55 protein-coding genes, 2 tRNA genes and 5 pseudogenes (1 of these 62 only partly in view) are annotated in these 54,360 nt (G+C 69.8%); 35 read left to right on the top strand and 27 right to left on the bottom strand.

Features of this window, described 5'->3' with window-relative positions:
* Window positions 1-42: 42 nt before the first annotated feature.
* The 3 genes from thsB to ACODNG_RS06560 form a co-directional block, all read right to left on the bottom strand.
* Window positions 43-1,689, bottom strand: a complete 1,647-nt coding sequence (gene thsB, locus ACODNG_RS06570; protein ID WP_434523069.1) for a thermosome subunit beta — start codon at window positions 1,687-1,689, stop codon at window positions 43-45.
* 215 nt (window positions 1,690-1,904) lie between these two features.
* The gene (locus ACODNG_RS06565; RefSeq protein ID WP_434522921.1) at window positions 1,905-2,429 is read right to left on the bottom strand and encodes a copper resistance protein CopD; all 525 of its coding nucleotides are present in this window, start codon (window positions 2,427-2,429) and stop codon (window positions 1,905-1,907) included.
* Window positions 2,430-2,513: 84 nt separating this feature from the next.
* A complete protein-coding gene (locus ACODNG_RS06560; protein WP_434522920.1) occupies window positions 2,514-3,026 on the bottom strand; it encodes a DUF7523 family protein in 513 nt (170 codons plus the stop codon).
* A 161-nt stretch (window positions 3,027-3,187) separates the two neighbouring features.
* Here ACODNG_RS06560 and ACODNG_RS06555 point away from each other — a divergent pair, with 161 nt between their 5' ends.
* The 3 genes from ACODNG_RS06555 (at window position 3,188) to pheA (ending at window position 6,133) form a co-directional block, all read left to right on the top strand.
* A complete protein-coding gene (locus ACODNG_RS06555; RefSeq protein WP_434522919.1) occupies window positions 3,188-4,057 on the top strand; it encodes a CbiX/SirB N-terminal domain-containing protein in 870 nt (289 codons plus the stop codon).
* A gap of 2 nt (window positions 4,058-4,059) precedes the next feature.
* Window positions 4,060-5,235 (top strand): DR2241 family protein, encoded by a 1,176-nt coding sequence (locus ACODNG_RS06550; protein WP_434522918.1) that lies wholly within the window; start codon window positions 4,060-4,062, stop codon window positions 5,233-5,235.
* Between the two features lie 91 nt (window positions 5,236-5,326).
* A complete protein-coding gene (gene pheA, locus ACODNG_RS06545; RefSeq protein ID WP_434522917.1) occupies window positions 5,327-6,133 on the top strand; it encodes a prephenate dehydratase in 807 nt (268 codons plus the stop codon).
* A 475-nt stretch (window positions 6,134-6,608) separates the two neighbouring features.
* On the opposite strand, the gene cysS is transcribed toward pheA, so the two are convergent.
* Window positions 6,609-8,090, bottom strand: a complete 1,482-nt coding sequence (gene cysS, locus ACODNG_RS06540) for a cysteine--tRNA ligase (protein WP_434522916.1) — start codon at window positions 8,088-8,090, stop codon at window positions 6,609-6,611.
* Between the two features lie 483 nt (window positions 8,091-8,573).
* Complete coding sequence (gene ilvA / locus ACODNG_RS06535; RefSeq protein ID WP_434522915.1) at window positions 8,574-9,836, bottom strand: threonine ammonia-lyase; 1,263 nt, start codon at window positions 9,834-9,836, stop codon at window positions 8,574-8,576.
* A 133-nt stretch (window positions 9,837-9,969) separates the two neighbouring features.
* Between ilvA and ACODNG_RS06530 the strand changes: the two genes are divergently transcribed.
* The 4 genes and pseudogenes from ACODNG_RS06530 to ACODNG_RS06515 all read left to right on the top strand — a co-directional run bounded on the left by ACODNG_RS06530 (window position 9,970) and on the right by ACODNG_RS06515 (window position 12,614).
* Window positions 9,970-10,497 (top strand): Hsp20/alpha crystallin family protein, encoded by a 528-nt coding sequence (locus tag ACODNG_RS06530; protein ID WP_434522914.1) that lies wholly within the window; start codon window positions 9,970-9,972, stop codon window positions 10,495-10,497.
* A gap of 100 nt (window positions 10,498-10,597) precedes the next feature.
* Window positions 10,598-11,011: an archaeal heat shock protein Hsp14 gene (hsp14, locus tag ACODNG_RS06525; protein WP_434522913.1), complete on the top strand. Its 414-nt coding sequence runs from the start codon at window positions 10,598-10,600 to the stop codon at window positions 11,009-11,011.
* A gap of 80 nt (window positions 11,012-11,091) precedes the next feature.
* Window positions 11,092-11,724 (top strand): protein-L-isoaspartate(D-aspartate) O-methyltransferase, encoded by a 633-nt coding sequence (locus ACODNG_RS06520; RefSeq protein ID WP_434522912.1) that lies wholly within the window; start codon window positions 11,092-11,094, stop codon window positions 11,722-11,724.
* An 87-nt stretch (window positions 11,725-11,811) separates the two neighbouring features.
* Window positions 11,812-12,614, top strand: a pseudogene (locus ACODNG_RS06515) (protein-L-isoaspartate O-methyltransferase family protein).
* Window positions 12,615-12,639: 25 nt separating this feature from the next.
* Here ACODNG_RS06515 and ACODNG_RS06510 read toward each other — a convergent pair.
* A complete protein-coding gene (locus ACODNG_RS06510) occupies window positions 12,640-13,116 on the bottom strand; it encodes a DUF7382 domain-containing protein (protein ID WP_434522911.1) in 477 nt (158 codons plus the stop codon).
* Between the two features lie 138 nt (window positions 13,117-13,254).
* Here ACODNG_RS06510 and ACODNG_RS06505 point away from each other — a divergent pair, with 138 nt between their 5' ends.
* From ACODNG_RS06505 to ACODNG_RS06490, 4 genes are all read left to right on the top strand, one after another.
* On the top strand, window positions 13,255-14,406 hold the full coding sequence (locus ACODNG_RS06505; RefSeq protein WP_434523068.1) for an ATP-binding protein: 1,152 nt from the start codon (window positions 13,255-13,257) through the stop codon (window positions 14,404-14,406).
* 43 nt (window positions 14,407-14,449) lie between these two features.
* A complete protein-coding gene (locus ACODNG_RS06500; RefSeq protein ID WP_434522910.1) occupies window positions 14,450-14,854 on the top strand; it encodes a fluoride efflux transporter FluC in 405 nt (134 codons plus the stop codon).
* Window positions 14,851-15,213, top strand: a complete 363-nt coding sequence (locus tag ACODNG_RS06495) for a fluoride efflux transporter FluC (protein ID WP_434522909.1) — start codon at window positions 14,851-14,853, stop codon at window positions 15,211-15,213. Before ACODNG_RS06500 ends, ACODNG_RS06495 begins: the two co-directional genes overlap by 4 nt.
* Window positions 15,214-15,289: 76 nt before the next feature.
* A complete protein-coding gene (locus ACODNG_RS06490; RefSeq protein ID WP_434522908.1) occupies window positions 15,290-15,604 on the top strand; it encodes a hypothetical protein in 315 nt (104 codons plus the stop codon).
* Window positions 15,605-15,666: 62 nt separating this feature from the next.
* On the opposite strand, the gene cca is transcribed toward ACODNG_RS06490, so the two are convergent.
* A complete protein-coding gene (gene cca, locus ACODNG_RS06485) occupies window positions 15,667-17,100 on the bottom strand; it encodes a CCA tRNA nucleotidyltransferase (protein WP_434522907.1) in 1,434 nt (477 codons plus the stop codon).
* A 160-nt stretch (window positions 17,101-17,260) separates the two neighbouring features.
* Between cca and ACODNG_RS06480 the strand changes: the two genes are divergently transcribed.
* From ACODNG_RS06480 to ACODNG_RS06470, 3 genes and pseudogenes are all read left to right on the top strand, one after another.
* Window positions 17,261-17,369 (top strand) — tRNA-Asn (locus tag ACODNG_RS06480).
* Window positions 17,370-17,431: 62 nt separating this feature from the next.
* Window positions 17,432-17,897 (top strand): annotated as a pseudogene (locus ACODNG_RS06475) (group I intron-associated PD-(D/E)XK endonuclease).
* Window positions 17,898-17,939: 42 nt separating this feature from the next.
* Window positions 17,940-18,015, top strand: a tRNA-Ile gene (locus ACODNG_RS06470).
* A gap of 73 nt (window positions 18,016-18,088) precedes the next feature.
* Here ACODNG_RS06470 and ACODNG_RS06465 read toward each other — a convergent pair.
* From ACODNG_RS06465 to ACODNG_RS06455, 3 genes are all read right to left on the bottom strand, one after another.
* Window positions 18,089-18,547, bottom strand: coding sequence for an OsmC family protein (locus ACODNG_RS06465; protein WP_434522906.1), 459 nt, complete (start codon window positions 18,545-18,547; stop codon window positions 18,089-18,091).
* 241 nt (window positions 18,548-18,788) lie between these two features.
* Entirely contained in the window at window positions 18,789-19,652 is an 864-nt protein-coding gene (locus tag ACODNG_RS06460; RefSeq protein WP_434523067.1) for a TIGR01548 family HAD-type hydrolase, read from the bottom strand.
* 90 nt (window positions 19,653-19,742) lie between these two features.
* Window positions 19,743-20,213, bottom strand: a complete 471-nt coding sequence (locus tag ACODNG_RS06455; RefSeq protein ID WP_434522905.1) for a UPF0146 family protein — start codon at window positions 20,211-20,213, stop codon at window positions 19,743-19,745.
* A gap of 39 nt (window positions 20,214-20,252) precedes the next feature.
* Here ACODNG_RS06455 and ACODNG_RS06450 point away from each other — a divergent pair, with 39 nt between their 5' ends.
* The 3 genes from ACODNG_RS06450 to ACODNG_RS06440 all read left to right on the top strand — a co-directional run bounded on the left by ACODNG_RS06450 (window position 20,253) and on the right by ACODNG_RS06440 (window position 22,352).
* Window positions 20,253-20,774 (top strand): archaemetzincin family Zn-dependent metalloprotease, encoded by a 522-nt coding sequence (locus tag ACODNG_RS06450; protein WP_210113500.1) that lies wholly within the window; start codon window positions 20,253-20,255, stop codon window positions 20,772-20,774.
* A gap of 73 nt (window positions 20,775-20,847) precedes the next feature.
* The gene (locus ACODNG_RS06445; RefSeq protein ID WP_210113501.1) at window positions 20,848-21,147 is read left to right on the top strand and encodes a DUF6432 family protein; all 300 of its coding nucleotides are present in this window, start codon (window positions 20,848-20,850) and stop codon (window positions 21,145-21,147) included.
* Between the two features lie 47 nt (window positions 21,148-21,194).
* On the top strand, window positions 21,195-22,352 hold the full coding sequence (locus tag ACODNG_RS06440; protein WP_434522904.1) for an aminomethyltransferase family protein: 1,158 nt from the start codon (window positions 21,195-21,197) through the stop codon (window positions 22,350-22,352).
* Window positions 22,353-22,383: 31 nt separating this feature from the next.
* On the opposite strand, the gene ACODNG_RS06435 is transcribed toward ACODNG_RS06440, so the two are convergent.
* From ACODNG_RS06435 to ACODNG_RS06405, 7 genes are all read right to left on the bottom strand, one after another.
* Window positions 22,384-23,559, bottom strand: coding sequence for an inorganic phosphate transporter (locus tag ACODNG_RS06435; RefSeq protein ID WP_434522903.1), 1,176 nt, complete (start codon window positions 23,557-23,559; stop codon window positions 22,384-22,386).
* Window positions 23,559-23,687, bottom strand: coding sequence for a hypothetical protein (locus tag ACODNG_RS06430; RefSeq protein WP_434522902.1), 129 nt, complete (start codon window positions 23,685-23,687; stop codon window positions 23,559-23,561). Before ACODNG_RS06430 ends, ACODNG_RS06435 begins: the two co-directional genes overlap by 1 nt.
* Before the next feature lie 415 nt (window positions 23,688-24,102).
* Window positions 24,103-24,630 carry a metallophosphoesterase gene (locus tag ACODNG_RS06425; protein ID WP_434522901.1) on the bottom strand — a complete coding sequence of 176 codons (528 nt, stop codon included), beginning with the start codon at window positions 24,628-24,630 and terminating at the stop codon, window positions 24,103-24,105.
* 164 nt (window positions 24,631-24,794) lie between these two features.
* Window positions 24,795-25,778, bottom strand: a complete 984-nt coding sequence (locus ACODNG_RS06420) for a replication factor C small subunit (protein WP_434522900.1) — start codon at window positions 25,776-25,778, stop codon at window positions 24,795-24,797.
* Window positions 25,779-25,858: 80 nt separating this feature from the next.
* Window positions 25,859-26,806, bottom strand: a complete 948-nt coding sequence (locus ACODNG_RS06415; protein WP_434522899.1) for an electron transfer flavoprotein subunit alpha/FixB family protein — start codon at window positions 26,804-26,806, stop codon at window positions 25,859-25,861.
* On the bottom strand, window positions 26,803-27,591 hold the full coding sequence (locus ACODNG_RS06410; RefSeq protein ID WP_434522898.1) for an electron transfer flavoprotein subunit beta/FixA family protein: 789 nt from the start codon (window positions 27,589-27,591) through the stop codon (window positions 26,803-26,805). The genes ACODNG_RS06415 and ACODNG_RS06410 overlap by 4 nt, the downstream gene beginning before the upstream one ends.
* 105 nt (window positions 27,592-27,696) lie before the next feature.
* Window positions 27,697-28,989 carry a helix-turn-helix transcriptional regulator gene (locus tag ACODNG_RS06405; RefSeq protein WP_434522897.1) on the bottom strand — a complete coding sequence of 431 codons (1,293 nt, stop codon included), beginning with the start codon at window positions 28,987-28,989 and terminating at the stop codon, window positions 27,697-27,699.
* A 199-nt stretch (window positions 28,990-29,188) separates the two neighbouring features.
* Here ACODNG_RS06405 and ACODNG_RS06400 point away from each other — a divergent pair, with 199 nt between their 5' ends.
* Both ACODNG_RS06400 and ACODNG_RS06395 read left to right on the top strand, forming a co-directional pair.
* The gene (locus tag ACODNG_RS06400; RefSeq protein ID WP_434522896.1) at window positions 29,189-30,535 is read left to right on the top strand and encodes a DUF7094 domain-containing protein; all 1,347 of its coding nucleotides are present in this window, start codon (window positions 29,189-29,191) and stop codon (window positions 30,533-30,535) included.
* Between the two features lie 156 nt (window positions 30,536-30,691).
* Window positions 30,692-31,138: a type IV pilin gene (locus ACODNG_RS06395; RefSeq protein WP_434523066.1), complete on the top strand. Its 447-nt coding sequence runs from the start codon at window positions 30,692-30,694 to the stop codon at window positions 31,136-31,138.
* Between the two features lie 28 nt (window positions 31,139-31,166).
* Here ACODNG_RS06395 and ACODNG_RS06390 read toward each other — a convergent pair whose 3' ends face one another.
* Entirely contained in the window at window positions 31,167-31,811 is a 645-nt protein-coding gene (locus ACODNG_RS06390) for a methyltransferase domain-containing protein (protein WP_434522895.1), read from the bottom strand.
* A 114-nt stretch (window positions 31,812-31,925) separates the two neighbouring features.
* Here ACODNG_RS06390 and ACODNG_RS06385 point away from each other — a divergent pair, with 114 nt between their 5' ends.
* A complete protein-coding gene (locus tag ACODNG_RS06385; protein ID WP_434522894.1) occupies window positions 31,926-32,795 on the top strand; it encodes a DUF6663 family protein in 870 nt (289 codons plus the stop codon).
* A gap of 31 nt (window positions 32,796-32,826) precedes the next feature.
* On the opposite strand, the gene ACODNG_RS06380 is transcribed toward ACODNG_RS06385, so the two are convergent.
* Window positions 32,827-33,801 (bottom strand): C-terminal binding protein, encoded by a 975-nt coding sequence (locus ACODNG_RS06380; RefSeq protein WP_434522893.1) that lies wholly within the window; start codon window positions 33,799-33,801, stop codon window positions 32,827-32,829.
* Window positions 33,802-33,969: 168 nt separating this feature from the next.
* Between ACODNG_RS06380 and ACODNG_RS06375 the strand changes: the two genes are divergently transcribed.
* Window positions 33,970-34,248, top strand: coding sequence for a DUF7536 family protein (locus ACODNG_RS06375; protein WP_434523065.1), 279 nt, complete (start codon window positions 33,970-33,972; stop codon window positions 34,246-34,248).
* 118 nt (window positions 34,249-34,366) lie between these two features.
* Here ACODNG_RS06375 and ACODNG_RS06370 read toward each other — a convergent pair whose 3' ends face one another.
* On the bottom strand, window positions 34,367-34,648 hold the full coding sequence (locus ACODNG_RS06370; protein WP_434522892.1) for an ArsR family transcriptional regulator: 282 nt from the start codon (window positions 34,646-34,648) through the stop codon (window positions 34,367-34,369).
* Between the two features lie 283 nt (window positions 34,649-34,931).
* On the opposite strand from ACODNG_RS06370, the gene ACODNG_RS06365 reads away from it, so the two are divergent.
* The 4 genes from ACODNG_RS06365 to ACODNG_RS06350 all read left to right on the top strand — a co-directional run bounded on the left by ACODNG_RS06365 (window position 34,932) and on the right by ACODNG_RS06350 (window position 38,279).
* Window positions 34,932-35,240, top strand: a complete 309-nt coding sequence (locus tag ACODNG_RS06365; protein WP_434522891.1) for a hypothetical protein — start codon at window positions 34,932-34,934, stop codon at window positions 35,238-35,240.
* A gap of 1 nt (window position 35,241) precedes the next feature.
* Window positions 35,242-37,062 carry a ribosome biogenesis/translation initiation ATPase RLI gene (locus ACODNG_RS06360; RefSeq protein ID WP_434522890.1) on the top strand — a complete coding sequence of 607 codons (1,821 nt, stop codon included), beginning with the start codon at window positions 35,242-35,244 and terminating at the stop codon, window positions 37,060-37,062.
* A gap of 112 nt (window positions 37,063-37,174) precedes the next feature.
* On the top strand, window positions 37,175-37,918 hold the full coding sequence (locus tag ACODNG_RS06355; protein WP_434522889.1) for a creatininase family protein: 744 nt from the start codon (window positions 37,175-37,177) through the stop codon (window positions 37,916-37,918).
* 94 nt (window positions 37,919-38,012) lie between these two features.
* The gene (locus ACODNG_RS06350) at window positions 38,013-38,279 is read left to right on the top strand and encodes an HAH_0734 family protein (protein WP_434522888.1); all 267 of its coding nucleotides are present in this window, start codon (window positions 38,013-38,015) and stop codon (window positions 38,277-38,279) included.
* A 33-nt stretch (window positions 38,280-38,312) separates the two neighbouring features.
* On the opposite strand, the gene ACODNG_RS06345 is transcribed toward ACODNG_RS06350, so the two are convergent.
* The 3 genes from ACODNG_RS06345 to ACODNG_RS06335 all read right to left on the bottom strand — a co-directional run bounded on the left by ACODNG_RS06345 (window position 38,313) and on the right by ACODNG_RS06335 (window position 39,831).
* Window positions 38,313-38,942 carry an L-threonylcarbamoyladenylate synthase gene (locus tag ACODNG_RS06345; protein WP_434522887.1) on the bottom strand — a complete coding sequence of 210 codons (630 nt, stop codon included), beginning with the start codon at window positions 38,940-38,942 and terminating at the stop codon, window positions 38,313-38,315.
* 81 nt (window positions 38,943-39,023) lie between these two features.
* On the bottom strand, window positions 39,024-39,533 hold the full coding sequence (locus tag ACODNG_RS06340; protein ID WP_434522886.1) for a redoxin domain-containing protein: 510 nt from the start codon (window positions 39,531-39,533) through the stop codon (window positions 39,024-39,026).
* A 1-nt stretch (window position 39,534) separates the two neighbouring features.
* Window positions 39,535-39,831, bottom strand: coding sequence for a glutathione S-transferase N-terminal domain-containing protein (locus ACODNG_RS06335; protein ID WP_434522885.1), 297 nt, complete (start codon window positions 39,829-39,831; stop codon window positions 39,535-39,537).
* A gap of 165 nt (window positions 39,832-39,996) precedes the next feature.
* On the opposite strand from ACODNG_RS06335, the gene ACODNG_RS06330 reads away from it, so the two are divergent.
* Entirely contained in the window at window positions 39,997-41,421 is a 1,425-nt protein-coding gene (locus ACODNG_RS06330) for a hemolysin family protein (protein WP_434522884.1), read from the top strand.
* A gap of 482 nt (window positions 41,422-41,903) precedes the next feature.
* On the opposite strand, the gene ACODNG_RS06325 is transcribed toward ACODNG_RS06330, so the two are convergent.
* Window positions 41,904-42,635, bottom strand: coding sequence for a DUF5781 family protein (locus tag ACODNG_RS06325; RefSeq protein WP_434522883.1), 732 nt, complete (start codon window positions 42,633-42,635; stop codon window positions 41,904-41,906).
* 144 nt (window positions 42,636-42,779) lie between these two features.
* Here ACODNG_RS06325 and ACODNG_RS06320 point away from each other — a divergent pair, with 144 nt between their 5' ends.
* Window positions 42,780-43,802 carry a WD40/YVTN/BNR-like repeat-containing protein gene (locus ACODNG_RS06320; protein WP_434522882.1) on the top strand — a complete coding sequence of 341 codons (1,023 nt, stop codon included), beginning with the start codon at window positions 42,780-42,782 and terminating at the stop codon, window positions 43,800-43,802.
* Between the two features lie 45 nt (window positions 43,803-43,847).
* Here the strand turns inward: ACODNG_RS06320 and ACODNG_RS06315 are convergent, their stop codons facing one another.
* Both ACODNG_RS06315 and ACODNG_RS06310 read right to left on the bottom strand, forming a co-directional pair.
* Window positions 43,848-44,567 carry a queuosine precursor transporter gene (locus tag ACODNG_RS06315; protein WP_434522881.1) on the bottom strand — a complete coding sequence of 240 codons (720 nt, stop codon included), beginning with the start codon at window positions 44,565-44,567 and terminating at the stop codon, window positions 43,848-43,850.
* Window positions 44,560-44,817: a ribbon-helix-helix domain-containing protein gene (locus ACODNG_RS06310; RefSeq protein WP_434522880.1), complete on the bottom strand. Its 258-nt coding sequence runs from the start codon at window positions 44,815-44,817 to the stop codon at window positions 44,560-44,562. Before ACODNG_RS06310 ends, ACODNG_RS06315 begins: the two co-directional genes overlap by 8 nt.
* Before the next feature lie 156 nt (window positions 44,818-44,973).
* On the opposite strand from ACODNG_RS06310, the gene ACODNG_RS06305 reads away from it, so the two are divergent.
* The 4 genes and pseudogenes from ACODNG_RS06305 (at window position 44,974) to ACODNG_RS06290 (ending at window position 49,427) form a co-directional block, all read left to right on the top strand.
* Window positions 44,974-45,555 (top strand): biotin transporter BioY, encoded by a 582-nt coding sequence (locus ACODNG_RS06305; protein ID WP_434522879.1) that lies wholly within the window; start codon window positions 44,974-44,976, stop codon window positions 45,553-45,555.
* Between the two features lie 30 nt (window positions 45,556-45,585).
* Complete coding sequence (locus tag ACODNG_RS06300) at window positions 45,586-46,383, top strand: energy-coupling factor ABC transporter ATP-binding protein (RefSeq protein WP_434522878.1); 798 nt, start codon at window positions 45,586-45,588, stop codon at window positions 46,381-46,383.
* Complete coding sequence (locus ACODNG_RS06295) at window positions 46,380-47,093, top strand: energy-coupling factor transporter transmembrane component T family protein (RefSeq protein ID WP_434522877.1); 714 nt, start codon at window positions 46,380-46,382, stop codon at window positions 47,091-47,093. The genes ACODNG_RS06300 and ACODNG_RS06295 overlap by 4 nt, the downstream gene beginning before the upstream one ends.
* Before the next feature lie 125 nt (window positions 47,094-47,218).
* Window positions 47,219-49,427 (top strand): annotated as a pseudogene (locus ACODNG_RS06290) (heterodisulfide reductase-related iron-sulfur binding cluster).
* A 34-nt stretch (window positions 49,428-49,461) separates the two neighbouring features.
* On the opposite strand, the gene ACODNG_RS06285 reads toward ACODNG_RS06290, so the two are convergent.
* Window positions 49,462-49,758, bottom strand: coding sequence for a hypothetical protein (locus ACODNG_RS06285; RefSeq protein WP_434522876.1), 297 nt, complete (start codon window positions 49,756-49,758; stop codon window positions 49,462-49,464).
* 229 nt (window positions 49,759-49,987) lie between these two features.
* Between ACODNG_RS06285 and ACODNG_RS06280 the strand changes: the two genes are divergently transcribed.
* From ACODNG_RS06280 to pstB, 4 genes and pseudogenes are all read left to right on the top strand, one after another.
* Window positions 49,988-50,989: a PstS family phosphate ABC transporter substrate-binding protein gene (locus ACODNG_RS06280; RefSeq protein ID WP_434522875.1), complete on the top strand. Its 1,002-nt coding sequence runs from the start codon at window positions 49,988-49,990 to the stop codon at window positions 50,987-50,989.
* 56 nt (window positions 50,990-51,045) lie between these two features.
* Window positions 51,046-52,020, top strand: a complete 975-nt coding sequence (pstC, locus tag ACODNG_RS06275; protein ID WP_434522874.1) for a phosphate ABC transporter permease subunit PstC — start codon at window positions 51,046-51,048, stop codon at window positions 52,018-52,020.
* A pseudogene (gene pstA, locus ACODNG_RS06270) lies at window positions 52,020-53,787 on the top strand (phosphate ABC transporter permease PstA). The gene pstC and the pseudogene pstA overlap by 1 nt, the downstream one beginning before the upstream one ends.
* Before the next feature lie 109 nt (window positions 53,788-53,896).
* A pseudogene (gene pstB / locus ACODNG_RS06265) lies at window positions 53,897-54,360 on the top strand (phosphate ABC transporter ATP-binding protein PstB) (its annotated part continues 263 nt past the right edge of the window); the annotation flags it as partial.

The raw sequence follows: 54,360 nt of genomic DNA, 5'->3' as shown, positions 1-54,360 counted from the left end.
GGCGGAGCCTGACGCTCTATGGAAATCTGTCTCCGACAGATTTCACATAGCGCCGCCCATGCCACCCATACCGCCCATGCCGCCGGCGGGGGCGCCGCCCTCGTCGTCGCCGCCCGCGGTCGAGAGGTCGCCCGCGGAGATGATGTCGTCAATTTTCAGGACGAGGTTCGCCGCCTCGGCAGCGGAGGCGATCGCCTGCTCCTTCGCGTGGGCCGTCTCGACGACGCCCGCGTCGGCCGTGTCGACGACCTCGCCGGCGAACACGTCGAGTCCGGCGTTCTGGTCGCCGGCCTCGTGGGCCGCGCGCAGGTCGACCAGCAGGTCGATGGCGTCGAGACCCGCGTTCTCGGCGAGCACACGGGGGATCAGTTCGAGGGAGTCCGCGAACGCCTCGACCGCGAGCTGCTCGCGCCCCTCGACGGAGTCGGCGTAGTCGCGAAGCCGGCGCGCCAGCTCGACCTCGACGGCGCCGCCGCCGGGCAGGGTCCGCCCGTCGGAGACGGTCGTCGAGACCACGTCAATCGCGTCCTGAATGCCGCGCTCCAGCTCGTCGACGACGTGCTCGGTCGTGCCGTACAGGAGGAGCGTGACGCCGTGGGAGTCCTCGCCCTCGACGTAGAACAGCTCCTCGTCGTCGTCGCGCTCGATCGAGCCGACCGCGAGGTCGTCTGCGGTCAGCGAGTCCAGATCCGTGACGATCGGCGCGCCGAGGACGTTCTTCAGGAAGGTCAGGTCGGACTTCTTCGTGCGGCGGACCGCCAGAATGCCCTCCTTCGCGAGGTAGTGCTGCGCGAGGTCGTCGATGCCCTTCTGACAGAAGACCACGTCGGCACCCGACTCGACGATCCTGTCGACCTTCTCGCGGAGCTGCTCTTCCTCCTGATCGAGGAACTTCTGGAGCTGGTCCGGCGAGTCGACGTTGACGGAGGTGTCGACATCGGCCTCCTCGACCTCGATCGGGTCGTTGAGGAGGAGCACGTTCGCCGACTCGAAGTCGGTCGGCATGTCCTCGTGGACGGGGTCCTTGTCGATCGCCGCGCCGGTGAGCAGGCGGGACGCGCCCGCCGCGCGACCGGTGCGCGTCTCGATGTTGAGGTTCGCCAGGTCGACCACGTGGGAGCCGTCGTCGGCCGCGACCGTGACGCCCTGTACCGCGCGGACGACGAGGTCGGCGAGCGTGTCCTTGTCCAGCTCCGCGCCCTTACCGGTCATCGACGTCTCGGCGACGTTACGCAGCGTCTCCGTGTCGTCGGGGTCGACGGCCGTCGCGACCTCGTCGACCTGCTCGCGGGCATACTCGCTCGCGAGGTTGAACCCCTTGATCACCGCGGTCGGGTGGATATCCTGTTCGAGGAGGTCCTCGGCGTTTTTCAGCAGCTCGCCCGCGATGGCGACCGCGCTGGTCGTCCCGTCGCCGGCCTCGTCCTCCTGGGTCTCGGCGACCTCGACGACCATCTCGGCGGTCGGGTTGTCGATGTCCATCGTCTGGAGGATGGTGACGCCGTCGTTGGTGATGGTGACGTCGCCCATCGAGTCGACGAGCATCTTGTCCATCCCCTTCGGTCCGAGCGTCGAGCGGACGGATTCGGCGACGCCGCGCGCCGCGGAGATGTTGTACTCCTGTGCGTCCTTGTCCTGGACGCGCTGGGCGTCCTCGCCCATAATGATCATCGGCTGGCCCTGCTGCATTCGCTGACTCATACAGCGTTTGATTGATTGTGATTCTATATAAACCTCTCGGTGAGGGGCGACCGCACGCGAACGAGCGCCGCCGAACGTCTTCGACCGAAACCGCACGACTCCGACGCGTTCGCCTCTAATTCATGCGAAGAGTTAGCATTGATCTCTATCGCTTCGAGGAAGCCGATTTTGTTCCGTTTATATACGTGTCCGCCGGCGTCTCGTCACGCCGGTATCCCGCCCGCCAGAAGCGCGGCGTCGACGAGCAGCAGGACGGCGAGTCCGGCGCTCGCCAGCAGGTACGGTCGAGCGACGGCCGCCAATCTGGCGGACCCGGGCGCAGCCCCAATCCCGTCGAGCGCTTCGACCGGGAACCCCTCGGCCATGTACTCTCCCCACCCGACGTCGGGGTCGACCTCGCGGCGCATCCGGAGGACGCCCAGTTCGACGAGTCCGTTCATGACGCCCCACAGCGACAGCATCGCGAGGACGGCCCATCCGCGTGCCGTGCCGGTCAGAAGCTCCAGCGGACGGTAGAGAAGCCAGACGAGGTACGCGCCGGTGACCGGGAGGGCGACGCCCGTCCAGCGCGTGATCATGAGCAGGCGGTGCGCGGCGTCGACGAACCCCTCGCGCGACAGGGTTCCGTCGCTCGCTCGCGGGAGCACCGCGTAGACGACGAACAGCGCGGCGCCGGTCCAGACGGCGCCGGACAGGACGTGCGCGACGAAGGCGATGGTGCGCAACACGCGATCGACTGCGGCCGTGGAGCGCTTAAAACCCGTCCCGGACTCGCCGTCCCGCGCCGCGCTCGCTCCCGCCGGTGCCCCGCCCTATCGCTCCGGCACCGCGCCCAGCGCCGCCTCGACGACCCGCACCGCGGTCGCGCCGTCGCGCCGGGAGACGACGCAGACGAGCGCCTCGCCGGCGGTCGCCGCGGCCGCGACGTCCACGTCCGCGGCCGCGAGCCGACCGAGCGCGGCCGCCAACGCCGCGGCGTCGACGCCGCCGGTCGCGAGGATCGCCGTGCGGTCGCCGCCGTCGACGACCGCCGCGTCGCCGACCCGGAGGAGGACCTCTTCCTCACCGCCGTCGTCCGCGCCGTCGATCAGTTCAACTCCGCTCCGCATCGACACGCTCGTGCTCCGGGATTCCGTCTCGTACGCCGGCAACTCCTCGCGAAACCGCCGGAGCGCGGCCGCGATCGCGTCCGGGTCGCCGTCGAGGTCGGCCCGCTCGGCGAGCCAGGTCGCGGCGGCGCTGTGGTTCACCAGTCCGGCGCGGAGCGCGTCCCGGACGAACGGGTGCGCTCGGACCGCCTCCCGCGTCTCGGCTGCCAGCGACATACGCGGGGCTGCGCGTCGGGCGGGCAAGATCGTTTCGGTCGGTCCGAACTTTCGGTCGGCTCGAACTTTCGGTCGGCCCGAACTCGGCGGCGACGGGTCGGCGGTTCCCGTCCTCTCGCAGCCTCCGAAGTCCCTAAGAGCGGCGCGACCCCAGAACGGGTATGCAATCGCTCGTCATCGTCGCGCACGGCTCGCACCTCAACCCCGGGTCGAGCGCGCCGACGTACGATCACGCCGACACGATCCGCGCGACCGGCGCGTTCGACGAGGTCCGCACCGGCTTCTGGAAGGAGGAGCCGCACTTCCGGGAGGTGCTCCGCACCGTCGAGGGGTCGGAGATCTACGTCGTCCCGCTGTTCGTCTCTGAGGGGTACTTCACCGAGCAGGTGATCCCCCGAGAGCTTCGACTGGAGGGGTGGGACGTCTCCGAGTGGGACTCGGACGGTCTCTCCGCCGACCAGGCCACCCTCGTCGCCGAGGACATCGACCGCGAGGTCCACTACTGCGGTCCGGTGGGGACCCACCGGGCGATGACCGACGTGATCGTCCGGCGCGCGGAGTCGGTCACCGGCGACCCCGACGTGGGTGACGACTTCGGTCTCGCCGTCGTCGGCCACGGCACCGAGCGCAACGAGAACTCGGCGAAGGCGATCGAGTACCATGCCGACCGGATCGCCGAGCGCGACCGCTTCGACGAGGTGAAGGCGCTGTACATGGACGAGGAGCCGGAGGTCGACGACCTCCCCGAGCACTTCGAGAGCGACGACGTGGTCTTGGTCCCGCTGTTCATCGCCGACGGCTACCACACACAGGAGGATATCCCGGAGGACGTCGGTCTCTGCGAGGACCACACCGAGGGGTACGACGTGCCCGCCGAGGTCGACGGCACCCGGATCTGGTACGCGGGCGCGGTGGGGACGGAGCCGCTCATGGCCGACGTGGTCTTGGAGCGCGCCGCCGACGCCGGCGCCGACCTCGGGACCGCGCTCGACGACGTGCGCGAGACGACCCGCGTCGCCACGGGGGACTGACCGTGAGCGACGCCACCTCCACGACCGACGAGGGCGAGGCGGGCGACGACGGGCCGGAAGTTCCCGAGATCGACCTCCCGGGCGACGCGTTCGACGCGGTCCTCGACGCGCTCGACGACCGCGACTCGGATGCGCCGCTCCGGTTCGAGGGGTTCAGCGTGGCTCGCAGCGACGACGGATACGTTGTCGCCGACGGCGACCGACGGACCGGGCTGTCGGAGCGCGAACTCCACGAGGCGCTGTCGGAGCGTGCCCCAGCGGTGACGGACTGGTACGCCTTCGAGCGGGTCGTCGGCGAGTTCGGGCCGCGCCGCGCCTTGGTCCGGTGGATCGAGGACGCCGACGGCGAGACGGTGGCGACCCGGTACGCGGCGCTCGCGGAGGGGATCGAGCGCGCGTGGGGCGAACTGCGGATTACGGCCACGATCACCGACCGCGGAGAGCGTCGCTACGACGTGCGCCACGCCGACGACGCCGGCGTCTCGGTCGACGATCTGGAGACGCACGAGGATCCCCTCGACGCGCGCGAACTGGTCACCTTCGACGAGAAAGGACGATACCGCCCCCTCAAGACGGCGCCGTCGCTCGCGGGCGGCTGGGTCTTCCCCGAGCTGGGTCCCCGGAACCTCTACGAGACGGTCGAGACGATCTACCCCGCGACGGTCGCCAACTGGCACCGCGAGCGCGAGGGCGAGCTCGACGTGAGCCACTGGCGCGAGACGATGGAGCGCCAGTCGGGCATCTACGGCGTCGTGGAGACGTGGGACCGCGGCGAGGGCCACGAGCACGTTGATTGGGTCGCGGAGGCCTGCTGTGCCGACTCGCAGTGTCTCAAGCGCCGCGAGTGGGAGTACGACGAGGAGACGGACCTCGACGTCGACGGCGGCGACGGGGTCTTCCCCTGCCGCGAGCCCTGCTCCGTGGTGGTGTCGGCCGCGCGGAAGTGGACGCGGCTGGAGAGCGAGCAGGAGCGCACCTACGAGTTCGACTTGACTCCGAGCGAGAAGGAGCAGGTCGAGGAGATCATCGAGGCGGTCGCTGACGGCCGGACAGACGAGATCCGCGAGGCGGACACGAAGGAGGGCGCGAACCGCTACCGCGCGCGCTTCCTGCGCGCCAAGCGATTCGACGACGGGGGGAACCTCGGCGGCGTGCCGACCGACCCGGACGAGGAATAGGGTTCCACGACGAACCATTTCGGACTGCCGCGCCCCGGAAACATCGCCGCGCCCCGCAGGCTTTTCTCACCTCCCCCGATACGTTGTCGTAATGAACGCCGTCACGCTGGGTCCCGCCGGCACGTACTCGCACCGCGCCGCGCGCGCCGTCGCTGCCGAGGTGTCGTTCCGCGAATCGGTCACCGCCATCGTCGACGCTGTCGCCGACGGAGAGTTCGAGCGCGGGGTCGTCCCCATCGAGAACAGCATCGAGGGCTCCGTCACGGAGAGCCTCGACGCGCTCGCCGACTACGACGTGTCCGTCACCCGCGAGGTCGTCACGCCGATCCGGCACGCGCTCCTCGCGCAGGACGACGAGTTCGAGGTCGTCGCCAGCCACTCGCAGGCGCTCGCGCAGTGTCGCAACTGGCTGGAGGCGAACTACCCGGACGCCGGTCTCGAAGCGGTCGCCTCGACGGCCCGCGGGGTCGAGCGCGCCCGCGAGGACGCCCGCGTCGCCGGGATCGGCCACCCCGACAACGCCGGCGACGACCTCTCTATCCTCGCGGCGGACATCCAGGACCGCACCTCGAACGCGACCCGGTTCCTCGTCGTCGCGCCCGAGTCAGCGCGCTCCGACGCCGGCGGAAAGACCACGCTGATCGTCTACCCGAACGCGAACTACCCGGGTCTCCTCCTGGAACTGCTGGAGGCGTTCGCCGACCGCAACCTCAACCTCTCGCGGATCGAGTCGCGCCCGAGCGGCGAGCGCCTCGGCGACTACCTGTTCCACTTCGACGTGGACGCCGGTCTCTACGAGGACCACATGGCGAAGGCCGTCGAGGACATCGAGGCCATCGCCGACAAGGGGTGGGTCAAGGTGCTCGGGTCGTACGACACCGAACACGTGTTGGACTGAGGATTCGACTTCGGTGCTGTGCGGTGGCGCGTGCCTCCGAGTGGCCGCCGAAGGCGGCCGCGAGGAGCACGCGCGAGGGAGTCGGCCGACTGGAAGGAGGCCGACGAGGCTGGGGAGGCGTGAGGCGCTGTGCGGGACGGGACTCAAAGGGGCAGTCGCGAGGACGAAGACGCGCGACGCAAGGACCGCAGGGAGCGAGTGAAACGAGCGACTGAGGACCGCAGCGAGCGCATCGAGTCCTCGCGACTGGGGCTTTGGCGGTGTTCATCGCTGATCCGTCGTCAACGGTTTATCGCCGAGCGGCTGGGGCTTTGGCGGTGTTCATCGCTGATCCGTCGTCAACGGTTTATCGCCGAGCGGCTGGGGCTTTGGCGGTGTTTACCGCAGCCCTGCTAACAACGATTTATCAGCAAGCACCCGACTATTCGGCGGTTATCGCCACCTCGGGTACTTCGAGGAAAATTGACTCGGCGTCCTATTCGAATCGGTATGTCGCGCCGTCTGGACCATCTTCAATCTCGACGCCGACCTCCTGTAGCGCGTCCCGCAACTCATCGGCGCGCTCGTAGTTACCGGCCTCGCGCTCGGTCTCGCGCACGTCGAGGACGAGTTCGACCAGCTCGCCGGCGAGGTCAACGTCGCCCTCGCTCGGCGACTCGAACTGGAGGCCGAGCACGTCGCCGCCGAGGGCCGCGAACGCCTCGACCGCCTCGCGGAGGCCGCGGTAGTCGTAGGCGGAATCGCTGTTGGCGTCGACGTGCCGGTTCACCGCGTCGGTGAGGTCCAAGAGCGCCGCGGTCGCCTCCCGGAGGTTGAGGTCGTCGTTCATCGCGGCCGCGAAGTCGTCGCGCGCGGTCGCGACCGCCTCGCGGAGGTCGTCGTCCGCGGCCTTCGCGCGGGACTCGGTCGAGTCGAGCGCCTCGACCGCGCGGTCGTAGGTGCGCGAGAGGCGCTCCCAGCGCTCCTCCGCCTCGGCGATCGTCTCCTCAGTGAGCGCCTGTTCAGAGCGGTAGGCGGCTCCGGCGTAGAACGTGCGGACGACGTTGACGCCGAGTTCGTCGAGGGCGTCCGGCACGGTCCAGAAGTTACCGATCGAGGAGGACATCTTCTCGCCGTCCATCTCCAGTAGGCCGACGTGGAGCCAGTGGCGCGCGAACGCCTCGCCGGTGGCGGCCTCCGACTGCGCGATCTCGTTTTCGTGGTGCGGGAAGACGGAATCGCGCCCGCCCATGTGGATGTCGAGGGTGTCCCCGAGGTGCGTCGTCGACATCGCCGAGCACTCCACGTGCCACCCCGGCCGCCCCTCGCTCCACGGGGACGCCCACGTCTCGCCGTCGGGCGTCTCCGCGCCGTGGTCGTGTTTCGCGTGCTCGCGCGCCGCGGTCTCGCTCACGCCGTCGGCCTTCCAGAGGGCGAAGTCCGACGGGTTGCGCTTCTCCGAACGCTCGTCCGGCTCGCCCTGCGCTTCGAGCGCGTCCAGCTCCTGATTCGAGAGCTTGCCGTACTCGTCGAAGCTGGTCACGTCGAAGTAGACGGAGCCGTTCGACTCGTAGGCGTACCCCCGCTCGATCAGCGTCTCGACGAGGTCGACAATCTCCGGGACGTGTTCGGTGACGCGGGGGTACACCTCGGCGCGCAACAGATTCAGCCCGCGCATCGCGTCGAAGACGGTCGCGGTGAACGTTTCGGCCACGTCGCGCTCCGCGGCCCAGTCGTCGCGCTCACCGACGCGGGCCGTGATCTTCTCGTTGACGTCGGTGACGTTCTCGACGTGGCGCACGTCGTAGCCGACGTGTTCGAGCCACCGGTGGAGCACGTCCGCGTGGAACCACAGACGGGCGTGGCCGAGGTGGGGGTCGTCCGACACCGTCAGGCCGCAGACGTACAGCGTGACGTCGCCGTCGGCCGTGAACTCGACGCGCTCGTCTTCCAGGGTGTCGGTAACGACGAGACTCATTACGACTCCGTTGCCGAGGTGAGCGTTTCAAATCGTCGGATCGAGCGAGACGACGTAGACGAGTTTTCTGGCGGTTCGTCTACTCGGGTATAATTAGTCGGTATCGGCGGTGGATCGGTGACGGACACCTCCGAAGCCCCAATCGCTCACTTATAAATAGCCGACAACGGCTCCACCGCGAACACCGCCAAAGCCCCAGTCGCGAGGGCACCGTACGCTCGCTGCGCTCCTCACTCGGTCGCTCACTTTGTTCGCTCCCTCGTTGCGGTGCTTGCGTCGCCTACGGCGCCCTCGCGACTGCCCCTTTGAGTCCCACCCGCACAGCACCGCACCGCAGCCTCACGCCTCCCCAGCCTCGTCGGCCTCCCTCCGCTTCGCTCCGGTCGGCCGACTCCCTCGCGCGTGCTCCTCGCGGCCGCCTTCGGCGGCCACTCGGAGGCACGCGCCACCGCGGTTCTATTTATAAATTGACGATCCTACCTCTCACACTTCCTGCGTCGTCCACGCCACCTCGTAGCCTGCCTCTCGAACCGCGTTGAGGACCCGGTCGACGTGGGCCGGGCCGTTCGTCTCCACCTCGAACACGAGGTCGGCGTCGCCCACCGGCAGGTCCGGGCGGCTGCGCTCGTGGCGCACCGTTCGGATGTTCGCGCGCTCCCCGCCGATCAGAGTGGCTATCTCGCCCATCGTCCCGGGCGTGTCGTCGATCCGGACGGAGAGCTCGATGAGCTGGTCGCGCTCCACGAGGGCGTGGGTCACCACCTCCTTCAGCGTCGTCACGTCGATGTTGCCGCCACAGAGGAGGGGGACGACGGTCTCCCCGCCCAGATCGAGTTCGTCGAGCGCGTCGTCGTTGAGGAGGGCGGCCGCCGCGGTCGCGCCCGCGCCCTCCACCATCTGCTTCGCGCGCTCTAAGAGCAGCAGGATCGCGTTCGCCACGTCGTCGTCGCTCACGACGACGACTCCGTCGAGGTGCTCTTTGAGGAGGCCGAAGGTGAGGTCGCTCAGCCCGCCGGTCGCGATGCCGTCCGCGATCGTGTCGGGTTCGTCGCGAGTCACGAGCTCGCCGGCCGCGAGGCTCTCCGAGAGCGTGGAGGCGCCCTCCGTCTGAACGCCGACGACCCGCGTCTCAGGCGAGCGCGCCTTCACCGCGGTCGCGACGCCGCCCGCGAGTCCGCCGCCGCCCACCGGGACGAGGACGGTGTCGGCGTCCGGCACCTGGCCGATCACCTCCAATCCGAGGGTCCCCTGTCCGGCGACCACGTCCGGGTCGTCGAACGCGTGGACGAACCGCGTCCCGGGGTCGTCGGTCAGCGTCCGCGCGTGCGCCATCGCCTCGGGGAACGCGCTCCCGCGGAGGACGACCTCGGCGCCGTACGCGCGGGTCGCCTCGATCTTCGCCGCCGGTGCCGACTCCGGCATCACGATCGTCGCGTCGATCCGGGCGTCCGACGCCGCCAGCGCCACCCCCTGCGCGTGGTTGCCCGCGCTCGCGGCCACGACGCGCTCGATCGCGGGCTCGTCTGCCTCAGAGGCGTTCCCCGCGACCGCCTGTGAGATCGCGTTGTACGCGCCGCGCGTCTTGAACGAGCCGGTTCGCTGGAGGTGTTCCATCTTCAGGCGCACGTCGGCGCCGCACCGCTCGCTCAGCGACCGGCTCCGCTCGACGGGCGTGCGCTGGACGATGTCGGTGCCGGCGAGCCGCTCGGCGGCGGCCTCGACGTCGTCGATCGTGACGGCGGACATGGCGGAGTCGTTCTCGGGAACCCCAGAAAAGGACTCGGTTACGGAACGGTGTCTGGTTGCGCTCGCCGCTGGGTCCTCCGAGACCGAGATCCGCCAGTACGTTCAAGACGCTCCGTCACGAATCCTGACCTGTATGACCCGACGCGATCCCTTCGACGAGATCGAGGACCTGCTCGAACGGATGGGCCGCGAGTTCGAGGAGCTCGGCGGAACGCTGGAGGGGACCGGTCCCGAGGTCCCGCGCTTCCCGGGCGCCCGCGACGTCGACGTCGACGTGATCGAAGACGACGAGTCGATCACCGTCGTCGCCGACCTCCCCGGGTTCGACGCCGACGATGTCGACGTCGAACTCCGCGACGACGCGCTCGTGATCGCCGGTTCCCGCGAGGAGTCGACCGACTTCGACCTCGCCGGCGAGGGCGACGCGGAACGCGAGGACGCCGAAGGCGCCGACGCGAACGACGGCGACAGCGAGACCGACGACGGCGTCCGCTATCACCGCCGCGAGCGACGCCTTCGCTCCGTCTCCCGGCGGGTCCCGATCCCGCAGCCGGTCGAGGCCGACGCGGCGACGGCCTCCTTCGACGCCGGCGTGCTCACCGTCACGCTCCCCAAGCGCTCGCCCGACGACGACCGCGGGCACACGATAGACGTCAGCTGAGTCCCGGTCGCGCCCTCGGACTCGATTTCGCTCCCCGCTGCGGCCGCGAGATAGCACGCCTCACTCGCTCTTTAATACCTCACAGCGCCTTTCCGTTGGTATGAACACGACGAATCCCTTCGACGAGATCGAGCAGTTCCTCGGCCGCTCCCCCTTCTCGGGCGAGCGAACGTGGGGCCGCGACCTCCGCACCGCCGACATCGACGTCGCCGAGTACGACGACGAGTTCGTTGTGGTGGCCGACCTCCCGGGCTTCGACCGCGACGGAATCGACGTTCGCACCGACGACGGCCGGCTCACCATCGCCGCCGAGCGTGACGCGGAACGCGAGGACGCGGACCGGCGGTACCTCCGCCGCGAGCGGCGCCACGAGTCGGTCACCCGCACCGTGGACCTCCCCGCGACCGTCCGCCCCGAGGACGCAGCCGCGACCTACCGTCACGGCGTGCTCACCGTGACGATCCCCCTCGACGCCCTCGATACGGACGAGGGACACCGGATCGACGTGAACTGACAAAATCGCCCGCCGATTGACCGAACTCGTTTCGCCCTTCGGCCGATGCTTTCTCCACTCTCCTTGTGCTAACTACTCGCATGAACGACGCCGACCACGCGGCCGCCAGACGCGAGCTGGTGAACGCGCTCGGCCGACGCCTCGACGTGAGCGAGCGGACGCTGTCGGCGATCGGCGCTGTCCCGCGACACGAGTTCGTCCCGGAGCCGCACCGCGCCTCGGCGTACGACGACCGTCCGCTCCCGATCGGTCACGATCAGACGGTCAGCGCGCCGCACATGGTCGCATTGATGTCCGATCTCCTCGACATCGAGCGCGGCGACCGCGTCTTCGAGGTGGGGGCCGGCTGCGGCTACCACGCCGCGGTCGTCGCCGAGGTCGTCGGTCCCGGGAACGTCTTCTCGGCCGAGCGAGTTCCCGAACTGGCCGCGGACGCCCGCGAGCGACTCGACCGCCTCGGCTACGACGTGACCGTCGCGGCCGGCGACGCGCGCGAGGCGTTCAGCGACGAGGCCCCGTTCGACGCCGCCTACCTCACCTGCGCGGCGCCCGACTCGGTCCCGGAATCGATCGTCGACCGCGTCCGGCCGGGCGGTCGCGTCGTCGCCCCCGTCCGCGAGGGGAGCGGCCAGCGGCTCGTCCGACTCACGGTCCGCGAGGACGGCGTCGACCGCGAGGACCACGGCGGCGTGCGGTTCGTCCCGATGCGGTAGCCGATGCCTGCCGCGACGGCAGCCATCCGATCGCGGTATCGACTCGGCGAACGCACGCTTTTAGAGGACCGAGTCCCGAGGTCGCTCATGGACGACGCGTCGCTCAGGGCGGACATGATCGAGGGGCTCGAACACCGAATCGGCGAGCCGATCGAGCCGTCCGTGTTGACCGCGCTCCAGCGCGTCCCGCGCGACCCCTTCGTGGACGATTCCCCCGCGGCGGCGCCGCAGACGGCGAGGACCCTCACTCGCTTTCGCTCGAGACGGTGGTTCGGCTCGTCACCGCGCTCGACGCCGACGAGGGCGACTCCGTCCTCGTCGTCGGCGCCGGAATCGGCTACTCGGTCGCGATGCTCGCGGAAATCGCCGGTGCGCGTCGCGTTCACGCGGTCGACATCGACCGGTCCGCCGTCGTCGCCGCGCGGTCAAACCTCGACGCGGCGGGCTACGGGGCGGTCCTCGTCGACCGCGCGGACGGCGCGGACGGACTCCCGGCGTACGCGCCGTACGACCGGATCCTCCTCGAAGCCGCCGTCGTCGAACCGCCGCGCGCCCTCTGCGAGCAGCTGGCGCCCGACGGCCGGATCGCCTACCCGCGCGGCGCGGGGCTTCAGACGGTCGCGGCGATAACGCCCTCGCCCGCCGCGAACTCGGATCCGAACGACGCGCCCACAACCGGCGACGACGCGGACGACGACCCCGCGCCGGCCGGGTTCGAGACGGTCGAGACGCACGGACCGGCACGGCTCCAGCCGATGCTCGTCGAGGGCGAACAGCCCGGGATGGAACGGAATCGGACCCGCCGGGAGGACGCCGAACACGCCGAGCGCGGCCGTCGCCGCCGACACGGCTGGGAACAGGACTGGATCGACTGGGACGACCGCATCTGACGGGACCACACGCCCTTCGAGCGTCTCATTCGTCGACGACGAGCACCTCTGTGTTCCCCCGCTCGTCGACGTAGTCGCCCTCCGCCGGCGGCTTGATGTCGACCGTAAGGGTCCCGTCCGCCTGATTCGGACCGAGCTCCGGGTCCACGTCGACGCTCGCGACTCCCTCGCCGTTCGTCCGCGCGGTGGCGACCCCGTCGATCCGCGCGGAGCCGCCCCGAACGATGACCGTCGCATCCGCGACGCGGGAGCCGTCGGGGTCGACGACGGCGACGTCGATCGACTGGTCGCCGGGCGTGGTCACCTCCGGCTGCGGCTGCGCGTCGAGTTCGGTCGCCGCCAGCCCGTCGATGTCGCCGATCATTCCCATCATCACGCTGAGGCTGGCGACCCCGACGACGAGCGCGATGACGAGGCGGACCGGAAGCCCCTCGATCGCGCGGGTGTCGGTGCTGAACGTCCGGCGGTTCGCGGTGCGCGAGTCGTGTGTTCGATCGGACATACGCCTCGCTGGCCGCGGTATCGGTTATAAAGGATCGGACCCCGAAACGCGCTCCGGTCCGGCGACCCGACCGCTTTTACCGGATACCGAGACCACCCGGTCGCGTGTACGTACTCGGCCGCGACGAGACGGAGTTCGATCGCGAGGACGCGACCGACTGCGCCGCCGGAACCAGAATCCGAGGACGCGACCGACCACGACGGCGACCGTCCGCCCCACACCGCCCGGATCGGATCCTTCCTCGCCCGCGACGGGAGCGTCGGCGCGGCGGTCGGCGTCGACCTTGACGGCCCGCACGCGGGGGTCGTCTTCGGGAAGCGCGGGACGGGGAAGTCGTACACGCTCGGGGTCCTCGCCGAGGAACTCGCCGAGGCGGACGGCGTCGCGCCGGTCGTCGTCGACCCGATGGGCGTCTTCGACGGTCTCGAAGCGGCCGGCGGCCGCGTCGTCGACCCCGCGGTCCGACCCGCCTCGATACCCCCGTCGACGTGGCCGGACCTGCTCGGTCTCGACTCGGCGAGCGGACCCGGGAGCCTCGTCTGGCGCGTCGTCGCGGACGCGGTCGACGACGGTGACGGGGACGCGGTCGGTGTCGGCGACTCCGCGTCGACGGCGGCCGGCGAGTCCCCGTCACCGTCGCTCGCGACGCTCCGGGAGGCGGTCGCCGCGGCCGACGCGCCGGCGGAGACCCGACGCGCCGCCGCGAACCACCTCCGACTGGCGGCCTCGTGGGGCGTCTTCGACGCCGACGCGCCGTCGGTCGCGTCCCTCACAGCCGACGGCGACCCCGCGGTACTCGACCTCGCCGGCGTCCCCGACGCGGCCGCTGCCGCCGTCGTCCGTGCGGTCGCCCGCGGCCTCTACGACGCGCGGATCGACGGTGGCCTCTCGCGGCTCCCGTGGCTGCTCGTTGACGAGGCGCACGCCTTCTTCGACGGCGTCGCGGAGCCGGCGCTCCGAACGCTTCTGACCCGCGGCCGGGCGCCCGGCGTCTCGCTCGTCTGTGCGACTCAGCGGCCGGCAGCCCTCCCGAGCGTCGCCGTCTCGCAGTCAGATCTCCTCGTCTCCCACCGGCTCACGGCCGCGCGCGATGTCGACCGACTGGCCGAGGCGGAGGCGACGTACCTCGCGGGCGACCTTGCCGCGCGGCTCCCCGAGGGGGTCGGCGAGGCGCTCGTCGTCGACGACGCCACTGAGACGGCCCACACGGTCGCGATCCGAGAGCGCAGAACGTCCCACGAGGGGGAGAGTCCGCGAGCGAGCCGGCTGTCGCACTCGGAACCGCGCTGACGCGCTTCAGAACGCACAAGCCGCCCCGGCGACACTCTCGCGCATGGAACGGACGCCGTACGGGTTCCTGCTCGTCGCGGTCGGGGGGTTCCTCGGCGCGGTCGCCAGACACGCCGTCGACGTGGGGGTCGGCGGTGTCCTCGCCGCGGTCTCGTCCGGAGGCGGCCTGACCGTCCTCGGCGGCACCGCGACCGGCGCGGGGACGCTGGTCGCGAACGTCGCCGGATCGTTCGCGCTCGGACTCCTGTTGACCCGCGCGTCCGGCGACCGCACCCGCCTGTTCGTCGGGACCGGCGCGCTCTCCTCGTTCACGACGTACAGCACGTTCGTCTCGGACGCGGTCGCGCTCGGAACGCCCGCCGGCGCGTGGTACGTCGCCGTCAGCTACGCGACCGGATTCGCCGCGGCCGCGCTCGGACTCGCCGTCGGAGGGCGGGACCGACGATGACCGTCTCGCCGCTCGTCGCGACCGTGCTCGTCGGCGTCGGCGGTGCCCTCGGCGCAGCCTCTCGGCACTGGGTCGGACTCCGGACCGAAGGTCACCGGTCGGTCCTCCTCGTCAACGCGCTCGGGAGCCTCGCGCTCGGCGCCGTCTCCGCAGCACCGATCGGATCGACGGCGGCGCTGGTCCTCGGCGTCGGCTTCTGCGGCGCGTTCACGACGTTCTCGTCGTTCGCGGTCGAAACCGTTCGGGCGGCGAGCGAGACCGGAAACCGCGCCGCAGCGGTCGTCGCGGCGTCGAATCTCGCGGTCGCGCTGGTCGCGTTCCTCCTCGGATCCCTCCTCGTCACCGGCGTTTTCGGCTGACCGGTGACTCCTGCTTCTGACCGCCGCCGACTCGGCAAGCGATAGGTACAGGATCCCTCGGTCCCTACGCGACCCCGTGACCGACACCGACCGTTCCGTCGACGACGAGTCGACCGATCCGGCGGACTCGGGTTCCCTCTCCGACGACGTCGACCCCGAGGACGTCCCCGAGTTCGGGGACCTCTCGATCCTCCAGCGCGCGTTCGTCGCCGCCGCACAGAACCCCTCGCGCGGACTGCTGGTCGTCGGCCTGTTCGCCTTCTCGCTCGCCTTCTACGCCGCGTTCTGGCTGTCGTTTCCCCGCGTCGCCGGTCTCCTCTCCGCGGTCGCGGTGATCGTCGTCGCCGTCGCGGCCCTCGTTTACTGGCTTCTCGACCGCGTCTCCCGCTGACGCCCGGTGGATCGTCGGCGTTCCGGCTCGGCTCCGCGGGGCGCCGTTTCGGGGCGGTGCCCTCACGGCCGCGGCTCGTAGAACTCCCGGAGCGGTCGACCGAACGCGGGCGCCAGCGTCGCGACCGCGTCGCCGACCAGCACGTCGCGGTCGCCGAACGCCGGCTCCACCTGCGCCCCGAGCGCTACGTCGCTCGCGGCGTCGCTCTCCAGGTACTCCCGAACGGTGGCGAACTCCCGCTCGCGCTCGACGACGTACCGATCTCCGTCGATGAACGGCCCGTAGGTGTCCGGGTCGACGTCGTCGATGTACGACTCGTAGAAGCTCGCGGCGTGTTTCCTGACCGCGACCGGCGGCCCGTCGTGGCGCTGGACGGCGGGCCGCTCGGTCACCTCCAGCTCCGCGTACAGCGCGGCCCGCGTCGGCTCGTCGGTAGCGTCGCGCTCGGCCGCTCCCTCGGTGTCGCGGGCATCCGCCGAATCACCCGCCGCTCCCGCCGCGTCCGTCATGGCGCGCGCCCGGAGCACGTCGAAGCCGTGATCGTTGAGACCGCCGACGATCCCGTCCAGCGAGCGCCGGAGCTGCGGCCACAGCTGGTCGTCGACCACGTCGGGGGCGTCGAAAACGACCGCGACCGGCGTCGTCCCCCGTCGATCGAGGTGGGCGCGCACCTCACCGGAATCGAGCGGTTCCGGCTCCTCCGCTTCGAAGAACGCCTCGCTCGGGGCCGCGAGCAGCTCCCTCGCGTAGTGTTGGAATCGTGCGAGGTTCGTCGCCGACAGCACCGCGGCGACGTTCCGCGTCGGGTCCGTGGGGTCGACGACGACGAGCGGGTCCTCGAACGTTCGCTCGGCGTGCCCCGCGGGGTCGAACTCCACCGGCGGGTGCCAGCTCCGCGCCGACTCGACGAGGGGGACGAACCCGCCGAGTTCCAACACGAGCAGCTCCGTCAGGTACCCCGAAAACCCCTCGGTGCGGAGGTCGCTCCCGTACGCCCCGATCCCCTTCAGGAACGCCTTCGCTAGCACCACGTCCGCTGCGAGGTCGTCGTCGAGCCGTGCGGAGAGGTACGCGTCGTGGAACGGGGTGCGGTCGACCGCGGAGACCAGCTCGGCCGCCCGCTCTACGTCGTGACAGGGGACCAGGTCGACGTCGAACCCCTCGTGGCTCCCCTTCACGTACGGATGTTCGGCGTACTCCTCGTGGCCGTCGGGGAGGACCGCGTGCCCGACCGCGAGACCGTACTCCTCCAGCTCGGCGCGGTCGAGGTCCGCGTCGAACCGAACGAACAGATCGATGTCGCGGTCGCCCGCGACCCACGTGCCGCGTGCGGTCGACCCGACCTGGACCACGTCGGCGTCGACGGGGAGGTCGGCTATCGCCTCGCGGGTCCGGTCGGTCAGCGTCGCGGCCGTCTCGCGCAGCCGCTCGCGCTCCGCCGCCTCCGGGAGGACGCGCTCGCGGACCCGCGACAGCACCGCCTCCAACTCGTCCATACCGAACGGTCTCGCGGTCCGGCCGAAAACGTGTCGGTCGGATCGGCGGCGTGGCGAGCGGGCATCACGGTAGCGTCTCGCATTCGCTGTGTCCGCCAGATCCCGCCCCGTCGGGCGGAAACGAAAGCCATATCAAAACGACGCGAGTACGCGAAAGTGAGCCGAAGTAGCTCAGTTGGTAGAGCGCCTCGCTGTTACGACGCTCGGCGGAACTCCCCCCGACCGTCACAGTCACGAGGCGGTCCCAGGTTCGAGTCCTGGCTTCGGCGTCCCTTCCGTACTACTCTGTTTGGAGTCACGCGTTTTGTACGATACCGGCTCACACCTCTGTATGTCGCGTTTTGAGCAGTACGACCGCCTCGAAGAGCCACAGAAGCGCGGACAGGCCACAGAAGCGATCGTCACAGCGGAACTGATCGCCCGCGACGTTTCCGTACTCACGCCGGCGTACGACAACGAACCGTACGATCTCGTTATCAGGGTCGGAAGCGAGTTCTATCGCCTACAGGTCAAGACGGCGTACGACGGGAAAAGCGACGGTGCAGTACGAATTCCGGACCCGGAGCGTCCGGACGAAAAGCGACGGATACGAACGAGAAGGGTACGACGGAAAGATCGATTACTTCGCCGTTTTAAACGTCCGAACGGAAGACGTGTATCTCGTTTCGATCGACGACGCCGGATCGGCAGCGACCACGATCCGGTATGAACCCGCCGCGAACAACAACCGAGCGAACGTCAACTGGCACGCGGAGTACCGGCTCGATACGGTTCTCGACGGGCTTCGGTCGGGGTAATGCGGTAACCTAAAGAACGTCCCTCGTATAGCCGAGACCGCGGGGCCTTTAGCTTAGTTTGGCTCAAAGCCCTCCGCTCATAACGGAGTGATCGCCGGTTCAAATCCGGCAAGGCCCATCCTTTCCGCACTCGCTACCGGTTGGTTTCTCCACAGCACTCGTCGGCGAGAAATGGCCTCGTACGGTTACGTCTACTCCTGCCGAAGCGTCACGTCGGTCGTGGTCTCGTTCGCGAGGTTATCGCTCACGGGACACCGCTCTTCGACCGCGGCGGTGAACTCGGCGAGCGTGTCGTCGTCCACGCTGCCGACGAAGTCGACGTCGACGGCCGCCTCCACGCCCTGGTAGCCCGCCCGGGGCTCCTCGGCGCGGCCGAGGTGCTTGCGGGGGTTGAACTCGCCGGCGACCTCGACCTCGACGCCCTCCACGTCGAGGTCGAAGTCCGGCGCCACCGCGCGGACGGTCGCGTTGAGACAGCCGGTCCAGGCGGCGAGCAGGTACTCGACCGGCATCGCGCCGGTGTCGTCGCCGCCCATCGCCTCCGGGTCGTCCATCACCAGTTTGTGGTCGCGGGCCCGGGCGACGAACTTCGACTCGCCGTCGCTCTCGCCGCTGACCTCCATCCGGTGCGTCGCGTTGGCGTCACTCATCGGCCGAGTTAACGGTTCAGCGGGGTTAAACGGGCGACGTACGCCGGGTTCGTGCCGCCGACCGTGACTCCCCGATATCGCACGAACGGCGTTTGTGCGGACTGAAAACACCGGTTACGGTCTCTCCGTCGTTTGGAACCAATTTGGCGCGTCACGGATACCGGCCAATTTCGCGATCGCGTCGAACTATCACGTCGCGAACGGCCGCTTCGCGGATCGCGGTCGCGACGCGCGCCGCCGACTACTCCAACAACGTCACCAGTTCGTTCACGTCGTCGATCACCGCGTCGGCGCCGGCGTCGGAGAACTTCCTGCGACCCTCCTCGCCGGTTAGCCCGCCCGTGAGAACGCCGATTCCGTAGTAGACGCGCGTCTCGTCGGTCTCGTCGGCGTTGCGCGCGGTCCGCACGTCGTCGAGGGTGTCGCCCGCGAACGCGACGCGCTCGGCGTCGAACCGCTCGGCGAGTTCGACGAGTGCCCGCGGGTGCGGCTTCCCCTCTTCCCAGTCGTCCATCGTGAACCGCCGGTCGTCGGGCACGTCGAGACCGACGCGCTCCAAGGCGATGTCGGCCTCCGCGGCCGGTCGGCCGGTGAGGACGCCCACGTCGAACCGCGCGGTGAGGTCGGCTATCGTCTCGGGGTCGACGAGCGTCGGCTCGTCGTGGATGTACCCGTCCGCCTCGACCGGCGGCTCGCCGCCCTCCAGCTCGCGGTACAGCTCCGCGCCGAGGTACAGCGCCTGAAACGTCTCGCGGAGCGCGTCACGGTCCCACTGGTCGCGGACGCGGGCCTGCGCGACCCGCGGGAGGTCGCCGACGACCTCCTTGGCGGCGTCGAGACCGCCGCCGAGTTCGTGAACGCGGTCGGTGAACTCGTCGACGTCCATCCGGAGGCCCTCGCGGCGGGCCAACACGAACAGCGCGGCCGCGTCCGTCAGCTCCCAGTCGTTGTTGAACCCGCCGGCGTCCTTGAACGCCTGGACCGCGTCCCGGTCGATCGGCTTGCCGCACACCCGGTCGACCGATTCGAGGATCGCCCGGCGGTAGGAGTCCGCCACGTCGACCAACACCCCGTCGATGTCGAGGACCGCTGCGTCGACCTGGATACCGCTACCCTGGCTGGCGACGGAATGAACGTTCGGGTTCGCGGTCGGCGTCGCCGGTTCGAAGACCGGGCCGCGCGGTCGTCGGCTCGGCTACCGTGCGACGTACACGACGGGTCCCGATTCGGTCGCTCTCCGCCGGACGTCGACGACCGGTTCCTCGAACCCGAGCGTGGTGAACAGGCAGGCGGCGTCGAACCGGTCTGCGAGCGCGACGGCCGGCCGCTGGAGTTCGGCCGGGAGGTTCCGCGCGTACACGGCGTCGAAACCGTCCTCCTCCGCGTCGAGACCGAGCGCGTCCCGAACGGCTCGGTCGTCGGCCGTCGGCAGCGCGGTCACGTCCGCGGTGACGACGCGGAGCGATCCCCCGTCCGTCGCTCGCGTCTCGGCCGCCGCGTCCCGTGCGGCCTCGCTCACTTCGACGTCGACCGCGACGACCTCGTGACCCCGCTCGGCGAGCGCGCGAGCGACGTTCGGACGCCGGCCGACGCCGACCTCGATCAGCCGCGCGTACGGGTCGAGCGCGGCGACGAGCGCGCGCTTCGACGGCGGTGGTTGTGCCACGGCGCGGCCTTTATGATTGCGGCGGTCAAAAGCGGTTCCATGCTCGTGGACATCGTCCCGGTCGGAGAGGTCACCCCCCGAGTGAAACGGGAGGCCTCCGGCGCGCTGCGTTCCGTGTACGACTGTGACGTGACGGTCCACGACGATCAGGCGATCCCCGACTCCGCGTTCGACGCCGACCGCGGCCAGTACCGCGCCGAGGATCTCATCGAGACGGTCACCCGCGTCGGCGGCGGCGAGAAGAACATCGGAATTACGCCCGAGGACCTCTACTACCGCCGCCGGAACTACGTGTTCGGTCTCGCGTACCTCAACGGGAGCGGCTCCGTCATCTCCACGCACCGCCTCCGAACCTCCTCCGACGGCGGCGTCTCCACCAAGCCCGCGGCCGACGTCTTCGGCGACCGAGTCCGCAAGGAGATCGTCCACGAGATCGGGCACACGCTCGGATTGGAACACTGCGACAACAGCAAGTGCGTGATGTCGTTTTCCCCCACCGTCCGCGAGGTCGACGTGAAAGAGGAGAACCTCTGTGGCACCTGTTCTCGCCTCGTTCGCTGACGCTCCGCGCTCTCGGGTTGCGTTCTCTCCTCCCGCCGGTAGACGTAAAGTCCGTCCCGCACAAGGAACCGGTATGGCCGCAAAGCCGGAATACCGCGACCGGCCGGACGTCGAGGTCGCGCTGCTCGACGCGCTCGTCGACCGCGGGGACGAGGGGATGACCGTCCTCGAACTTCGCGCGGCCGTCGACGCCGACATCGACGCCGTCGAGGAGGCGCTCTCGGCGCTGAAGGAGGACTCGCTTATCATCGTGGAGTCGGAGGAACGCGTTCGGGTGTACGCCCACGAGCGGGTCGTTCCCGACCCCGACGAACCGACCGACGACCCGTCGGAGAGCCTTGTCGACGCGATCCGCGACCGGATCGGACTGTAGCCGCCCGAGACGGCGGCCTTTTGGCCCTCGATCGCGTCTCTGCGATCATGACGCTCGTCTCCGGTACCCACGACGCGCACGGCGCGGCGTACCGCGACCGCGGCGGTCGCGAGGTGGTCGACCACTACGGCAAGCCTGTTCGCGTCGGCAAGGCGGTCCGAAAGGTCGCCGGCGTGATCGAGATGGGGTACGGCGTCCTCGCCGTCAGGGGAGCCGACCGCGTCGAGTTCGTCGACAACGCCGTCTCGAACCGCATCCCGACCGCGGACGGGGAGGGGACGTACGCGCTCCTGCTCGACCCGCAGGGCGGGATCGAGACGGACATGTACGTGTACAACGCCGACGAGCGACTGCTCGTGTTCCTCCCGCCGGAGCGGACCGAGGCGGTCGCCGCCGACTGGGCGGAGAACGTGTTCATCCAAGATGTCGAGATCGACGACGTCTCCGACGAGTTCGGCGTGTTTGGCGTTCACGGTCCGAAGTCGACGGAGAAGGTCGCGTCCGTCCTCGGCGGTCCCGGCGCACCCGAGGAGCCGCTCTCGTTCGTCCGCGGGTCGATGGTCGACGCCGGCGTCACCGTGATCGCCACGGACGGCCCGCTGGGCGAGGAGGGGTACGAGATCGTCTGTGCCGCCGCCGACGCGGGCGACGTGTTCGACACCCTGATCAACCGCGGACTCAACGCCACGCCCTTCGGCTACCGGACGTGGGACGCGCTCGCGACGGAGGCCGGGACGCCCCTCTTCGAGTACGAGCTGGCGGGGGCGGTCCCGAACGTCCTCGGTCTCCGGAACGCGCTCGACTTCGACAAGGGGTGTTACGTCGGCCAGGAGGTCGTCTCGCGTGTGGAGAACCAGGGGCGACCGAGCCGCCGCCTCGTCGGTCTCGAACTCGACGGTCTCGCCGAGACGGTCGCCGACGTCGACGCGGACGCGAACCCGAAGGGGATCGACGACGCGCTCCCCGCGTCCGGCGCGGCCGTCTTCGACGGCGACGAGGCGGTCGGCGAGGTCACCCGCGCCGCGGTCGGTCCCGCGACGGATGTCCCGATCGGGCTGGCGCTCGTCGCGTTCGACGCCGACCTCGGCTCGGTCACCGTCCGCGTCGACGGCGACGAGGTCCCGGCCGCTGCCGTCGATCTCCCCTTCGTCGACGGGAGCGCGCAGTCCGCGCGGCTGCCGACGTACCCGGAACTCCGGGCGTGAGTGCCTCGCGGCGGCGACCGACGGGGCCGCTTCACACCACGAGGTCGACGAGCGAGTAGACGCCGAACCCGAGCGCGAACGCGCCGACCAACGACCCGACCCACGCGAGCACGGTGTAGCCCATCTTCTTGCGGCTCACGCCCGCGTCGCCAGCGGCGTAGCCCGCGCCGACGATCGCGGAGACGATGATCTCGTTGAACGAGACGGGGATCCCGAACGCGACTGCGATCTGCGCGATCGCGAACGACGGGATGAGCGCCGCGATCGACCGCCGCGGTCCCATCGACGCGTAGTCCTGCGATATCGCCTTGATCATCCGCGGCGCGCCGGTCCACGACCCGACCAGCAGTCCGACCCCGCCGCCGACGAGCAGTGCCCACACCGGGACGCCGACCTCGGTGAAGATCGGGACGAGGGGACCGATCGCGAGTCCGACCTGCGACCCGCCCGCCGAGAACGCGACGAGGCCGCCCATCGCGAGCAGGAACCGCCGCTGGGCGCCCTCGCGGTCGCGGCCGAGGTCGGCGTACACCGCGACCGCGACGAGCGCGGCGACCGCGAGGCTCACCGCGACGGAGCCTGCGCCCCCGATCCTGAGCCCCGAGCCGAGGACGGTCGCGACCGAGGCCTGTTCGCCGGCGGGACCGAGCAGCGCGAACCCGACGTTCGCGAGGATCGCCCCGACGAGTCCGGCGAGGACGGCCGTGAGCGGTCGCTCGGGCAGCGACTCGCCGATGAGCATCCGCGCGACCCCGTAGGCGACGCCGCCGCCGACGAACGGCGTGAGCACCCACAGCGTCATGATCTCGGCGTACTTCGGCCACGCCGGGTCGCCGCCCAGCGCGAAACCGACGCCGACGACCGCCCCGGTGACGGTGAACGCCGTCGCGATCGGATAGCCGGCGAAGACGCCGATCGCGACCAGCGCGGCGGCCGTGACGAGCGCGACGATGGCCGCCGCCGCCGTGAGCGTCACGCCGCCGATCAGCTCGGTGCCGACCGCCTCCGTCACGTTCGCGCCCTGGAGTATCGCGCCGAGCAGCCCGAGGACCCCGACCACGAGTCCGGCCCGCATCACGGAGATGGCGTTCGCGCCGACCGCGGGCGCGAACGGGGTCGAACCCGAAGACCCCGCGCCGATCGACCACGCCATAAAGAGGCTGGCGGCGGCGGCGACGAGCAGCGTCGCGGCGGTGACGACGACCATCAGTTCCGCCCGTCGTTGTACCCCTCGTTCAGTCCCGTCACCGTGCGACGGACGAGGAGGAACCCGAAGAAGAACAGCCCGAGAAGACCCACCAACAGCAGGATGAACAGCGGTTGGACCGGGAGCATACGCTCGAATCCGTCGGGACGCGGTTATAAGTTTCGAGCCGCCTGCTCGCGTGACGCCTCGAACTCCCGCGGCGCGCGGACGACCGCTCGATGACTAAAACGCTCGTTTGTCTCTCAGCCACGTATATGTTGTCAGCCGCGTTAGGTACAGGTGCGACCCCCCGCTTCGGCCCTCACACGCCTGAAATCGCCGGTCGACACGTCGGCCAGTCGGATCCGCACTCGCTCTCTCCCCTGCCCGGTGCCCCTCCCCGGCCGACCAGTGCGACCGACCGCCGGCGCCCGCGCCCGTGCGATTCGGGTCCTCCGTGGACACGACCGTCGGCCGGCACGGCCGTCCGCGGGGTGTCGCGTTCGGTCCCCGCGGTCCGCGACGGCGACTCCCCCGCTACGCTTCTCACGCCCGCTCTCGTTCTCACTCAGTACTCCCACCCTCGATCCGGAACGTCTCGAAGGTCTCGCCCTCCGGCGTCACCAGTTTTCCCTCCAGTCTCCCCTCGTCTTCGGCCGGGGTCAGTTCCGCGTGCGCCGGGCGGTTGCCGCGCGGCTGCGCGTGGCTCCCCGGGTTCAGTATCGGCAGGCCGCCGGAGTCGTCGAAGCGGGGTCGGTGGCTGTGGCCGCAGATCACGGCGTCCGCGTCGCGGTCGCGACCGAGCATGACGAGGCCCGTGTCGCCGCTGCGGTGGCGGTGCGTGACCGCGAACCGGACGCCGGCGTACTCGACGGTCCGCACCTCGGGGACCCGGTCGCGGATCGCGGCGCCGTCGTTGTTGCCGTAGACGGCCCGGAGGCCGGCGGCGGCCGACTGAAAGGCGTCCAACACCGGCTCGCGGCAGAAGTCGCCCGCGTGGACCACCAGCTCCGCCTCGCGGACCGCCTCCGCGGTCCGCCCCTGAAGCTTCGACTCCTCGCGTGCGTGCGTGTCGGAGACGACGGCGAGCATACCGACCGTCCGCGCCGACGTGATTTAAAAAGCGCGCCTGCCGCGAGGGAGTCGCTGGCGGCTCCCGCCGCCAGCGGCGAGGCTGGGGCTTTGGCGGTGTTCGCCGCCGAGTCTCCGGCAGCCGCTTGCGAGTGACCGACCGAGAATTCGAGATCCGTGTCTCGCTATTCGTCCAGTGAAAGCGCCGCGAGCAGCGACTCAAGCTGGACCTGCTCGTTGGCGCCCTCGGCGATCCGGTAGTCGGCCTCGCCGATGCGCTCCATGAGCCGCACCGCCTCGCGCTCGCTCAGCTCGAACTCCCAGACGGAGCGGTGGAGCTGGTCGATCACGTCGCCGCCGGCCATCCCGGTCTCCGTGAGGAGCGTGTCGAGCGTCGAGCGCGCCCGCGCGAAGTCGCCGTTCAACGCGTCGGTCACCATCGACTCGATCTCCTCGGGCCGGGCCGTCGCCGTGATCGCGTACACCGCCTCCTCGTCGACCACGTCGCCGGTCGTCGCCGCGGCCTGAAGCGAGTTGATCGCGCGGCGCATGTCGCCGTCGGCCGCGTACACCAAGGCGTCGATGCCCTCGTCGGTCACCTCGATCTCCTCGGCGGCCGCGATCTCGCGGATCATCCCGCCGACCGCCTCGTCCGAGAGCGGCGAGAACCGGAAGACGGCGCAGCGCGACTGGATCGGGTCGATGATCTTCGACGAGTAGTTACACGAGAGGATAAAGCGGGTGTTGTCGGAGAACTGCTCCATCGTCCGGCGGAGCGCTGCCTGCGCGTCGTCGGTCAGGCTGTCCGCCTCGTCGAGGAACACGATCCGGAAGTCGCCGCCGAACGACGAGCGCGCGAACCCCTTGATGCGGTCGCGCACCACGTCGATGCCGCGCTGGTCGGAGGCGTTGAGTTCGAGGAAGTTCCCGCGCCAGTTGTCCTCGCCGTACACCTGTCGGGCGATGGCTGTCGCCGCGGTCGTTTTCCCTACACCAGCAGGGCCTGAAAACAACAGGTGCGGTACGTCGTCCTGATCGATGTAGCTCTGGAGCCGCTCGACGGCCTCCGCTTGCCCGTGGATGTCGTCGAGGGTCTGCGGCCGGTACTTCTCGATCCAGATCTCCCGGCCAGTCGCCGTCGCAGCCGCCTGCTCGTCGGCCTCGCTCATTGCCCGATCCGAGGGTCGGCGGGGTGATAAACGAACCGAGACTCGTCGGCCGGGAGCGAGGTCCCCCTCGCCGCGGGCCCCTACGCGAACTCGTCGATGAGCTCGGGCACCACGTCGAAGAGGTCGCCGACGATCCCGTAGTCCGCGATGTCGAAGATGGGCGCGTTCGGGTCGGTGTTGATCGCGACGATGGTGTCCGACCCCTTCATCCCGGCGACGTGCTGGACCGCGCCGGAGATGCCGATCGCGATGTACACGTCCGGCGTGACGACCTTCCCCGACTGGCCGACCTGCCGGTTCTTCGGCAGCCAGCCGTTGTCGACGATCGGCCGCGAGGCCGACAGCGTCGCGCCGAGCGCGTCCGCGAGGTTCTCGACCAGTTCGAGGTTCTCCTCCTCCTCGATGCCGCGGCCGACCGAGACGAGCACGTCGGCGTCCGCGATGTCGACGTCGCCGCCGCCGACCTCCTCGAAGCCCGTGACGCGGGCGCCCGACTCGGGGATGTCAACGTCGGCCGACTCGACGGTGGCGTCGCCGACGCCCTCCGCGGGCGGCCACTCGCCGCCGCGGACCGTGAGGACGAACCGGTCGCCGGCGACGTCGACGGTCGTCTCGACCTTCGAGCCGTACATCTCGCGGGTGACGGTGAGCCCGTCGCCGTACTCGATTCCGACCGCGTCGGTCACGATCGGGACGCCGAGGGCCTCCGCGAGCGCGGGCGCGTAGTCGAGTCCGTTGACGGAGTTCGGCACCACCACCGAGCCGGCGTCGAGCCGCTCCGCCAGCGTCGAGACCGCCGCCTGGTAGGCGTTGTGGTCGAACTCCTCTCCGTCGGCGACGGCGTGGATCCCGTCGACGCCCTCGCGGTTCAGGTCCTCCGCGAACCCGTCGACGTCGCCGCCGATGACGGCCACGTGGAGGTCGCCGCCGCGCGCGTCGGCGAGCTCTCGCCCGGCCGTGATGGCCTCGTACGAGACGTCTCGGAGGTCTCCGCGGCGGTGTTCGGCGACGACGAGCACGCTCATCACGCGCCCACCCCCTTCTCACGGAGAACCTCCGCAAGGCGACCCGCGGACTCCCCGGTGTCGCCCTCGATGATCTCCGCGTCGGACTCGCTCTCCGGCTCGTACATCTCGGTGATCGTCAGCGCGCTCTCGACGTCCGCGGCGGTCACGCCGAGGTCGGACAGGTCCTTCGCGGCGATCTCCTTGCGCTGCGCCTGTCGGATCCCGCGGAGGCTCGCGTACCGCGGCTCGTTGAGACCGGTCTGGACCGTCAACACCGCGGGGAGGTCGACGTCGGTCAGCTCCTCGACGCCGCCCTCAAGCTCGCGGTGGACGTGCGCGACGCCCTCGTCGGCGTCGACGTCGAGGCGGTTGACGACCGCGGCGTGCTCGAAGCCAATCCGCTCCGCGAGCGCGACGCCGGTCGCGCCGAAGCCGGTGTCCGCGGCCTGAACGCCGCCGAGGATCAGGTCCGGCTCCTCCTCGTCGACGACCGCCTCGAACAGGTCGACCTTCGAGGCGACGTCCGGGAACGACCCCTCCAGCGCGTCGTCCCAGACGCGGACCGCGCGGTCCGCTCCCTTCGCGAGCGCCATCCGGATCGTCTCCTCGGCGCGCTCGGGACCGATAGTGACGGTCACGACCTCGTCCGCGACCCCCGCCTCGGCCAGTTGGACGGCGGCCTCGACGGCGTAGTCGTCCCACTCGTTGAGGTCGTACTCGAGGTCGGACTCGGCGATGTCGGTCCCCTCGATCGCGAAGTCGTCGTCAGCCTCCGCGACCTCCTTGACGGTCACCAGAACTTTCATGATCGATACTCGGTCGCTCGCCCTGTAATGATTTTCGGAACGGTCGACCGCGGAACAACGGTTTCCGGGACGTCCGGCGGAGATTCAGGCCCGAGTTCGGGGATCTCAGTCGCCGCCGCGGTCTCTGTCACCGCTTTCGCCGTCCCCACCACCGCGCTCGCCCTCCTCGTCGTCGGGCAGCGAGATGAGATTTTCGCGCCCGAGCCGGAGCTTCTCGACGCGCCCCTCGTCGGCCATCGCCGAGAGCAACTGCGACACCTTCGCGTCCGACCACCCGGTCTCGGCGACGATGTCGGCCTGTCGCATCCGGCCGCCGTTCTCGTCGAGGAGCTGCTCGACGCGCTCCTCGTCCGAGAGCAGCGAAAGGTCCGGCTCCTCCGTGTCCCCGTCGGTCGCCTCGTCGGCGTCGGCGTCCGGCGATCCACCCCCGTTCGGGCCGGCGAGAGGGGTGCGAACGTCGCCGCTCGTCGCTTCGCTGTCGCCGGTCGCCGCCGGCTCGTCGGCATCGTCGTCCTCGGCGCTGATCCGGCGGTACCCGACGACGCTCCCGGCGACGAGGGTCGCTGCGAGCAGGACCGCGGCCATCACCATCCCCCACGGCGGTGTGCCCGCGGGACCGTAGACGATCACCACGGGTTCGCCCCCGTCGAACGTCTGGGGACCTTCGATGATCACGTCGCCGTCCGAGAGCCGCGTCACGGCCGTGCTCGGCGTTCCGGTGACGGTGTACCCCTCCGGGGTCGCCACCTCCAGGGTCTGGGCCGATTCGAGGCTGCGCAGCCAGGTCTCGTTACCCGGCGTCGTCAACGCGTCGCCGAGGACGAGGCTCTCGCCGTCCTGATCGAGGAACGCCGTCCAGGTGAACGTCAACCGAAGTTCGCCGACTGCGACCGCATCCTCCGTGGCGACGTCGAACTCGTCCGGGTTCTCGTGGACGACGACCTCGCGGTCGACATCGTTGATCGTCATCGACCGGTCGACGTTTCGGTTCGCCTCGCGGCGGAGTCCCTCGAACAGCTCGGCGTCCGGGCCGACCTCGCCGGTACGGAACCGATCGCCGGCGGTCTCGAACGTCTCCGTCTCGTTTTCGTCCGCCAGCGAGTACCGCACGGCCACGGTCCAGTCGGCGCTGCGGTCGGGGTTCAGTTCGAGCCGGATCTGCGTCGCCGAGGGCGACGTGATGGCGTCGGCGGTCTGCTGTCGAAGCGCCTCCGATCGGCGCTCGAGCGCCTCGGTAGGACGCGGCGCGTCGCCGTCGACGGAGGCGTCGGGCGGAGCTTCGTCCGCGTCGAGGGTGGAGGGAGCCGTGACCGCGCCGCCGACCGCGCCGCCTGCGCTCGCGATCAACGCGAGCGCGACGAGCACGACCAGAAGCGCGCGAAGGGCGGGGTTCCGCATACGTCTCGGGTCACTCGCGCGCCGGGCAAAACGCTTTCCATACGCTATTTTTTGACAGGACGCTCCGCCGAATCTCCCCGTCACATTTGCGGACGCGACCGATTCCGTCGCCGCGTCGATCCTGCCCGTCCTCGCGGGTTCTCCCGACGACCGCTCGCAGTAGGTGGATTTTTTGTATCGCGGGGCGAACCGACAGACGATGAGAGCCCTCCCGATCGCAGTCGTCGCGGTCCTGCTGCTCGTGGCGCCGGTCGCTTCCGTCGCCGCACCGGGCGCCGCCTCGCCGCCCGCTGAGTCGGTTTCGTCCACCGATTCGACCCTCTCCGCCGGTTCGGCGTCGTCCACCGATTCGGCGTCGTCCGTCGGTTCGACACCCTCAGCCGGTTCGGCGTCGCCGGTCGCCGGACAAACGTCGACACCCCAGATAGACCGAGCGAATCTCACGCTCCGGACGCTGTCGACGCCGTCGGGTGCGGAGACGCGCGTCAGCACGTACACCCGCGGTCCCGACCTGGGCTCCTCGCTCGGGTTTGCGACCGCGGACGCCGACGCCGCCGTCGAGACCGCCGCCGTCGTCCGTCGGATCGAACGCACCGAGTCGACCGTCGAACGCCAACAGCAGATCCTCGCGGAGATCAACCGCGTCGAGCGCGCGGAGGTGGCGCTCAACAGCCAACAGGCGAACGCCTTCACCGCGCACGCAGCCGGGGAGCTGTCCGACCGCGAACTGGTCGACGAACTCGTCCGCGTGTCCGCGACCGCCCGCGAGTACGACGAGCGCCTCGACGAGCTGGACGCGCTCGCCGAGGCGACCGACGGCTTCAGCTCGCCCGGTCGGCTCGACGAGCTTCAGGTGGCGTTACAGGTGTACGAGGGTCCGGTCCGCGACACCGCGCTCGCGACCGCCAGGGGACAGTCCTCGCCGACCGACATGTACGTCGCGTCGAGCCAAGGCGCGGTCGTGCTCGCGACCGTCACAGACGGCGAGTACGTCCGCGAGGTGTTCCGCACCGACCGCTGGGACCGCGGCGGCGGTCCCATCTCGAACGACCTGGCGATCGAAGTGACCGAGGCGGCGTACCCCGAGACGGCGTCGCTCCGCGAGCCGGACGCGTTCGGCGCGGGCGCCGTCCAGCGGATCACGATCCCGCACGAGTTCGGCACCCTCCGAACCTTCGTCAGCGGCGGTACCGAGCAGGTGTTCGTCGAACACCAGCGGATCGATCTCGCCGCGTTCCCCGACAGCGAACCGGTCTCGGAGAGCGGTGACGGGTTCAACGTCACCGTCGAGCGGACCTACCCCGGGGGACCGGTGACCGTCACCGTCCTCGACGACGAAACTGGCGACCCCATCCCCAACGTCACCGTCACCAAATCGGTCGGCGACGGCGACAGCCAAGCCATCGGAACGACCGACGCGGCCGGCGTCGTCCGGACGCTCTCGCCGGACGAGACCTACCGCATCACGGTCGTCGACGAGCCCCGCGTCGTCGTCGTCGGTGACATCGAACCGCTCTCGACGCCGAGACCGATCGGCGACGAGTGAGCGTCTCTCCGCGGGCCACCCACGCCCGGTTTCGATCCCCTCGTCTCGGTCCGGTCCGTCGCTCGCGGGCCGACGGCCGCTCGGTGAGTGACTTCTTTTATACGAACCCGCTCCAACCCCGCCGTGTCATCAGTCGTTCGTCACGCCAGTCGCGGAATGGCGCCCGTCGCGGGCGTGTTGCTGATCGCGATCACGGTCGTGCTGGCCGGGGGCGTCGCGACCGCCGCGCTCGACGGCCCGAGCGCGACGGTGCCGCCGTCGGCGGTGTTGTCGCTGTCGGCGACCGACGACCGGATCGCGATCGACCACCGCGGCGGCGACCCGATCGACGTCGCGGACGTGACGGTCCGCGTCCGCGTCGACGGCGAACCGCTCGACGAACAGCCGCCGGTCCCGTTCTTCTCGGCGGCCGGCTTCCGCCCCGGCCCGACCGGTCCGTTCAACGCCGCCAGCGACGACGCGTGGCGCGTCGGCGACACGGCGACGTTCCGCGTCGCCGGGACCAACGACCCGACGCTCGAACCGGGACGGACGGTCACCGTCGAGATCACGGCCGACGGACAGCCGATCGCGTCGCTGGAGACGGTCGTCGAATCGGGCTGAGAACGCGCCGGCCGCAGGAGACGCGTCGCTACTCGGCGCCGTCCGTCTCGTCGCCGCCCGGGACCCGGGCGACAGTCGTGATCGCTCGCGGGCTCTGGGGCGTGGCCCGCTGGATGTGGTGTTCGAACTCCTCGTAGCCGGCCGCCTCGAACATCCGGTCCGCCTCGTCGGCGTCGTAGAACAGCATGATCGCGTCGGCCACCCGCTGGAGGATCGGGTTGTGCGGATAGTCGGGACCGACGACGAGCACCTGTCCCCCGGGCTTCGCGACGCGGCGGAGTTCCCGGAGCCCCTCGACGGGGTTGGGCCAGTACTCGATGGACCCCGACGACCAGACCACGTCGAACGTGTCGTCGCGGAACGGGAGCCGCTCGGCGTCGCCGCGGTAGAAGTTCACGCGGTCGCGTTTCCCGAACTTCTCGAACGCCTTCTCCATCTGGTGGACGCTCTGGTCGAGACCGTGGACGTTGTCGGCGTGTTCGAGCAGTCCCTCGGTGCCGAACCCAGTGCCACAGCCCACGTCGAGCACCGTCGGGTCGTCGCCGAACTCCAGCCACGAGAGCGCCTCAGCGCGCATCTCCTCGCTCCAGTTGAAGCGGTTGACCCGGTCGTACACCTTCGAGAGATACTTGTAGAAGAGCCGGGCGTTCGACTTGTCCTCGAGGATCCCCATTTACCGATTCGTTGGGTCGCCCGCCCCATAACGACACGGATCCGCGGGCGACGAGTGTCCCCTTCGGCGCCTCGCTTCCGACCGCCTTTTCCGCGCTCCGTCCCACCGTCGGGTATGGACCCGACGACGAGCGGCCGGTTCCGCGTCCACGACCGCCGCCAGCGGCCGGACATCGACGACGGCGCGGGCGCGGTCGCCGACGCCGCCGCGGCTACCGACTCCGTCGACGCCGAGGAGTTCGTCCTCGTCGAGATCGCGGACGAGCCGGTCGATCCGACCGACGCCGACGCCGACGACCGGTACGACCCGCTCTACGCGACCGCGGAGGGGTACGAGGCCGACCTCGCGGACGCCATCGACGCGCTCCGGCCCGGCTTCGTCGTCGACGCGACGCTGGCGTGGACCGACGGCTCCGCCCGCTTCCGCGAGGTCGAGGTCGTCCGCGAGACGCGGTTCCGCTTCGCGGACGAGGTCGAGGGGATGTTCGAGGCGGCCGTCGAGACCTGGAAGCAGATCCGCGCCGAGGGCGAGCCGGTCGGCTCGATCACGACCCGGTCGAACGACGGCGACCCCAACGGCGCGCTGTACCTCTTCGCGGACGGTCCCGGCAGCGACGCCTTCGAGGAGGTGCGTACGGGCCGGCTCCCGATCGAGCCGCTCGTCGCGCGCGTGAACGACTCGCGGGACGACGACGACCCGCGAGAGGTGTTCGTGTTACGCCCCGCGGCACACGAGTTCGTCGCCGTCTACGTCGTCTTCGACCGCGACGGCGTGCTCGCGCAGACCGTCCGGGACACCTACGACCTCGGTTCGGGTCTCGCCGCCGGACTCGACGCGAGCTACCCCGGCGGCGGAGACGGCAGCGACCCCGCCGTTCCCGGCGACTCGGACGGTCCCGCCGACTCGGACGGTTCGGACGATCCGGACGGTCCCGACGACGACCTCGACGGCGGAGACGACTTCGACGCGCTCGACCGCCTGTAGGCGCTTTCTCCCTCTCGCGACCACCGCCGCGCTACAGCCAGTCGGCGTCGGGATCGACGCGGCCCTCGGGCGTCTCGCCGTTGAGGACGGCCGCCACGTCGGCCGCGCCGCTCCGGTTCAAGTCGTCTCTGGCCTCCTCGCTGTACCACGCCGCGTGCGGCGTCACGACCGTGTCGTCGCGACCGACGAGCGGGTCGTCCTCGGGCGGTTCCTCGGCGAGCACGTCGAGTCCGGCGGCCTTGATCTCCCCGGCGTCCAGCGCGTCGAGCAGGGCATCGCCGTCGACGACCGGGCCGCGGCTCACGTTGACGACGACCGAGTCCTCGCTCAGCCGCGCCAGCGCGTCCGCGTCGACGATCCCCCGCGTCGCGTCCGTCAGGGGCGCGTAGACGCCGACGTGGTCGGCGCGGTCGAACAGTCCCTCCAACTCGACCTTCTCGACGCCGTACTCGGCCATCTCGTCGGCGTCGACGAAGGGATCGTACGCGACGAGGTCGGCGCCGAACCCGGAGAGCTGCTCGGCCGCCCGCCGAGCGATCGGACCGAACGAGAGCAGCCCGATCGTCGACGCGCTCACGCGCCGGATCGGCCGGCCGTCCTCCCAGCTCCACCCGCCGGCCGCGACCGCGTCGTCGTACGCCTTCAGCGAGCGCAGACAGGCGAAAAGCAGCGAGACGGAGTGGGTCGCCACCTCGTCGGTGCAGTAGTCTGGAACGCGGGTGACGACCACGCCGCGCTCCGCCGCCGCCGCGACGTCGACGTTGTCCACGCCGACGGCCGAGCGAACGACGACTCGGAGATCCAGGGCGTCGAGCGCCGCCTCGGTGACGGGCGTGTTGATGTCGGTGACGACCGCGTCGGCGCCGGCCGCCGCCTCGATCAGCCGCTCGGTCGACCCCAGCTCCGCGACCTCGATGTCGACCGGTTCGTCGTCGGCGCCACCGAGGACCTCGCGGTACGTCTCCGGGTCTATCATCGGGAACGCCGACAGCACGACTTTGGGCATACGCCGGGCTTCTCTGCCGATCCACTTGATGGCTGTCACTAACGCTGTCAGGCGTTCGTACGTCCGTTTCGATCGTGAGGGAACGGCGTCCGCGCGTCGCGTTCCGATGGCTCTTTGCGGCCGCCGCCCCGACGATCCGTCGTGAGCGACGAGCGTACGAAACCACCGATGCTGGTCCTGCTGGAGTCGCTGTCCTTCTACCGCAACGTTCGGATCGGGGCGGCGGTCGGTGCGCTGCTCGCGGTCCTGCTGTACCTCGTCAGAACCTTGGAACTGCTCGGACCGGTGATCGACGCGCGGGACTACCCGCTGTTCGGGCCGGACGCCTGGTTCCTCCTGCTGGCGTTCGTGTTGGCGGCGACGTCGGCGCTGTTCGTCGCCGTCGTCCTCACGATCGCGACGGCGGTCCGCGGCGCGCGCGAAGACGGACTGGACCGTCCGGAGTAGCCGCGTCGCCGGAGTAACCGATACTGCGGTGTCCGGAGCGGCCGATACGCGTCGCTCGATATCGTCGGTACGAGGGGGCTAAAAGACCGAAACCGGACGGGGGATCGAGGGCGACGAGTCAGTCGGCGGTACAGGAGGTCTCGCTCTCGTCGGCGGTGAACTCCTGTGCCGGCTCCGTGAGCTTGTAGAGGTTCTGCCTGGCGTCAGCGAAGTAGACGTCCTCGTCGACGACGCCGATACCCTCCAGCCGTTCGAGCGCGTATCGGACGGTGCGGGCCGAAAGCATCGACTCTTGGACGATCCCCTTCTGGGTCAACGGTCCGTTGTACTCGAGCACCTTGAAGACGAGCTTGGCGCTCGGCGGGAGGTCGTCGAGGCCCTCCGTTTGGGTTCCTTCCATCGTTACGATTCGAAACCGTACACGCTCATAAATGTTGATGGAGCATCCCCGCCAAACCGCCGTTTACCGGATATATACGCCGCATTTTACACCTGAACCCAGCAACATTATCTGGTTTCTGCCCGCTGGACTGACCAGTCAGTCAGCGATTCGGCTCGCGCGCGCCTCGGCCGCGGCGGCGCGCGCCGACGGACGGGCGGCGTCGCTCCGCGGCTGGCGCGTCCCGACCGCGGGCGGCGGCCGGAACGAACGGTTTTTCACGGGCGCTCGCGGATCCGAAGGCATGAGCGACGATTCGGGCCTGTCAGACCACGCCCGCGGCGTGGTCGTCACGACCATCTGCTGTCTCGCCGGCATCGCCGCCGGCGTCGTCTCGGCCGTCTACGTCGGGACCGACCCCGCCGCCGCGGCGAGCACCACCGCGGTCTTCGTGTTGGGGGCGTTCGTCATCGTCCAGTACCCGGTGTTCAAGGCGGTCGGCGTCGGCGACCTCGGGATCAAAGACAACCTCTACGTGGCGTTTCTCACGTTCTCCCTCTGGTTCATCAGCTACACCGTGCTGCTGACGTCTGCCGTCGAACTGGGGATCTGAGATGGCCGACGATAGTATCGCGGTCGTGGACCTCGATCGGTGTCAGCCCGACCGCTGTAACTACGAGTGTATGAAGGACTGCCCGCCCAACCGGACGGGCAAGGAGTGTATCACGAAGCGGGGCGAGGACGCGGAGGAGGGCGACCCCGACCAGATCCACATCTCCGAGGAGATCTGTCTGGGCGAGAGCTGCGGCATCTGCGTCAACTCCTGTCCGTTCGACGCGATCGAGATCATCAACCTCCCCTCCGAGCTCGACGACGACCCGGTTCACCGCTACGGCGACAACGCCTTCTCGCTGTACGGTCTCCCGACGCCGGAGCCGGGCAGCGTCACCGGTATCCTCGGGCCGAACGGGATCGGAAAGTCGACCGCGGTCCACGCGCTCGCCGGCGAGATGGTCCCGAACCTCGGCGACCACGCGGCCGACGGCGACTGGGAGCGCGTCCTCGACCGCTTCCGCGGCACCGGTCTCCAGAACTACCTCGAATCGCTGAAGGAGGGCGACGTGACGGTCGCGCGCAAGCCGCAGTACGTCGACCAGATCCCGAACCAGTTCGACGGAAACACCCGCGAACTGCTGGAGCGCACCGACGAGCGCGGCGCGCTCGACGACCTCGTCGACCGGCTCAACATCCGGCCGGTGATGGACCAGGACATCGACTCCATCTCCGGCGGCGAACTGCAGCGCGTCGCCATCGCGGCGTGTCTCGCGCGCGACGCCGACTTCTACTTCCTCGACGAGATTACCCCGTACCTCGACATCGGCCAGCGGATGATCGTCGCGCGGCTCATCCGCGAGCTGGCGGACGACGACGCCGCGGACCGGTCGATGCTCGTCGTCGAACACGACCTCGCCATCCTCGACCTGCTCGCGGACACCCTCCACGTCGCGTACGGGGAGCCGGGCGCGTACGGGGTCATCACCGATCCCAAGTCGGTCCGTAACGGGATCAACGAGTACCTGAAGGGGTACCTCGACAACGAGAACATGCGGATCCGCCCGTCGGCGATCACCTTCGAGGAGCACGCGCCGCGGGTCGCCTCCCGGAGCGAGACGCTGATCGAGTACCCCGACATGACGAAGTCGTACGGCGACGGCGAGTTCGAGCTTCGCGTCGAGGGCGGCGAGATCAACCGCTCCGAGGTGCTCGGCGTCGTCGGCCCGAACGGGATCGGGAAGTCCACGCTCGCGCAGCTGTTCACGGGTGACCTGACGCCCGACGAGGGCGAGCTCGACTTCGCGCTCGACATCTCCTACAAACCGCAGTACATCGACATCGACCAGCACATGCGGGTCGACGCGTTCCTCGCCTCCATCACCGACGAGTTCGGCTCCTCCTACTGGAACACCGAGATCGCCCAGCCGCTCCAGCTGGAGCGCGTGATGGAGCAGAACCTCTCGGATCTCTCCGGCGGCGAGCGCCAGCGCGTCGCCATCGCGGCGTGTCTCTCCGACGACGCCGACCTCTACCTGCTCGACGAGCCGTCCGCGCACCTCGACGTGGAACAGCGCGTGCGGGCGACGACCGCGATCCGCCGGTACGCCGAGAACCACGACGCGACGGTGATGGTGATCGACCACGACATCTACATGATCGACCTGCTCGCCGACCGCCTGATGGTGTTCGACGGCGAGCCGGCCGAGCGCGGGCGCGCCGCGCCGCCCCAGGACATGCGCGACGGGATGAACGAGTTCCTCTCCGACCTCGAGATCACCTTCCGCCGCGACGAGCGCACGGGGCGTCCCCGGATCAACAAGCCGGGGTCGCAGCTCGACAGCCAGCAGAAGCGCGACGGCGAGTACTACTACTCCGGCTGAGCCGCTCGCATCAGCGACTCGTTCGCCCTCGCCGCCCCTCGCACCCCGACTTCCCGCGCTCCGCCTCGCCGCTACCCCGAACCTTTCCTCGCCTGACTCCGGAGCCTCCGCCATGCCCGAGACGGACGCCGACCTGTTCGGCATGACCTGGGAGGACGCCGAAAGCGCGGTCGACGACGCCGACTTCGCGGTCCTCCCGACCGGCAGCATCGAGCAGCACGGCCCGCACCTCCCGGTGTCGACCGACACGCTCCGTGCGGACCACCTCACCGCCGAACTCGTCGACGCCGCCGACGAGTTCGACCTCAACCTGCTGCGTCTCCCGACGCTGCCGTACGGCCAGTCGGAGCACCACATGCGGTTCCCGGGGACCGTCACCCTCTCGACGGAGACGTACGTCGACGTGGTCCGCGAGATCGGCGAGTCGATCGCCGACCACGGCGTCGACCGCCTGCTCATCGTGAACTGCCACGGCGGGAACCGCGAGCCGCTCTCGATCGCCGCCGACCGGCTCGGCCGCGACACCGACCTCACGGTCCACTTCGTCCACTGGACGGACTTCGCGCGCGAGGAGCTGGAGGCGGCGTTCGGCGAGGGGTGGGGCCACGCCGGTGACCACGAGACGAGCTTCGTCGAGCTGTACCGCCCGGACCTCGTTCGGACCGAGAAGAAGGAACCGCAGGAGGCGGACGAGATGCCCCGAACGCGGAGCTACGAGTACTTCGACGAGGTGACCGAGCTGGGCGGGCTGGGCGACCCGACGAACAGCGACCCGGACGCGCTCGAACCGATCGTCGCCGCGACGACCCGGGAAATCCTCGGCGCGCTCGTCGAGGATCTCGATCGGGGGTGGTGAGCGGACGGGGCTCCGGGCGCCCCGCGGGAGACCCCACCGCGATCCGATCCGCGGTATCGAAGCGATTAAGCCCGGAACACGCGAACGCCGGCACATGCACCACCTCATCATCCGCGGCGACCCCGACATCCGGCGGGACGCGGTGATCGAGCACGACGGCGAGGAGCTGGTCTGTTTCGGAATTAACGTTCAGGGCGGCTGGCACGGCCCGGACGAGCCGCAGCTCTGGTGTACCGTCGGCACCGAAGAGGAGCGCGAGGCGTACGACAAACGTGAGTACGTCCCCCACTGGCTCGACGTCGAGACGGTCGACGCAGAGGACCTCGACGTGGTCAAGGCGAAAGGCGAGCTGTCGGTCTAACTCGCGCGAACGAAGGCTTCTCGCCGGCTCTCCTCACTCCTCTACCGGCGGGTCCGCCAGCCACGCCTCGATGGCGCCGGCCATCGCGCCGCGGCGGTGGATCGTCCCCGCCTCGGGGTCGACGACCGTACTCTCCGTGCCGGGCGCCTCTCCGTCGTCGATCACGGTGGCGACCCCCTCGCGGATCCGGTCGTCGAGTTCGTTCGGGTGCGTGACGCTGCCGGTTCCCGAAACGTTGGCGCTCGTCGCGGTGAGCGGACCGGTCTCGACCAGCAGCGCCCGAGCGAGGTCGTGGTCCGGCACGCGGATCCCGACCCGGTCGCGCCCGGCGGTGAGCGCGTCGGGCACCTGGTCGCCGCGCTCGACGACGACGGTCACCGGTCCCGGGAGGAACGCCCGCGCGAAGGCGACGGCCAGCTCCGTCGGGCGGGTGTAGCGGAGCGCGTCGTCGACGCTCGCGACGCCGAGCGAGAGCGGGTTCGACCGATCCCGGCCCTTCAGGTCGAAGACGCGCTCGACGGCGTCGGGGTCGAGCGCGTCGCCGCCCAACCCGTACACCGTCTCCGTCGGGTAGACGACGAGGCCGCCGTGGTCGACGGCGGCGGCCGCCGCGCGCAGCTCGTCGGATCGGTCCGGTCGGTCGGCGCTCGTGTCGGCGGTCACGCGCGACCGTTCGGCGCCGAGTTGAAAAAGGGTGACGAGTGTGTGCGCGACGTTCGCGTCAGTTGGTTCGCCGTCGTCGCGTCAGTTGACGAGGTCCGCGACCGCGTCGCCGATCGCCTCGGCGTCGGGGAACTCCGGGTGTTCGCTCGCGACCCACGCGTACTCGACGGTACGGTCGGCATCGAGGAGGAACACGGCCGGGCGGCTCTCGGTGATCCCGGTCATCCCGTCGATGTCGTGGGCGAGACCGTACTCCTCGATGACGCCCGCGCCGGGGTCGGAGAAGATCCGGACGCCGTCGCCGCGGTCGGCGAGCAGGCGCTTGTGGGCGTACGGCGTCGAGATGGAGAGACCGAGCACGTCGACCTCGTCGGCCCAGCCGTGGTCGTCGACGGTGTTGTAGAGGTACGTCCCCTGGAAGGCGCCGTCCATCGGGTGGAACAGCAGGAGCGTCGGGCCGTCGACAACACCGTCGAGCGCGCGATCCTCCCAGAACTCGTCGTTCGCGAGCGGGCGGGTGAAGTCGGGCGCGACCTCGCCCTCGGCGACGTGGTCGGTCTCGGGCAGGGAGACGACGTCGAAGTCGGGCATCTCAGGCACCTCCCTCGGCGTCGACTGCGCGGCCCCCATCGGTCGCCGCGTCGCCGTAGGTCCCCTTGAGGTACTCGACGATATTCGCGCTCTCAGACATGGTGACGCCGGTCTCGCGGTCGACGATCGCCGGGACGCTCCGGGCGCCGGAGACGCGCTTGACGACGTTGCGCTCGGAGTGCATCGGCTCGACGTACCGGGACCGGTACTCCAGGTCCAGCTCGTTCAGCGTCCGGACCACGCGCTCGCAGAACGGACACGCCTGGAGCCGGTACAGGGTGATCTGTGGCTCGCTCATACCGCGTGATTCGCCCGCGAGACGGGTAATCGTGTCGGCAGCGGCACCCCTCGGCCGGGGCGAGTTCGGCCGGTCGCCGAGACGCGCTTCGCGCCGACGATCGGGCCGCGTCGAGGGTAGCCGAAGGGAACGCTTTAATCGCGGGGCGACGGATGACAAACGAATATGGGCTTGTCGTCTAGCGCGCCGGTGGTCGACCTCCTCCAGATACCGATGCCGGGCGATAGCGTCGTGACCATCCTCGGCGCCGTCGCGATCCTCGTGTTGGTCGGGCTCTCGGCGTTCTTCTCCTCGTCCGAGATCGCGATGTTCTCGCTGCCGCAACACCGCATCGACAGTCTCGTCGACGAGGGGGTGACGGGCGCGAAGACGATCGCGGACATGAAACAGAACCCCCACCGGCTGCTGGTGACGATCCTCGTCGGCAACAACATCGTCAACGTGGCGATGACCTCCATCGCCACCGCGCTGTTCGGGATCTACCTCTCGCGGGGCCAGTCGGTGCTGGCGACGACGTTCGGGATCACGACGCTCGTGCTGATCTTCGGCGAGAGCGCGCCGAAGTCGTACGCGGTCGAGAACACCGAGTCGTGGGCGCTCCGGATCGCCCGCCCGCTAAAGGCCTCCGAGTACGCGCTGTACCCGCTCGTCGTCCTCTTCGATTACATCGTCAAGGGCGTCAACCAGATCATCGGCGGATCGTCCGCCATCGAGTCGACGTACGTCACCCGCGACGAGATCCAAGACATCATCGAGACGGGCGAGCGCGAGGGGGTCATCGAGGAGGAGGAGCGAGAGATGCTCGACCGCATCTTCCGCTTTAACAACACCATCGCCAAGGAGGTGATGACGCCGCGGCTCGACGTCACCGCGGTCGCGAAGGAGGATTCCGTCGAGGAGGCGATCGAGACGTGTATCCAGGCCGACCACGAGCGCGTCCCCGTCTACGAGGGGAACCTCGACAACATCATCGGCGTGGTCACGGTGCGCGATCTGGTCCGCGAGCTGCGCTACTCCGAGGGACAGCCCTCCTTAGAGCGGGTGGTCAAGCCCACGCTCCACGTCCCCGAGTCGAAGAACGCCGACGAGCTGCTCGCGGAGATGCAGGAGAACCGCCTCCAGATGGTCACCGTCATCGACGAGTTCGGCACCACGGAGGGGATCATCACCTTGGAGGACATGGTCGAGGAGATCGTGGGCGAAATTCTGGAGGGCGACGAGGAGGCCCCCGTGGAGTTCCTCGAAGACAACGTCGCGGTCGTCCAAGGCGAGGTGAACATCGACGAGGTCAACGAGATCCTCGGGATCGACCTCCCCGAGGGCGAGGAGTTCGAGACGCTCGCCGGCTTCGTCTTCAACCGCGCCGGCCGCCTCGTCGAGGAGGGCGAGGAGATCGAGTTCGACCAGATCCGGATCCGGATCGAGCGCGTCGACAACACCCGAATCATGTCCGCGCGCGTCACCGTCCTCGACGGTGCCGCCACGGCGACGGATTCGACCGCCCCGGTGGAGACGACCGACTCGACCGAGGGAGACGGGACGGTGGAGGCGGACGGCGACGGCGAACCCGCCCAGAACGACGCGGAATAGGACGCGGAGTACGAGGTTTTCAGAGATCGGAGCGGTTGTTTATAAATGGCTGATCACGGATCCGCAGAGGGTACCGCCAAGGCCCCAGCCGATCGTTTATAAATGACTGACAACGGATCGACGGCGAACACCGCCAAAGCCCCAGTCGCGAGGCGGGCGCACGCTCGCTGCGCTCCTCGCTCGGTCGCTCACTCCGTTCGCTTCCTCGCTCCGGTGCTTGCGTCGCCTGCGCCCGCCTCGCGACTGCCCCTTTGAGTCCCACCCCGCACAGCGACCGCACCTCACACCTCCCCAGCCTCGTCGGCCTCCCTCCGCTTCGCTCCGGTCGGCCGACTCCCTCGCGCGTGCTCCTCGCGGCCGCCAAGGGCGGCCGCTCGCAGGCACGCGCCACCGCAATTCGGTTTATAAGTAATCGCGGTGGTTGGCCTCGTCTCAAAAAGGCGTAGCCCGCAATTCGGCCGTCCGTGTGCCGCGTTCCGTTTTTAAACAGCGTACGCGCGGGCGGCCGCGACGAGCGCCTTCCGATAGTCGCTCTCCGAGGGGTCGTGGCCGAGGTCGAGGAATCTGTTTTTAAACGCGTCGACGTCGACGGCGTCGGTGTCGCTGCCGGCCGCGCGCGCGAGGTCATATATCCGGTGGTCGGGTCCGGCGATGTCGTGTCTCTCCACGAGAGCGAGCGCGAACGCGGCGTTGACGGCCGTGATCTCGGGGTCGGCGCCGGCCGTCACCGGCGGCGAGCCGGTGCGCGACACGTCGGGGCGGTCCGCCACTGCGGCCGCCAGCGTCGACTCGAGGAAGCCGAGGAGCTTGTCCGCGGGCGCCACCGAGAGCGTGATGTCGTCGGCGTAGATGTCCTTCATGTGGTTCGCGATCTGGTAGCAGTGCGCGAGCTTGCGGCGCTCGACCTTCTCGCCGGAGAGACCGAGGTACAGCGCCTCCTCGGTCGACTGGAGGTGCGAGGGGTGCCCCTCTTCGTAGCGCGCCATGTGCGCCAGCTCGTGGATCGCCAGCTCGCGCGCCATCGCGCTCGTGGCGGCCCGCCGCGAGACGTTCAGGACGTGGTGGTCGTCGTAGTGGCCGGCCCAGGTCCGCTCGTCGGGGTCCTCGCGGACCACGACGCGGACCGGCGACTCGACGGAGCGCTCGGTCTCGAAGAGGTCCGCGGCGCCGAGAAACGGGTCGGGGGGAACGTCCCCTTGGACGCGAAGATCCATGTGTACAGTTCGCACGGGAGCGGGCGGTAAGTCTCTTGCGCTCGTGGAACCCCGCGTCGCGGCGTCACGGCGTCGCCGCGCCGACAACTCGATTTCCCCGGAGCCCGGCGTACGCTTTTGAGCCTCCCGGCCGAACTCGGAGCCATGCGCGTCTACGCGGCCTACGACGACGGGCTCCGGATCGTCGACCCCGAGACGGGCGCGGTCGAGACGCGTCTGTCTGGCCAGCGCGTCGAGTGCCTCTCCGTCGCGACCCCCGATACGACCGACGAGGCGGGAGAAACTGCGGACCGCGCGCCGCGCGTCCTCGCGGGGACGTTCGACGCCGGGTTGTTCCGCTCGGTCGACGGCGGGGAGCGGTTCGCGTGCGTGGCGGCCGCGACGCTGGGTCCCGAGGGGTCCGGACCGGACTCGGTGACCGCGGTCGCGACCAGCCCGCACGACCCCGAGGTCGTCTGGATCGGCACGGAGCCGTCGCGGGCGTACCGCTCTGCGGACGGCGGCGAGACGGCTCAGCGCGTCGGCGGGCTGACCGACGTCCCGTCCGCGTCCGAGTGGTCGTTCCCGCCCCGCCCCGACACGCACCACGTGCGGTGGATCGAACCCTGCCCGGCGGACCCGGAGCGGTGGCTCTTCGGTATCGAGGCGGGCGCGCTCGTCGCGACGCCCGACGGCGGCGAGACGTGGACCGACCGTCCGCCGGGGTCCCGCCGCGACACGCACGCGATGGCCACCCATCCCGACGCGCCCGACCGCGTCTACGCCGCCGCCGGCGACGGCTTCGCCGAGAGCGACGACCGCGGCGACTCGTGGCGCGTCCGCGACGACGGCCTCGATCACGGCTACGTCTGGGGACTGGCGGTCGACCCGGGCGATCCGGACACCGCGCTCGTCAGCGCGGCGGAGAGCGCGACGGCCGCCCACCGCCGCGGCGAGGCGCACCTGTACCGCTACCGCCGCAACGAAGGATTTGATCGGCTCGACGACCGCGGGTTTCCGACTGGAGAGGGCACCTATCGGGCCGTGTTGGCGTCCGGTCGCGCCGCCGGAGCGATCTGGGCGCTCTCGAACCGCGGCCTCTTCGTCACCCGCGACGCGGGCGACTCCGTCGAGCAGGTGCCGGCCGACCTCCCCGACCGTCCGGCGCGGGCGCTGGCGATCGCTTGAGCCGAGGGAAACGGAGCGAACGAGAACCGAGCGCGGCCGGTCTGGTCAGTTCCGGACCGCGCCGACGACGAGGTAGACGACCGGCGTGTCGAGGACGGCGATGGCGAGTTTGAGGAGGTACTGGCCGAGTCCGAGCGCGAGCAGCGCCGGCGGGTCGAACACCGGCCCGACGCCGAGCAGCAGCGGCGCGGCGTAGAAGGCGATTCCGACGAAGATGACGGTGTCGATGGCCTGGCTCGTCGCCGTCGACGCGAGGTTACGGAGCCACAGCATGCGCTCTCCGGTGCGGTCGCGGATCGCGTGGAAGACGAACACGTCCCAGTTCTGGCTGACGACGTACGCCAGCAGGCTGCCGACGACGATGTTCGCCGCCGGCCCGAGCGCGGTCTGGAAGGCGGCCGACACCTCGGGGTCGACCCCGGGCGCCGCGAGCGTCGACCACACCAGCGCCAACACGAGGAAGTTCGCGAGGAACGCGACGTTGACGACGACCTGCGTCGCCCGCCGGCCGTACAGCTCCGCGTAGCAGTCCGACGCGAGGAACGTGAGCGCGTACGCCAGCGCCGCGCCGGGCAGCATGATCTCCGGGCCGACGACCGGCAGCGCGAACGGGAGCGGGAGCGCGAGCACCTTCGCGGCGGTGAGCTGCGAGGTCGCGAGCGCGACCGTGAACAGCGTGATCAGCGCGACCGCCGCGACCGCCGACCGGTCCAGCGGATCGGTCCGGAAGGGACCCCCTTCGCCGCTCGCGGTTCGGCTACTCATCGGTCTCCTCCGCCGACTCTCTCGTCCCCGAATCGCCGACCGTCGCCTCGGTCGCCGAGCCGGCCGCGGTCGACGGCGCGTCTTCGTCGAGCCGGTCGTGGCGGGCGTCGATCTCGTCGAGCAGGTCGAGGTTCTTGCGGATCGAGGCGCGCACCGCGTCGCTGCGGTTCACGAACTTCCCGTCGTCGCCGACGTGATCGTCGAGGTCGGCGAGCAGCTCCGCCGGAATCTCGACGCTTATCTTGGGCATACTCGCGTCGTGGACGCCGGGCGGACATGAACGTTATTATCTGAGGATTATCGAGAGAGTCTACGGGTGCTCGGAACGGCTGTGTGTCGCTTCACCCTCGCCCGCTCCCGACTCGTAAACCGCTACGTTAAAGTGAGTTTACGAGTCCGTTCAGCCATGGCTACGAACACGGAGTCCGTCGACCTCGTCGGCGACGAGGCGGCGACCAACCTCGCTCGCGCCGCGCTGTTCGCGGCGATTGTGGGGGCGTTCGCGTACGTGACGTTCCAGAATCCGGTCTCGCCGGTGGACGTGACGCTTCAGGTGCTCGGCGTCTTCCTCGCGGGGATATTCCTCGGTCCGGTGTGGGGCGGCGCGTCGCTGGTCCTCTACCTCGCGGCCGGGGCGCTCGGCGCGCCCGTCTTCGAGGGCGGGTCGGCCGGCGTCGGCCAGCTCGTCGGGCAGTCGGCCGGCTACCTCTGGTCGTACCCGATCGCCGCGGCGGTCGTCGGCGCGGTCGTCCACCGCGGCGCGACGCTCCGCAACCTCGACTCCGTCGGTCTCCCGACCCTCGTCGGCGCCATGGTCCTCGGGACCGTCGTCATCTACGGCTTCGGCGTTGCCGGTCTCATGCTGGTGCTGTCGCTCGGCCCGGTCGAGGCGATCGCCGCCGGCGCCGCCGCGTTCCTCCCGGCCGAGGCCCTGAAGATCGCCGCCGCGGTCGGCGTCGTCAGATCCGACGCGATCGCCGCGGCGTGAGGCGCTCGTGAGCGCACGCGAGGTGAGACCGTGATCGAACTCGACGGTGTCACGTGTCGGTACGGCCGAGGCGGCGACGAGGGGGAAGACGGCGACGACGGTGACGCCGATTCCGATGGCGACGCCGACGCCGCCACCACCGTCGCCGTCGACGATGTCACCCTCTCGGTCCCCGACGGCGAGTTCCTCGTCGTCGCGGGCGCGAACGGCTCGGGCAAGACCACCCTCGTCAGGACGTTCAACGGGCTCGTCGAGCCGGACGCCGGGACGGTCTCGGTGAACGGAACTCCCGTCGACGAGGACCTCGTCGCCGCGCGCTCGGCGGTCGGGATGGTGTTCCAGGACCCGCGCGACCAGCTGGTCGCCGCGACCATCGGGGCCGACGTCGCGTTCGGACCGGAGAACCTCGGCCTCTCCCACGACGAGATCGACCGGCGGGTCGACGAGGCGCTCGCGGCCGTGAACATGTCGGGTCGGGAGCGCGAGCGGATCGACTCCCTCTCCGGGGGCGAGCGCGAGCGCGTCGCGATCGCGGGCGCGCTCGCGATGGGGCCGGACCACCTCGTGTTGGACGAGCCGTTCACCGGTCTCGACGAGCCGGCCCGGCGGTCGGTCGTGGAGCGACTCCGAGCGCTTCACGCCGAGGGGACGAGCGTCGTCGTCGTCACGCACGACCTCCGCGACGTCGCCGCGCTCGCCGACCGGATCGTCGGGCTCGCGGACGGACGGATCGCGGTCGACGCGCCGCCCGAGGAGGCGGTCGAGTCGCTCCCCGGGCTGGACGTACGGGTGCCGGAGGGAGGCGAGCTCGGCGGCTCGATCGGATGACGCTATCCTTCGTCCCCGGCGACTCGTTCGCCCACCGGCTCGATCCGCGGTCGAAGCTGCTCGTCCAGGTCGCGTTCGCGGCCGTCGCGTACGCGTACACCACCCCGCGTGGACTCGCCCTCCTCACGCTCGTCGCCGTCGGCTGCCTGCTCGTCGCCGACGGCGGACCGCGCGACCTGTGGAGCTACCGGGTCGCGTTCCCGGTGCTCCTCTTCGCTCCCCTCGTCGCGGGCGCGACGCTCGGCGCGCCGTGGTTTCGGGTCGAGCGCGCCGCCGTGACCGGACTCGCGAGCTACCGCGTCCTCCTGCTGCTCGTCGTCGCGGCCGCGTACGTCCGTTCCACTCCCGTCCGCGAGTCGCGCGCGGCGGTCCAGCGGACGATCCCCGGGCGTCCGGGCGTGTTCCTCGGGGTCGGCGTCGCGCTCGTCTTCCGGTTTCTCCCCCTGTTGATACGGGACCTCGCGGCCTCCCGCGCGGCGGTCCGAGCGCGGCTCGGCGCGGAGCGCTCCCGCCGCGAGCGGATGCGACTGGTCGCGGTCGGCGGACTTTCGCGGGCGTTCTCTCGGGCGGACCGCCTCGGGACGGCGCTCGTCGCCCGCTGTTTCGCGTGGAACCCGACGCTCCCGCGGCTGGCGTTCCGCCGCGTCGACGCCCCGGCGTTGGCGCTCGCCGGGTCGATGTTCGCGGCCGCGGTCCTGCGGATCGTGTGACGCGCCGCGCGAGGTGCGTTCCGTCGACGCGACGGTGGTGCGCCGGGTCTCGAAGCGGGTGAACGCCGAGCGACGAACTCCCAGTTGTGGCAAGTTTTAACCCGACCGTATCCGGGTGATCGATCATGACTCCCCTACAGGCGGCCACCCGGGAGACCTTCTGGACCATCGGTCCGGTGGGGAAGGCCGCGTTCTACTGGCTCGCCGCCGTCGCGGTCCTCGTCTTTCTGTACGGCGTCTACGCGCGGTTCGCGGCGTACGCGCGCGGGAGCGCGGACCCGCGAGACCGACTGTCGAACCTCCCCGGTCGGGTGATCGGGGCGACGAAGACCGTCCTCTCGAACGAGAAGCAGTTCGACGGGGACCTCTACGCGGGCGTGATGCGACACGTTCGTGCTGTGGGGGTTCCTCGTCCTCCTCGTCGCGACGACGATCCTCGGGATCGACATCGACCTCTACCGCCCGCTCACGGGCGAGTCGTTCTGGGTCGGCGAGTTCTACCTCGCCTACCAGTTCGCCGTCGACGCGTTCGGCCTGCTGTTCGTCGTCGGCGTCGGCATGGCCGGGTTCCGCCGCTACCGGAAGCGCGAGGGGCGGCTGTGGGGGAAACACACCTCGCTGGAGGACGACGCGTTCGTCTGGACCCTCTTCCTGCTCGGGGTCGGCGGCTTCCTCGTCGAGGGCGTGAGTATGGTCGGACAACCGCAACGGGCGACCGAGACGGTGAGCTTCGTCGGCATGGCGCTCGCGACGGGGCTGGAGACGGCCGGACTCACGGCCGCGGGAGCGGAGGCGATATACGGCGCCCTCTGGTGGAGCCACTCGCTTTTGGCGTTCGCGTTCGTCGCGTGGATCCCGTACGCGAAGCCGTTCCACATGATCTCCTCGTTCGCGAACGTCGTCGCCCGCGACGAGCAGGCGGGCGCGCGGCTCCCGAACGTCCCCGCGGACCTCGATCACACCAACGCCGAGTCGCTCGACGACTTCACCTGGAAGGAGCTGCTCGACGGCGACGCCTGTACGAAGTGCGGGCGGTGTACCGACGCCTGTCCCGCCGACACGGTCGGCCGGAACCTCGACCCGCGGGACGTCATCCTCGACCTGAAGGCGTACCGCGAGTCGGTGAGCGACGACCCGGTGGCCGGCCGGCGAGCAGAGGCGGTGACTGACGGCGGGACCGCGAGCACGGGCGGCGGCGTGGACAGTTCCGCCGCCGCCAGCGACGGCGGCACGGTCCCAATCGTCGCCGACGAGGGCGGCGTGATCGACGCCGAGTCGATGGAGTCGTGTATGTCCTGTATGGCGTGTATGGACGCCTGCCCGGTCGACATCGAACACCTCACCTCCTTCACGAAAATGAACCGCCAGCTCGTCGACGAGGGGGCGGTCGATTCGAACCTCCAGGACGTGTTCCAGGATGTCATGCAGAAGGGGAACACCTTCGGCGAGTCGCAGTCGGCGCGCGGCGACTGGGCGGACGAACTCGACGACGTCGAGGTCCCGGACGCCCGCGAAAACGAGGTCGAGTACCTCTGGTACGTCGGCGACTACCCGAGCTTCGACGACCGGAACAAGAAGGTCGCCCGCGCGCTCGCTCGCCTCTTCGACGAGGCCGACGTGTCGTTCGGCATCTTATTCGACGACGAGAAGACCGACGGCAACGACATCCGCCGGATCGGCGAGGAGTTCCTCTACCTCGAACTGGCGGGTCACCACGTCGAGACGTTCGCGGACTGCGAGTTCGAGAACGTCGTCTGTACGGACCCGCACTCCTACAACACCATCAAAAACGAGTACCCCGAGGTCGACTTCGCCGAGTTCGCCGACGACCCGATGATGCCGTTCGAGCGCGAGGAGACGTGGAACTCGGAGGGAGAAATCGGCGTGTTCCACTGGACGCAGGTGGTCGAGGAGCTGGTCGAGGCGGGGCGGCTCGACCTCTCCGGCGACGAGCTGGACTACACCGTCACCTACCACGACCCCTGTCACCTCGGCCGGTACAACGACGAGTACGAGGCGCCCCGCGAGCTCATCTCAGCGACCGGCGCCGACCTGTACGAGATGCCGCGCTCGCGCGACGACTCGTTCTGCTGTGGCGGGGGCGGCGGCGGTCTCTGGACCGAGCACGACGAGGCGGTCAAGCCGAGCGAGGAGCGCCTCCGCGAGGCGGTCGAGGACACCGACGCGGGCGCCGATATCGAGAAGTTCGTCGTCGCCTGCCCGATGTGTACGACGATGTTCGAGGACGGGCGGAAGACGGGGAACTTCGAGGAGGACGTTGAGGTCGTCGACGTCGCGGAACTCCTGATCGAGGCGGTGGAGACCGGGTCGTAGCGGTCGGGGACCGTTTTTCGTCCGCCCGCCGAATCTACGCGCGCCCCGACAGCGCGTCCGCCGCGTCGTCGGTGCGACGCAGCAGCGCCCGCCCGGGGGCGCGATCGCGGACCGGCGCGTCGCCGAGGTAATCGACGAGCGCGTCGCGAAGCAGGGCGACCCCCTCGTCGTCGAGCGGCGTCCCTCGCTCTATCGATTCGATCGGCCGGTGGTACGGGGTGTCGTCGTCGGTCGCGCTCTGCGCGGCGTCGAGCAGCGCGGCGTGAGCCACCCACGCCTCCTCCCGGGAGGTCGTCGGTGCCGGCGGCCCGTCGGTCGTGGGAGGCGTCATTCGTCCGGCTTCTCCCGGTACGGGGACTTAAAACCACGTCACGGTTCGCAGGCGGACTCGACGCCGAGATGCGCTCCCCCGTCGTCGCTCTCGACCCGTCGGCCGCGACAGCGTCGTCTATATACGGATATATATTCTATATGTCGGCACATAGCCGTACCGGGTGGTACGTCTCGCCCCGTACTCCTCATAGCATACTACTTAACTGGAAATCGCCCACCGTCTAGTGATGGCTTCCAGCCACGACGCGGACACAGCGGGGATCACGCGGCGGAAATCGCTCGCGGCGCTCGCCGGCGCGGGGGCGCTGGCGCTCGCGGGCTGTACGCAGAGCTCAGACGGCGGGGATGGCTCCGACGGTGACGACTCGCTGTCGGGCCCGATCAACATCGCCGGTTCGAGTACGGTGTACCCGCTGATGAGCGCGATCATGGAGGACTTCGCCGAGCAGCACCCGCAGGTCGACCCCGACGTGAGCAGGACGGGGTCGGGCGGCGGCTTCTCGAACTTCTTCTGCGTGGGCGAGACCGACTTCAACAACGCCAGTCGGCCGATCCAGCCGGCGGAGGAGGAGCTGTGCGCCGAGAACGGCGTCGAGTACGTCGAGCTGATCGCGGCGACCGACGCGCTCACGGTCGTCGTCAACCCCGAGGCCGACTGGGTCGACTCGCTCACGGTCGAGGAGCTCGCGCAGATCTGGGAGGCCGACCCCGCGCAGACGTGGGACGAGGTCCGCGACGAGTTCCCCAACGAGGAGATCGAGCGGTTCGGCGCGGCCGACACCTCCGGGACGTACGACTACTTCATCGAGAACGTCATGGGCGAGCGCGGCCACACCAGTGACTATCAGGCGACCGAGCAGGACAACAGCATCGCGCAGGGCGTCTCCGGCAGCGAGTTCGCCATCGGCTACTTCGGGTTCTCGTACTACTACCAGAACCCGGACCAGCTGAAGGCGCTCGGCATCGACGACGGCGACGGTCCGGTCGAGCCGAGCCTCGAAACGGCGTCAAGCGGCGAGTACAGTCCGCTCTCGCGCTCGCTGTACACCTACCCCTCGATCGAGTCGCTCGGCGAGGAGCAGGTCGCGGCGTTCGCCCGCTACTTCGTCGAGCAGACGACGAACGAGGACCTCGTCGCCGGCGACGTGGGATACGTCCCCGCGACCGAGGAGACCCAAGAGGAGCAGCTGGAGATCCTCGAAGACGCGATCGAGCAGGCGCAGGAGTAATCTCCCGTGATGAACCGGTGTATTGATTTACGACAGCGTTCGATACCCGACCGGTTGTGACAGATAGTACCGAGAGTCCCGATCTCCAGCGCCGGAGCGGGCTCAGACGACTGAAGGAGGGGACCTACGGCGGGCTCTTCGCCGCGTGCGCGGTGGCCACCCTGCTCACGACGGTCGCGATCTTCGCCACGCTGCTTTTGGACGCGGTCGTGTTCTTTCAGGAGGTCTCGATCGTCCGGTTCCTGAGCGGCACCAACTGGAGCCCGAACCCGGCCGGCGGCGGGCAGTCGTTCGGCATCGTCCCGCTTCTGATCGGGACGCTCACCGTGACGGTCACGGCGGCGTTCATCGCGCTCCCCGTCGGAACGCTGACGGCGATCTACCTCAGCGAGTACGCGACCCCCAACGCGCGCTCGATACTCAAACCGCTCTTGGAGATCCTCGCCGGCATCCCGACGGTCGTGTACGGCTACTTCGCGCTGGTGTACATCACGCCGGCGCTGAAGGCGACGCTGTTCCCGGAGATGAGCACGTTCAACGCGCTCGCGGCGTCGATCATGGTCGGGATCATGACGATCCCGATGGTGTCGTCGATCTCCGAGGACGCGATGAGCGCGGTGCCCGACGAGCTGCGCCAGGCCGGCTACGGGCTCGGCGCGACGAAGTTCGAGGTGTCGACGGGGATCGTCGTTCCCGCCTCGATCTCCGGGATCGCCTCCTCGTACATCCTCGCCGTCTCGCGCGCGGTCGGCGAGACGATGATCGTCGTCGTCGCGATGGGTGCGCAGGCCCGGATGCCGGCGGTACAGGAGTTCGCCTTCGGGATCCCGTACATCAACCCCGCCGATGTCCTCCTCCAGTCCGGGATGACGATCACCGTCGCGATGGTCCAGATCGCGCAGGGCGACCTCACCGGCGGGACGATCCCGTACGACTCGATGTTCGCGCTCGGACTCTCGCTTTTCGTGGTGACGCTCGCAATGAACGTGATCAGTGACATAATTGCGGAACGCTACCGGGAGGAGTACTGATGGCGACGGACAACGCCAACGCGGACGGGTTCGGCGAGGTGAGTCGAGTCCGCGGCATCGTCTTCGAGTACCTCTCGCTCGGCGCGAGCGTCGCCGGCCTCGTCGCGCTCGGCGTCCTCCTCGTGTACGTCGCGATCGACGCCTTCGACCTCGCGAACGCCAGTCCGGAGTGGCTGTTGACGTACTTCCTCACGCTCGTCGTCCCGTTCCTCGCCTTCTGTCTGTACAGCGCGGGCGACCCGTCGGTAACTCGCCGCGCGCTCGGCGCGCTCGGCGGCGGGCTCGTCGCCGTCGCGGTGCTTTTCACCGCGATCGAGGCGTTCGTCGTCGAGATCCCGCGACTCTCGTGGCAGCTCGCGTACCTCTTCGTCGTCGCCACGCCGGTCACGGCGTACCTCGCGTACGTCGGCAGCGGCGGCCGCGTCGGCGCGGTCGGCTTCGGCCTGCTCGGCCGGCTCCTCGGCGGGACCGCGATCGGCCTCGCCGTCGGGACGCTGTTCTTAGTGTTCGACGAACTGGTGTGGTTCCTCGCGTACACGCTGGGCGTCGTTCCGGCCGCATTGCTGTACGCGTACGGCCGCCGTCGCTCGGTCGGCCGAGCGGTCACCGCCGCCGTCCCCGTCGGGCTCCTCGGGGTCGTCGCCGCGGTGGTCCTCCGGAACGTCGTCGCCACGTACCCGTCGGACCTGATCATCTACGCTTGGACGCTGGCGGTTCCGATCGCGGTCGCCGGCGCGCTCGTCACGGCCGGGCGCGGCAGCCGGACCGCGGCGGCCGCAGTCGGCGGCGTCCCGCTCGCGGTCGCGGTCGCCGGCGGGTTCCTCGCCGGCGGGTTCGGCGTCCCCCGTCCCACGACGCTCATCGTCCTCGCCACGGTCGGCGTGCCGACGGCGGTGTACGTCCACCGGGTGATCGACGAGGGCGACGGACTGGTCGGGCTCGGACTTCCGTTCCTGCTCGCCGGCGGCGCGCTCGTCGGCGCGCTCGTCGGCGGGGCGTGGGGCGTCCCCGCGCCGGACCCGTGGCTCGACGCGTCGTTTGTCACGGAGGCGCCGTCGTCGACCGCGGCCGAGGCGGGGCTGTACCCGGCCATCGTCGGCTCCGTGATCATCATCGCGCTCGTCGCGGTGCTGTCGTTCGTCCTCGGCGTCGGGACCTCGATCTTCTTAGAGGAGTACATGCCGGGGACCGGCGTCCTCGGGTCGCTGACGCGGCTGTTGCAGGTCAACATCGCGAACCTCGCCGCGATCCCGTCGGTCGTCTACGGGCTGCTCGGGCTCGGGCTGTTCGCGAACCTCCTCGGGCTGGGCTACGGGACGGCGGTGACCGCCTCGCTGACGCTGTCGCTTCTCATCCTCCCGATCACGATCATCTCCGCGCAGGAGGCGATCCGCTCGGTCCCGGACGACCTCCGGCGCGGGTCGGACGCGATGGGCGCGACGCGCTGGCAGACGACGAAGAACGTCGTTCTGCCCGAGGCGATGCCCGGTATCCTCACCGGGACGATCCTCGCGCTGGGCCGCGCGATCGGCGAGACCGCGCCGCTCATCATGATCGGCGCGGCGACGACGGTGTTCAGCGCGCCGAGCAGCCTGTTCAGCCGGTTCAGCGCGATGCCGATCGGAGATCTACGCGTGGGCCGGCTTCCCGCAGGCCGAGTTCCGGTACGGGGTCGTCGCCGCAGGCGTTATCACGCTACTCGTCATCCTCATCGGCATGAACGGGACGGCCATCCTGCTGCGGAACCGCGCGGAACGGGGGAGCTAACATGAGTAACACGACAACAGACGACTCACTGATCACGACGGAGGTACAGGCGGACTCGAACGACGACCGCGCGGCGCCCGCCGCCGGAACCGCGGTGGCGGCGCGGGACCTGAACGTCTTCTACGGCGACGAGCAGGCTATCGACGACGTGACGATGGAGATCCCCGAGAAGCGCGTGACGGCGCTGATCGGTCCCTCCGGCTGCGGCAAGTCGACGTTCCTCCGGTGTATCAACCGGATGAACGACATGATCGAGATCTGCCGCGTCGAGGGCGACGTGGAGTTCGGCGGGAAGAACGTGTACGGTCCCAACGTGGACCCGGTCGCCTTGCGCCGGAAGATCGGGATGGTGTTCCAGAAGCCGAACCCGTTCCCGAAGTCGATCCGCGACAACGTCGCGTACGGCCTGAAGATCCAGGGGTACGACGGCGACGTCGACGCGCGCGTCGAGGAGTCGCTGAAGGGAGCCGCGCTGTGGGACGAGGTGAAAGACCAGCTCGACTCCTCTGGACTCGAACTGTCCGGCGGCCAGCAACAGCGGCTCTGTATCGCCCGGGCCATCGCGCCCGACCC

The sequence above is a fragment of the Halorubrum sp. AS12 genome (assembly GCF_051122765.1).
Lineage (GTDB): Archaea > Halobacteriota > Halobacteria > Halobacteriales > Haloferacaceae > Halorubrum > Halorubrum trapanicum.
The sequence above is the reverse complement of the archived record's forward strand: the minus strand, read 5'-3'. Positions and strand labels throughout refer to the sequence as shown.

Coding starts and splice junctions, on each gene's coding strand:
- thsB (WP_434523069.1), bottom strand. CDS start 1,689: ATGCAGCAGGGCCAGCCGATGATCATTATGGGCGAGGACGCCCAGCGC.
- ACODNG_RS06560 (WP_434522920.1), bottom strand. CDS start 3,026: ATGTCGCTGGCAGCCGAGACGCGGGAGGCGGTCCGAGCGCACCCGTTC.
- ACODNG_RS06555 (WP_434522919.1), top strand. CDS start 3,188: ATGCAATCGCTCGTCATCGTCGCGCACGGCTCGCACCTCAACCCCGGG.
- pheA (WP_434522917.1), top strand. CDS start 5,327: ATGAACGCCGTCACGCTGGGTCCCGCCGGCACGTACTCGCACCGCGCC.
- cysS (WP_434522916.1), bottom strand. CDS start 8,090: ATGAGTCTCGTCGTTACCGACACCCTGGAAGACGAGCGCGTCGAGTTC.
- ilvA (WP_434522915.1), bottom strand. CDS start 9,836: ATGTCCGCCGTCACGATCGACGACGTCGAGGCCGCCGCCGAGCGGCTC.
- ACODNG_RS06530 (WP_434522914.1), top strand. CDS start 9,970: ATGACCCGACGCGATCCCTTCGACGAGATCGAGGACCTGCTCGAACGG.
- hsp14 (WP_434522913.1), top strand. CDS start 10,598: ATGAACACGACGAATCCCTTCGACGAGATCGAGCAGTTCCTCGGCCGC.
- ACODNG_RS06520 (WP_434522912.1), top strand. CDS start 11,092: ATGAACGACGCCGACCACGCGGCCGCCAGACGCGAGCTGGTGAACGCG.
- ACODNG_RS06510 (WP_434522911.1), bottom strand. CDS start 13,116: ATGTCCGATCGAACACACGACTCGCGCACCGCGAACCGCCGGACGTTC.
- ACODNG_RS06500 (WP_434522910.1), top strand. CDS start 14,450: ATGGAACGGACGCCGTACGGGTTCCTGCTCGTCGCGGTCGGGGGGTTC.
- ACODNG_RS06495 (WP_434522909.1), top strand. CDS start 14,851: ATGACCGTCTCGCCGCTCGTCGCGACCGTGCTCGTCGGCGTCGGCGGT.
- cca (WP_434522907.1), bottom strand. CDS start 17,100: ATGGACGAGTTGGAGGCGGTGCTGTCGCGGGTCCGCGAGCGCGTCCTC.
- ACODNG_RS06465 (WP_434522906.1), bottom strand. CDS start 18,547: ATGAGTGACGCCAACGCGACGCACCGGATGGAGGTCAGCGGCGAGAGC.
- ACODNG_RS06450 (WP_210113500.1), top strand. CDS start 20,253: ATGCTCGTGGACATCGTCCCGGTCGGAGAGGTCACCCCCCGAGTGAAA.
- ACODNG_RS06445 (WP_210113501.1), top strand. CDS start 20,848: ATGGCCGCAAAGCCGGAATACCGCGACCGGCCGGACGTCGAGGTCGCG.
- ACODNG_RS06440 (WP_434522904.1), top strand. CDS start 21,195: ATGACGCTCGTCTCCGGTACCCACGACGCGCACGGCGCGGCGTACCGC.
- ACODNG_RS06435 (WP_434522903.1), bottom strand. CDS start 23,559: ATGGTCGTCGTCACCGCCGCGACGCTGCTCGTCGCCGCCGCCGCCAGC.
- ACODNG_RS06430 (WP_434522902.1), bottom strand. CDS start 23,687: ATGCTCCCGGTCCAACCGCTGTTCATCCTGCTGTTGGTGGGTCTTCTC.
- ACODNG_RS06425 (WP_434522901.1), bottom strand. CDS start 24,630: ATGCTCGCCGTCGTCTCCGACACGCACGCACGCGAGGAGTCGAAGCTT.
- ACODNG_RS06420 (WP_434522900.1), bottom strand. CDS start 25,778: ATGAGCGAGGCCGACGAGCAGGCGGCTGCGACGGCGACTGGCCGGGAG.
- ACODNG_RS06410 (WP_434522898.1), bottom strand. CDS start 27,591: ATGAAAGTTCTGGTGACCGTCAAGGAGGTCGCGGAGGCTGACGACGAC.
- ACODNG_RS06405 (WP_434522897.1), bottom strand. CDS start 28,989: ATGCGGAACCCCGCCCTTCGCGCGCTTCTGGTCGTGCTCGTCGCGCTC.
- ACODNG_RS06400 (WP_434522896.1), top strand. CDS start 29,189: ATGAGAGCCCTCCCGATCGCAGTCGTCGCGGTCCTGCTGCTCGTGGCG.
- ACODNG_RS06395 (WP_434523066.1), top strand. CDS start 30,692: ATGGCGCCCGTCGCGGGCGTGTTGCTGATCGCGATCACGGTCGTGCTG.
- ACODNG_RS06390 (WP_434522895.1), bottom strand. CDS start 31,811: ATGGGGATCCTCGAGGACAAGTCGAACGCCCGGCTCTTCTACAAGTAT.
- ACODNG_RS06385 (WP_434522894.1), top strand. CDS start 31,926: ATGGACCCGACGACGAGCGGCCGGTTCCGCGTCCACGACCGCCGCCAG.
- ACODNG_RS06380 (WP_434522893.1), bottom strand. CDS start 33,801: ATGCCCAAAGTCGTGCTGTCGGCGTTCCCGATGATAGACCCGGAGACG.
- ACODNG_RS06375 (WP_434523065.1), top strand. CDS start 33,970: ATGCTGGTCCTGCTGGAGTCGCTGTCCTTCTACCGCAACGTTCGGATC.
- ACODNG_RS06370 (WP_434522892.1), bottom strand. CDS start 34,648: ATGGAAGGAACCCAAACGGAGGGCCTCGACGACCTCCCGCCGAGCGCC.
- ACODNG_RS06365 (WP_434522891.1), top strand. CDS start 34,932: ATGAGCGACGATTCGGGCCTGTCAGACCACGCCCGCGGCGTGGTCGTC.
- ACODNG_RS06360 (WP_434522890.1), top strand. CDS start 35,242: ATGGCCGACGATAGTATCGCGGTCGTGGACCTCGATCGGTGTCAGCCC.
- ACODNG_RS06355 (WP_434522889.1), top strand. CDS start 37,175: ATGCCCGAGACGGACGCCGACCTGTTCGGCATGACCTGGGAGGACGCC.
- ACODNG_RS06350 (WP_434522888.1), top strand. CDS start 38,013: ATGCACCACCTCATCATCCGCGGCGACCCCGACATCCGGCGGGACGCG.
- ACODNG_RS06340 (WP_434522886.1), bottom strand. CDS start 39,533: ATGCCCGACTTCGACGTCGTCTCCCTGCCCGAGACCGACCACGTCGCC.
- ACODNG_RS06335 (WP_434522885.1), bottom strand. CDS start 39,831: ATGAGCGAGCCACAGATCACCCTGTACCGGCTCCAGGCGTGTCCGTTC.
- ACODNG_RS06330 (WP_434522884.1), top strand. CDS start 39,997: ATGGGCTTGTCGTCTAGCGCGCCGGTGGTCGACCTCCTCCAGATACCG.
- ACODNG_RS06325 (WP_434522883.1), bottom strand. CDS start 42,635: ATGGATCTTCGCGTCCAAGGGGACGTTCCCCCCGACCCGTTTCTCGGC.
- ACODNG_RS06320 (WP_434522882.1), top strand. CDS start 42,780: ATGCGCGTCTACGCGGCCTACGACGACGGGCTCCGGATCGTCGACCCC.
- ACODNG_RS06315 (WP_434522881.1), bottom strand. CDS start 44,567: ATGAGTAGCCGAACCGCGAGCGGCGAAGGGGGTCCCTTCCGGACCGAT.
- ACODNG_RS06310 (WP_434522880.1), bottom strand. CDS start 44,817: ATGCCCAAGATAAGCGTCGAGATTCCGGCGGAGCTGCTCGCCGACCTC.
- ACODNG_RS06305 (WP_434522879.1), top strand. CDS start 44,974: ATGGCTACGAACACGGAGTCCGTCGACCTCGTCGGCGACGAGGCGGCG.
- ACODNG_RS06295 (WP_434522877.1), top strand. CDS start 46,380: ATGACGCTATCCTTCGTCCCCGGCGACTCGTTCGCCCACCGGCTCGAT.
- ACODNG_RS06285 (WP_434522876.1), bottom strand. CDS start 49,758: ATGACGCCTCCCACGACCGACGGGCCGCCGGCACCGACGACCTCCCGG.
- ACODNG_RS06280 (WP_434522875.1), top strand. CDS start 49,988: ATGGCTTCCAGCCACGACGCGGACACAGCGGGGATCACGCGGCGGAAA.